Annotated in this window: 52 protein-coding genes and 1 pseudogene (2 of these 53 cut by a window edge); 26 read left to right on the top strand and 27 right to left on the bottom strand. The window is 65.4% G+C overall.

What is annotated here, in order from left to right; translation table 11 throughout:
• A pseudogene (locus K0O62_RS00270) lies at positions 1–447 on the top strand (NAD-dependent epimerase/dehydratase family protein) (it extends 339 nt beyond the left edge of the window).
• Here K0O62_RS00270 and K0O62_RS28950 read toward each other — a convergent pair.
• From K0O62_RS28950 to K0O62_RS00310, 8 genes are all read right to left on the bottom strand, one after another.
• Entirely contained in the window at positions 420–797 is a 378-nt protein-coding gene (locus K0O62_RS28950; RefSeq protein WP_165637031.1) for a hypothetical protein, read from the bottom strand. The pseudogene K0O62_RS00270 and the gene K0O62_RS28950 sit on opposite strands and share 28 nt — an antisense overlap.
• Before the next feature lie 2 nt (positions 798–799).
• On the bottom strand, positions 800–1,555 hold the full coding sequence (locus K0O62_RS00280; RefSeq protein ID WP_073858443.1) for an O-methyltransferase: 756 nt from the start codon (positions 1,553–1,555) through the stop codon (positions 800–802).
• A complete protein-coding gene (locus K0O62_RS00285; protein WP_073858442.1) occupies positions 1,552–2,892 on the bottom strand; it encodes a cytochrome P450 in 1,341 nt (446 codons plus the stop codon). The genes K0O62_RS00280 and K0O62_RS00285 overlap by 4 nt, the downstream gene beginning before the upstream one ends.
• Positions 2,877–3,938, bottom strand: a complete 1,062-nt coding sequence (locus K0O62_RS00290; protein WP_073858530.1) for a pyridoxal phosphate-dependent aminotransferase — start codon at positions 3,936–3,938, stop codon at positions 2,877–2,879. Before K0O62_RS00290 ends, K0O62_RS00285 begins: the two co-directional genes overlap by 16 nt.
• Complete coding sequence (locus K0O62_RS00295) at positions 3,935–4,942, bottom strand: 3-oxoacyl-ACP synthase III family protein (RefSeq protein ID WP_073858441.1); 1,008 nt, start codon at positions 4,940–4,942, stop codon at positions 3,935–3,937. The genes K0O62_RS00290 and K0O62_RS00295 overlap by 4 nt, the downstream gene beginning before the upstream one ends.
• Positions 4,943–4,950: 8 nt before the next feature.
• Positions 4,951–5,628, bottom strand: coding sequence for an SRPBCC family protein (locus tag K0O62_RS00300; protein ID WP_073858440.1), 678 nt, complete (start codon positions 5,626–5,628; stop codon positions 4,951–4,953).
• On the bottom strand, positions 5,609–7,357 hold the full coding sequence (locus K0O62_RS00305; RefSeq protein WP_079244531.1) for a thiamine pyrophosphate-binding protein: 1,749 nt from the start codon (positions 7,355–7,357) through the stop codon (positions 5,609–5,611). Before K0O62_RS00305 ends, K0O62_RS00300 begins: the two co-directional genes overlap by 20 nt.
• A gap of 326 nt (positions 7,358–7,683) precedes the next feature.
• A complete protein-coding gene (locus K0O62_RS00310) occupies positions 7,684–8,262 on the bottom strand; it encodes a TetR/AcrR family transcriptional regulator (protein ID WP_073858439.1) in 579 nt (192 codons plus the stop codon).
• Between the two features lie 193 nt (positions 8,263–8,455).
• Between K0O62_RS00310 and K0O62_RS00315 the strand changes: the two genes are divergently transcribed.
• Positions 8,456–9,403, top strand: a complete 948-nt coding sequence (locus K0O62_RS00315) for a GlxA family transcriptional regulator (RefSeq protein ID WP_073858438.1) — start codon at positions 8,456–8,458, stop codon at positions 9,401–9,403.
• Positions 9,404–9,436: 33 nt separating this feature from the next.
• On the opposite strand, the gene K0O62_RS00320 is transcribed toward K0O62_RS00315, so the two are convergent.
• Positions 9,437–10,444 (bottom strand): zinc-dependent alcohol dehydrogenase family protein, encoded by a 1,008-nt coding sequence (locus tag K0O62_RS00320; RefSeq protein ID WP_073858437.1) that lies wholly within the window; start codon positions 10,442–10,444, stop codon positions 9,437–9,439.
• Between the two features lie 303 nt (positions 10,445–10,747).
• Here K0O62_RS00320 and K0O62_RS00325 point away from each other — a divergent pair, with 303 nt between their 5' ends.
• Positions 10,748–10,999: a hypothetical protein gene (locus K0O62_RS00325; RefSeq protein ID WP_073858436.1), complete on the top strand. Its 252-nt coding sequence runs from the start codon at positions 10,748–10,750 to the stop codon at positions 10,997–10,999.
• Between the two features lie 60 nt (positions 11,000–11,059).
• Here K0O62_RS00325 and K0O62_RS00330 read toward each other — a convergent pair whose 3' ends face one another.
• From K0O62_RS00330 to K0O62_RS00340, 3 genes are all read right to left on the bottom strand, one after another.
• Positions 11,060–13,039, bottom strand: coding sequence for a thiamine pyrophosphate-dependent enzyme (locus K0O62_RS00330; protein ID WP_073858435.1), 1,980 nt, complete (start codon positions 13,037–13,039; stop codon positions 11,060–11,062).
• Positions 13,036–14,664, bottom strand: a complete 1,629-nt coding sequence (locus K0O62_RS00335; RefSeq protein ID WP_073858434.1) for a glutamate synthase-related protein — start codon at positions 14,662–14,664, stop codon at positions 13,036–13,038. Before K0O62_RS00335 ends, K0O62_RS00330 begins: the two co-directional genes overlap by 4 nt.
• 130 nt (positions 14,665–14,794) lie before the next feature.
• Positions 14,795–15,472, bottom strand: a complete 678-nt coding sequence (locus tag K0O62_RS00340; protein WP_079244086.1) for a sigma-70 family RNA polymerase sigma factor — start codon at positions 15,470–15,472, stop codon at positions 14,795–14,797.
• A 357-nt stretch (positions 15,473–15,829) separates the two neighbouring features.
• Between K0O62_RS00340 and K0O62_RS00345 the strand changes: the two genes are divergently transcribed.
• The 3 genes from K0O62_RS00345 (at position 15,830) to K0O62_RS00355 (ending at position 18,651) form a co-directional block, all read left to right on the top strand.
• Positions 15,830–16,777, top strand: a complete 948-nt coding sequence (locus K0O62_RS00345; RefSeq protein ID WP_165637030.1) for an extracellular catalytic domain type 1 short-chain-length polyhydroxyalkanoate depolymerase — start codon at positions 15,830–15,832, stop codon at positions 16,775–16,777.
• 174 nt (positions 16,778–16,951) lie between these two features.
• Positions 16,952–17,080: an SDR family NAD(P)-dependent oxidoreductase gene (locus tag K0O62_RS00350; RefSeq protein WP_109789079.1), complete on the top strand. Its 129-nt coding sequence runs from the start codon at positions 16,952–16,954 to the stop codon at positions 17,078–17,080.
• A gap of 59 nt (positions 17,081–17,139) precedes the next feature.
• A complete protein-coding gene (locus tag K0O62_RS00355; RefSeq protein WP_234800226.1) occupies positions 17,140–18,651 on the top strand; it encodes an alpha/beta hydrolase in 1,512 nt (503 codons plus the stop codon).
• Between the two features lie 38 nt (positions 18,652–18,689).
• On the opposite strand, the gene K0O62_RS00360 is transcribed toward K0O62_RS00355, so the two are convergent.
• Positions 18,690–19,394, bottom strand: coding sequence for an SDR family NAD(P)-dependent oxidoreductase (locus tag K0O62_RS00360; protein WP_073858430.1), 705 nt, complete (start codon positions 19,392–19,394; stop codon positions 18,690–18,692).
• A 110-nt stretch (positions 19,395–19,504) separates the two neighbouring features.
• On the opposite strand from K0O62_RS00360, the gene K0O62_RS00365 reads away from it, so the two are divergent.
• Complete coding sequence (locus K0O62_RS00365; protein WP_073858429.1) at positions 19,505–20,104, top strand: TetR/AcrR family transcriptional regulator; 600 nt, start codon at positions 19,505–19,507, stop codon at positions 20,102–20,104.
• Here K0O62_RS00365 and K0O62_RS00370 read toward each other — a convergent pair.
• Both K0O62_RS00370 and K0O62_RS00375 read right to left on the bottom strand, forming a co-directional pair.
• The gene (locus K0O62_RS00370; protein WP_234800225.1) at positions 20,094–21,467 is read right to left on the bottom strand and encodes an MFS transporter; all 1,374 of its coding nucleotides are present in this window, start codon (positions 21,465–21,467) and stop codon (positions 20,094–20,096) included. The genes K0O62_RS00365 and K0O62_RS00370 overlap by 11 nt on opposite strands.
• A 92-nt stretch (positions 21,468–21,559) precedes the next feature.
• Complete coding sequence (locus K0O62_RS00375) at positions 21,560–21,802, bottom strand: hypothetical protein (protein WP_205870597.1); 243 nt, start codon at positions 21,800–21,802, stop codon at positions 21,560–21,562.
• Positions 21,803–22,103: 301 nt separating this feature from the next.
• Here K0O62_RS00375 and K0O62_RS00380 point away from each other — a divergent pair, with 301 nt between their 5' ends.
• Positions 22,104–22,745, top strand: a complete 642-nt coding sequence (locus K0O62_RS00380; protein WP_073858426.1) for a TetR/AcrR family transcriptional regulator — start codon at positions 22,104–22,106, stop codon at positions 22,743–22,745.
• A 380-nt stretch (positions 22,746–23,125) separates the two neighbouring features.
• Positions 23,126–23,308, top strand: coding sequence for a hypothetical protein (locus K0O62_RS00385; RefSeq protein ID WP_372512881.1), 183 nt, complete (start codon positions 23,126–23,128; stop codon positions 23,306–23,308).
• Positions 23,309–23,377: 69 nt separating this feature from the next.
• Here the strand turns inward: K0O62_RS00385 and K0O62_RS00390 are convergent, their stop codons facing one another.
• The gene (locus tag K0O62_RS00390) at positions 23,378–24,295 is read right to left on the bottom strand and encodes an SDR family NAD(P)-dependent oxidoreductase (protein ID WP_073858424.1); all 918 of its coding nucleotides are present in this window, start codon (positions 24,293–24,295) and stop codon (positions 23,378–23,380) included.
• 99 nt (positions 24,296–24,394) lie between these two features.
• Here K0O62_RS00390 and K0O62_RS00395 point away from each other — a divergent pair, with 99 nt between their 5' ends.
• Positions 24,395–25,060, top strand: coding sequence for a TetR/AcrR family transcriptional regulator (locus tag K0O62_RS00395; protein WP_073858423.1), 666 nt, complete (start codon positions 24,395–24,397; stop codon positions 25,058–25,060).
• Positions 25,061–25,131: 71 nt separating this feature from the next.
• Positions 25,132–25,620 (top strand): MarR family winged helix-turn-helix transcriptional regulator, encoded by a 489-nt coding sequence (locus tag K0O62_RS00400; protein ID WP_073858422.1) that lies wholly within the window; start codon positions 25,132–25,134, stop codon positions 25,618–25,620.
• Here the strand turns inward: K0O62_RS00400 and K0O62_RS00405 are convergent.
• The 3 genes from K0O62_RS00405 to K0O62_RS00415 all read right to left on the bottom strand — a co-directional run bounded on the left by K0O62_RS00405 (position 25,617) and on the right by K0O62_RS00415 (position 28,656).
• Positions 25,617–26,363, bottom strand: a complete 747-nt coding sequence (locus K0O62_RS00405) for an SDR family NAD(P)-dependent oxidoreductase (RefSeq protein ID WP_073858421.1) — start codon at positions 26,361–26,363, stop codon at positions 25,617–25,619. The two genes, K0O62_RS00400 and K0O62_RS00405, sit on opposite strands and share 4 nt — an antisense overlap.
• A 106-nt stretch (positions 26,364–26,469) precedes the next feature.
• On the bottom strand, positions 26,470–27,348 hold the full coding sequence (locus K0O62_RS00410; RefSeq protein ID WP_073858529.1) for a dioxygenase family protein: 879 nt from the start codon (positions 27,346–27,348) through the stop codon (positions 26,470–26,472).
• 408 nt (positions 27,349–27,756) lie between these two features.
• Positions 27,757–28,656, bottom strand: a complete 900-nt coding sequence (locus K0O62_RS00415) for a serine hydrolase (protein WP_073858420.1) — start codon at positions 28,654–28,656, stop codon at positions 27,757–27,759.
• 238 nt (positions 28,657–28,894) lie between these two features.
• On the opposite strand from K0O62_RS00415, the gene K0O62_RS00420 reads away from it, so the two are divergent.
• Positions 28,895–29,995 (top strand): coiled-coil domain-containing protein, encoded by a 1,101-nt coding sequence (locus tag K0O62_RS00420; RefSeq protein ID WP_073858419.1) that lies wholly within the window; start codon positions 28,895–28,897, stop codon positions 29,993–29,995.
• A 13-nt stretch (positions 29,996–30,008) separates the two neighbouring features.
• On the opposite strand, the gene K0O62_RS00425 is transcribed toward K0O62_RS00420, so the two are convergent.
• The 5 genes from K0O62_RS00425 to K0O62_RS00445 all read right to left on the bottom strand — a co-directional run bounded on the left by K0O62_RS00425 (position 30,009) and on the right by K0O62_RS00445 (position 36,123).
• Positions 30,009–32,171 carry a molybdopterin-containing oxidoreductase family protein gene (locus K0O62_RS00425; protein WP_073858418.1) on the bottom strand — a complete coding sequence of 721 codons (2,163 nt, stop codon included), beginning with the start codon at positions 32,169–32,171 and terminating at the stop codon, positions 30,009–30,011.
• A 119-nt stretch (positions 32,172–32,290) separates the two neighbouring features.
• Positions 32,291–33,097, bottom strand: a complete 807-nt coding sequence (locus K0O62_RS00430) for a DUF1906 domain-containing protein (protein WP_073858417.1) — start codon at positions 33,095–33,097, stop codon at positions 32,291–32,293.
• Between the two features lie 65 nt (positions 33,098–33,162).
• Positions 33,163–33,981 carry a formate/nitrite transporter family protein gene (locus K0O62_RS00435; protein WP_073858416.1) on the bottom strand — a complete coding sequence of 273 codons (819 nt, stop codon included), beginning with the start codon at positions 33,979–33,981 and terminating at the stop codon, positions 33,163–33,165.
• A gap of 91 nt (positions 33,982–34,072) precedes the next feature.
• Positions 34,073–35,362: an amidase gene (locus tag K0O62_RS00440; protein WP_073858528.1), complete on the bottom strand. Its 1,290-nt coding sequence runs from the start codon at positions 35,360–35,362 to the stop codon at positions 34,073–34,075.
• A 29-nt stretch (positions 35,363–35,391) separates the two neighbouring features.
• The gene (locus K0O62_RS00445) at positions 35,392–36,123 is read right to left on the bottom strand and encodes an IclR family transcriptional regulator (RefSeq protein ID WP_073858415.1); all 732 of its coding nucleotides are present in this window, start codon (positions 36,121–36,123) and stop codon (positions 35,392–35,394) included.
• Positions 36,124–36,411: 288 nt separating this feature from the next.
• Between K0O62_RS00445 and K0O62_RS00450 the strand changes: the two genes are divergently transcribed.
• The 9 genes from K0O62_RS00450 to K0O62_RS00490 all read left to right on the top strand — a co-directional run bounded on the left by K0O62_RS00450 (position 36,412) and on the right by K0O62_RS00490 (position 46,389).
• Positions 36,412–37,605, top strand: coding sequence for a M24 family metallopeptidase (locus K0O62_RS00450; RefSeq protein WP_073858414.1), 1,194 nt, complete (start codon positions 36,412–36,414; stop codon positions 37,603–37,605).
• A 34-nt stretch (positions 37,606–37,639) separates the two neighbouring features.
• Complete coding sequence (locus K0O62_RS00455) at positions 37,640–39,004, top strand: ABC transporter substrate-binding protein (RefSeq protein WP_073858413.1); 1,365 nt, start codon at positions 37,640–37,642, stop codon at positions 39,002–39,004.
• Between the two features lie 21 nt (positions 39,005–39,025).
• Positions 39,026–39,814: an ABC transporter permease gene (locus K0O62_RS00460; RefSeq protein WP_131817449.1), complete on the top strand. Its 789-nt coding sequence runs from the start codon at positions 39,026–39,028 to the stop codon at positions 39,812–39,814.
• On the top strand, positions 39,811–40,611 hold the full coding sequence (locus K0O62_RS00465) for an ABC transporter ATP-binding protein (RefSeq protein WP_073858411.1): 801 nt from the start codon (positions 39,811–39,813) through the stop codon (positions 40,609–40,611). Before K0O62_RS00460 ends, K0O62_RS00465 begins: the two co-directional genes overlap by 4 nt.
• Positions 40,612–40,691: 80 nt before the next feature.
• Positions 40,692–41,501 carry an ABC transporter permease gene (locus K0O62_RS00470; protein WP_073858410.1) on the top strand — a complete coding sequence of 270 codons (810 nt, stop codon included), beginning with the start codon at positions 40,692–40,694 and terminating at the stop codon, positions 41,499–41,501.
• 36 nt (positions 41,502–41,537) lie between these two features.
• Entirely contained in the window at positions 41,538–42,443 is a 906-nt protein-coding gene (locus K0O62_RS00475) for a polysaccharide deacetylase family protein (protein WP_073858409.1), read from the top strand.
• Positions 42,383–43,639 (top strand): peptidase dimerization domain-containing protein, encoded by a 1,257-nt coding sequence (locus K0O62_RS00480; protein WP_079244082.1) that lies wholly within the window; start codon positions 42,383–42,385, stop codon positions 43,637–43,639. Before K0O62_RS00475 ends, K0O62_RS00480 begins: the two co-directional genes overlap by 61 nt.
• Entirely contained in the window at positions 43,636–44,859 is a 1,224-nt protein-coding gene (locus tag K0O62_RS00485) for an MFS transporter (RefSeq protein WP_073858407.1), read from the top strand. The genes K0O62_RS00480 and K0O62_RS00485 overlap by 4 nt, the downstream gene beginning before the upstream one ends.
• Positions 44,860–45,300: 441 nt before the next feature.
• Entirely contained in the window at positions 45,301–46,389 is a 1,089-nt protein-coding gene (locus K0O62_RS00490) for a TauD/TfdA family dioxygenase (protein WP_073858406.1), read from the top strand.
• A gap of 199 nt (positions 46,390–46,588) precedes the next feature.
• Here the strand turns inward: K0O62_RS00490 and K0O62_RS00495 are convergent, their stop codons facing one another.
• Positions 46,589–47,191 (bottom strand): TetR/AcrR family transcriptional regulator, encoded by a 603-nt coding sequence (locus K0O62_RS00495; protein ID WP_079244081.1) that lies wholly within the window; start codon positions 47,189–47,191, stop codon positions 46,589–46,591.
• A gap of 134 nt (positions 47,192–47,325) precedes the next feature.
• On the opposite strand from K0O62_RS00495, the gene K0O62_RS00500 reads away from it, so the two are divergent.
• Both K0O62_RS00500 and pntB read left to right on the top strand, forming a co-directional pair.
• Positions 47,326–48,852, top strand: coding sequence for a Re/Si-specific NAD(P)(+) transhydrogenase subunit alpha (locus K0O62_RS00500; RefSeq protein WP_220045485.1), 1,527 nt, complete (start codon positions 47,326–47,328; stop codon positions 48,850–48,852).
• A gap of 15 nt (positions 48,853–48,867) precedes the next feature.
• Complete coding sequence (gene pntB, locus K0O62_RS00505; RefSeq protein ID WP_220045486.1) at positions 48,868–50,289, top strand: Re/Si-specific NAD(P)(+) transhydrogenase subunit beta; 1,422 nt, start codon at positions 48,868–48,870, stop codon at positions 50,287–50,289.
• A gap of 92 nt (positions 50,290–50,381) precedes the next feature.
• Here pntB and K0O62_RS00510 read toward each other — a convergent pair whose 3' ends face one another.
• Together K0O62_RS00510 and K0O62_RS00515 are read right to left on the bottom strand one after the other, a co-directional pair.
• On the bottom strand, positions 50,382–51,860 hold the full coding sequence (locus K0O62_RS00510) for an aldehyde dehydrogenase (protein ID WP_073859058.1): 1,479 nt from the start codon (positions 51,858–51,860) through the stop codon (positions 50,382–50,384).
• Between the two features lie 295 nt (positions 51,861–52,155).
• Positions 52,156–53,325, bottom strand: a complete 1,170-nt coding sequence (locus tag K0O62_RS00515; protein ID WP_083603731.1) for an SDR family NAD(P)-dependent oxidoreductase — start codon at positions 53,323–53,325, stop codon at positions 52,156–52,158.
• 223 nt (positions 53,326–53,548) lie between these two features.
• On the opposite strand from K0O62_RS00515, the gene K0O62_RS00520 reads away from it, so the two are divergent.
• The 3 genes from K0O62_RS00520 to K0O62_RS00530 all read left to right on the top strand — a co-directional run.
• Positions 53,549–55,429 carry a flavin-containing monooxygenase gene (locus tag K0O62_RS00520; protein ID WP_073859060.1) on the top strand — a complete coding sequence of 627 codons (1,881 nt, stop codon included), beginning with the start codon at positions 53,549–53,551 and terminating at the stop codon, positions 55,427–55,429.
• A 146-nt stretch (positions 55,430–55,575) separates the two neighbouring features.
• Positions 55,576–56,214, top strand: a complete 639-nt coding sequence (locus tag K0O62_RS00525) for an NAD(P)H-dependent oxidoreductase (RefSeq protein ID WP_205870626.1) — start codon at positions 55,576–55,578, stop codon at positions 56,212–56,214.
• Between the two features lie 124 nt (positions 56,215–56,338).
• Positions 56,339–57,671: the 5' portion of an APC family permease gene (locus tag K0O62_RS00530; protein WP_073859061.1), read on the top strand. The gene runs 128 nt beyond the window's last position; only the first 1,333 of its 1,461 coding nucleotides appear in the window; the start codon lies at positions 56,339–56,341; its stop codon lies off the right edge, out of view.

The raw sequence follows: 57,671 nt of genomic DNA on the forward strand, positions 1-57,671 counted from the left end.
GATACCGTCGACCCGAAACAGGCGTACCCGGCGAGCAAGCTCGCCGCCGAGAACGCCTTGCGCAGTATCGGTTTGACCTGGACGGTTCAGCGTTACGGGTTTGTGTACGGCGACGGCGACGGGCACCTGCAAGCCCTGCCGGGGCACGCCATGGACGCCGGATTTCATCCGGCGCAGCGGATGAGCCTCATCCATCACCGCGACGTCGCGACCGCGACCCGCCTCGCCCTCACCGGCGCATTCGACGGCCGCATCGTCAACATCACCGATGACGCTCCGACATCGTTGTACGAGCTCGTCGCGATTGCCGGTGGCGCCATGGAGCCGTCCTCGCGGGCACTGGAGCATCCCTGGCGTCTGCAGATGAACGGTGCGCTGGCCCGCCGGCTCGGATTCCGGCCCACGGTGCGGACCATCCATCACGCCGTCGAACAACGGGCGATGTAGCCCGCAAACCCGGGCACGGTCGAAACGGGAATGTACAGCCACCGGCGCCGCGTTGAGTGCTGCATGGCATCGAACACCTTGACCAGACGGATTTCGACAGCGGTAGGCGGTGCCGCCGTCATCGCGATGATCGGTTTCACCGCGGCATGCAGCACCGACAGCGAACCGCCCGAGCAGTCCACCACGACCACGACGGAATCCTCGCTGACGCCGACCGAGAAGTCGCTCAAACCCGCCCCAGGCCCGTTCACTCCGCCGGTGACGGCGCCGCAGCAGACGGTCCGGGCGCCGAACCAGGCCATCGACCGCGGCTGAGCACACACGCGCGTCGTGAACGCGGAGATCGACACCCCTACTCGCCGAGGTACTCCGACTCGAGCACCAGGTCGGGGACGACCGTCCCGTACTCCCCGTGGGTCTTGTGCTCGACGGTCTGCCAGGTGCGGCCCTGCTGCTCGCGCATGTAGGCGCGGTACTCCGGTGCCCCGGGGATTCTGACATTGTCGGCGACGACGATGGTTCCCTTGTGCAACCACCCGCGCGAGGCGATGCTCTGCAGGTCGGGCAGGTAGGCGTGCTTGTCATGGTCGAGAAAGATGAAATCGAGGCTACCGGCGCTGAAGCCGTGCTCGGTGGCCAGGGCGTCGAGCGTCTTCCCACCGTCCCCGATGGTGCCCACCACGCAGGTGATCCGGTCCGCCACGCCCGCGTGCTCCCAGATCCGCCTGGAGTTGACCGCATTCGACTCGGCCATTTCGACCGAGTACACGCGCGCGGTCGGCGCGGCCGCGGCGATGCGCAGCGCCCCGTAACCGCAGTAGGTTCCGAGTTCCAGCGCCAGTTTCGGGTTCGCGTGCCGCACAGCGGCGTCGAGGAGTTTGCCCTTCTCGTCGCCGACGTTGATCAGAAACGACTCGGTGTACGCGAACCGGTCGATGGTGTCGAGCACGCTGCGGATGTCACCCTCGCGGGCGTTGTCCAGGACGTACCGGACCGCGGCGGCTTCTCGACCGTCTCCCACCTGCCCGTGGGTCGCGAGCTTGCCTTGGGATGCGGCCATCCGCCAGAACGACGATCGGAGCAGCGGAATGCGGTGTTTGACTTTCATGAGTTACCTCCTTGGAGTTTTCGGACGACTTCGAGCGTGATCGGCCGGCTGGGGACGGCGGCGACGCCCCGCGGAATCGACCGGGGCAATCTGGGCCGCCGCGGTCCCGTGGGAATCCGCAGCTCGACGTTGGTCAGGATGGTTCCCAGCGCAATCGCCAATTCGTGGGCCGCGAAAGACGATCCGGGACAGCGGCGGTGCCCGTACCCGAACGGTGAGTACTCGGTTGGCGCCCGCCTGCGGCCCAGGAAGCGCTCGGGGTCGAACGCGCCCGGGTCCGGCCAGAGCTGTGGATCGGCGTGCAGCGCGGGCAGCGCCACGCCGATCACGTCTCCCGTTGCCCGTTCGGTCTGCCATGCCGTCACGGGGCACGTGAGCTGTCGCACCACGATCGACACGGTCGGATGCAACCGCAGTGTCTCGGCGATCACCGCGGACAAGTAGGGCAGCTTCGGTGCCTGCTCCGGTGCCGGATTGTCCGCGAGTTCGTCGAGCAGCGCCCTGCGGACCTTGTCGTCGGCGTGCACGTGGTACAGCGCCCACGCCAGCGTGGTCGCCGACGTCTCGTGCCCGGACACCAGCAGCGTACGCAGCTGCTGGCGGACGACGTCATCGCTGCGCCCGACCGCGTCGTCGTCAGACATCAAGACGCTCAGCACGTCATCGCGACCGTCCGGACCGGAGCGTCTGCGATGCGAAATCTGTTCTGACAACATCGCGTCCAGCTCGACGCGTCGCGATGAGAAGCGCCGCCACGGCCCGAGCCCGAACGGCGCGCGGCGCAGGGCGGGAAAGAACATGAACGGCGCCACATAGTCGCGCATCATCGCCTTCACGACGGTGACGTACCGGTCGCGGAGATCGCGGTCCTCGATACCGAACACCGCCTGAACAATGATCTGCAACGTGATCGACTGAGCCGCATCACGACAGTCGATGGTCATGCCGGGTTCCCATGTCCCGATCTCGTCCAGCACCGACTCGAACATCAACGCGGTGTAGCGCCGAACCCGGTCATGGTGCAGTGCGGGCAGAAAGCGCGCGCGTTCCTGCTTGTGCCGGTCACCGGCCAGCAGAATGATCGAGCCATCCCCGACAACCGGTTCGATCGGGTTGGGCATGGGTGGGGTGAATGCGGAGACCGGGATCTTCAGGAACTCGCGAATGTGGGCGGGCTTCGCCACGAACAACACATCGCCGAAACCCGGTATGGGCACCTCGAACGCCCTGCCGCACTTGGCACGACGCCGGAAGTAGGCCTCGGCGTCGTACCACGCGCCGATCTTGTGTATGAGCCGGAAACGCGGGCTCGACGGTCTGCTCAGCGTGGCGGACATGACGCATCCGACATCGCGGCGATCGGCGCGAGCACCGCCTCGGTGGATTGCCGGTTGCCCACGGTGATCCGCGCGCTGCCGTCCGGATAGATGCGAACCCGTGGTCCGGTGCCGTCGAACACCTCGGGCCAAAGATGCCCCTGTGCAGGCAGATAGACGAAGTTGGCGTGGGCGTCTGTGGTCCACACACCCATCTCCTCAAGCCGCGAACGCAGGTGATCGCGTTCTGCGGTGATCCGTTCGATCCGGCGGTTCAGCTGGCCTTCGGCCTCGAACGAGGCCGCGACCGCGGCCAGGCTGGCGACGGTGGCGCCGAACGGCAACTGCATCGACCACAGGACGCGGCCCATGGCCGGCGCGCAGATGCCGTATCCGGTTCTGATGCCGGCCAGCCCGTAGGCCTTGGAGAACGTGCGGACCACCACGAGGTTGGGAAAGCGGCGCAGCAGAAACCCCGGGTGGATGCGGTGTCTCGGCGCGACGAATTCGATGTAGGCCTCGTCGAGCAGCACCGTGGTGTCCGATCCGATGCGCTGCAGGAAGCGCAGGAGATCGTCGGCCGGCGCGACTGTGCCGGTCGGGTTGTGCGGCCGGCACACCACCACGACTTTCGCGTCGGCCGCGGAGTCGGCCATGGCCTCGAGATCGTGATGTCCCTGTGCGTCCAGCGGCACCGCGACGGCCTGCAGGCGGGCCATCTGCGCGAAGATCGGATAACCGTCGAATGTGGGTGTCGCAGTGACGATGCGGTCGCCGGGGCGGGTCAGCCCCTGCAGCACCTGCATGACGACGCCGGTGGCGCCGGCACCGACGATGATCTGCTCCTCCTCGAAACCGAGGTGTGTCGCGATGAGCCGACGGAACCGTTCGGGCAGGAATTCCGGATAGCGGTTGACTGAGTCGACGGCCCGGACCATGGCGGCGCGGACGGTGGGCAGTGGCGCGAACGGGCTCTCGTTCAACGACAGGGCCAGCGGGTCCTCGGCATCGGGAAGCCGCAACGGCAGGCCGCTGGGCGGGTGGCCGGAGGACAGCGCGGCGGTCATCGGCCACCCCATCGCACCGCGGCGGCACCGGCGAAGTCGCCGGCATGCGCGAAGGCCGCCATCATCACCACGTCGCCCTTCTTGACCTGACCGTCGGTGATGGCGCGCTCCAGGTTGACCGGAATGCCGGCGGCGAACAGGTTGCCGCATTCGTCGAAGGTGTCGCGATGCCTCTCCGCGGGAAGCTCCAGGGCGTCCCGCCAGTTGCGCAGGAAAGCCCGGTTGGGCTGGTTGGTGACCAGCAGGTCGATGTCCCGGGGTTTCAGGCCGATTCGGTCACACACCGCGTAGACGACCTCGGGCACCTGACGGTTTCCACGGGCCAGCACCTTGGTGATCTTGCTCTCGGTGAAGCCGATGCAGCCTTCACCGGTCCCGGGCTGCCACCACTTGCGCGGCGGATCCACGGCGATGGTCATCTCACCGGCGTACTCGCCGTAGGTACGGCACTCCACGTCCAGGATCGGCGACTCGTCCGATACGGTCAGCAGTCCGACGGCGGCGCCGTCACCCGGAACCGCCGCCTGGGCCTTACGGCGCACGGTGGGCTGGTCGAAGATCTGTCCGGCGGCGTTCTGCGCCACCGCGATCAACGCCGAGCGGCCCTGGCCGCTCTCGAGCAGAGCGGCCGCCATCTTCATGCCGAGCACGAATGCCGCGCAACCGCCGTTGTGTAGATCGATCACCCAGCTCGGACTCATGCCCAGCCGGTGGGCCATCGCCCCGCCGCCGCCATAGAACGGCATATCGGGCATCTGGGTGTGAGTGATCAGCACATCGACGTCGGCGAGGGCGTCCGGGCCGCGGCGGTCCAGCAGGCCGGCCGCGGCCCGCTCGACCATGTCGACGGCGGTTTCGTCCTGCGCGACGTGATGGCGGAACTTCGGAGCGCGGAACATCAGATTGTCCCGCAGCTCATCGGATTCGGCGTACTGCGCGTAATGCTCCGCGGGCACCGGCGCACCGGGCAGGTAGGTGGAAAGGTCGATCAGGCTGACAGTCATGGCGGTTCTCATCTCATCCAGTCGGGCTTGACGGGCAGCCCGTTGCGGTGGCGGTACTCGGCGATCGCCTTCAGGTTCAGCAGCTCCAAGCGATGACCGGCGCCGAACATGTCCCAGAAGTCGCCGACCCACACGGGTCGCTCGGGCGGTGCGACCTCGGGGTACGGATTGTGGTCATAGAACGGGTGGTGGCAGTTGGTCCACAAGACCACCGAGCCCGGCTTGTCGAGCACCACCTGTGCATCGACCACGCGCATCAGATAGATCATCCACAGGTGCCGGCCCTGGTCCCAGGCGCAGTGATAGTCAACCGTGCGCGCCTCGGGCTGAGCCACTGTGCGAGTGTAGATTTCGGTCTCCGACCCCAGCCGGTCGTGGGCCACCCACAATCCGTCGTCCTCGGTGGGGGTGAACCCGCGCAGGCTGTAGGTCCACTCCTCCAGGCTGCGGGTGTCGGCAAGGTACTCGTAGAGCTCATCGGGCGGACAGTCGACGTACTCGTTGACGGTGCAGTACGGGCCGAACACCTCGTCGTGCGGATAAACAGACCGCATCATCTCCATGATGATCGGCGTCGCCTGCTCCCGTGGGGAGGTCTCGATGCGGATCACGCCCTCGATCGGGCCGGGGGTGTCGTCTCGGTCGAGCCGGTGGGCGGCGATATCCTCAAGCGCGGGCAATGACATCTTCGGTCCTCCTGGTGGTGGTTTGAAACATGGGGTGGTCGAGAAACGGTGCGAAGGGCGGGATTTCGTCGGCTGAGCACTCGATGCTGACGACCGAAGGGCCGTCGGCGGCGAGCGCCGCGGACAGGGCCGGCGCCAGCGCGTCGGGGTCGGTCACGTCGACCGCGGGCAGCCCGGGAAACATCGCGGCCAACCCCGCGCCGAGGTTGCTCCGTGCGAACCGGTTGTAGCTGTATTCGCCGTTGTAGTAGAGCTGTTCGCGCGTCACGCACATGGCGTGGGCGTTGTTGTTGAACAACACCAGCGTGATGGGCAGCCGGTGCTGGATGGCGGTGTGCAACTCGAGGCCGTGCATGTAGAACGACCCGTCGCCGGCCACGATCACGGTGCGGCGACGCCGGGCGAACGCCATGCCGATTCCGGCGCCGAAGCTGTAGCCCATGCCCCCCATCCCGAGTGCCACCACGAACCGGCCGTCGCGCCGGGCGGGCAGCTGGTGGATCGCCGCCGCTCCGGAGTTGCCGGCGTCGACGATGATGTCCGCATCGTCGGGCAGCAGCGCGTCGAGCGCGGTGAGCGCCTCGCGGTACCGGATGCCCGGTCCATGCGGGGTCGGCGGCCTCAACTCGGTGGGGGAGGCCAAGTCGAGGGCCGGCGGCGTGTGTGGCGGGCGGCTCATGACCCTGCGGGTCAGCTCGGCAAGCGAGGACCGAAGGTCGTTGGTGTGCAGGTGATCAGCCGAGAGGTATGGCGCCGCGGACCCGATCGACAGTGTGCGGATCTGACTCAGCGCTTCATCCAGACCGGCCCGCGCGGTGACCGGCAGCCGGGTGCCCACAAGCAGGCAGACCGCACTGCCGCGGATTGCGTCGGCCACCCCGGTATGGCCCATCACCCCCGTTACGCCCAACGACGCCGATGCCATGGGGGCGCGGTTGACATCCTTGGCGTCGGGTACCGTCGCGATCCGGGCGTGCAGCGCCGCGCGGAGTCGCTCGAGCTCGTCACGGGCATCGTCTCGGGCCACCTGCTCACCGGCGATGATGGTGACCGGCCCCGAGGTTTCGCGCAGCGCCTGCAGGATCGGTTGGGGATCGTCGGCAGGGTGCCGGTCTCGGATCGCGGGCACCGTGCCGGTGCCTTGGACGGTAGCCTGCTGAACATCCTTGGGCAGCAACAACACCGCGGGACCGCCCGCCCGGGCTGCGGCCACCGCGTCGGGCAGCGCGGTCAGGATATCGGTGGGCTCGACGATGCGTCGGCAGTACACCGACACGGCCGAGAACAGCGCCTCCGCGTTGAGCGAGCCGTTGCGGCCGCTGGTGTCCTGGAAGGCACCGCATCCATCCAGCGGGGTCGGCGACTGGCCGACCAGAGCAAGCACGGGGACTCGACTGGTGTACGACTCTCCCAGCCCGGCAACCAGATTCAGTGCGCCGCCACCCGAGGTCGCGGCCACCACACCCAGCCGCGCAGTGGCGCGACTGTAACCGTCGGCCATGGTTGCCGCGGAGAACTCGTGTTTGGCCAGCACCGCGGTGATGCCCGGGCAGTAGAAGGCCGCATCGTAGAGATCCTCGACATTGGCTCCGTCCACACCGAAGACGTGGCCGACCCCCGCGAGGGCCAGGTGGTCGACGATGTGGTCGACGACCCGGACGCCTGCTGAGCGCGAGCCTGACCCGATGCTGGTTGCCCCGATCGGCGGGCCCGGTAGGACGATCGCCATGTTTCTTGCCTTCCATGCCGGCGCACGGGCGGTGCCGTGCGTGCACATCGAAAGGCATTCGGAAGCAGAGCCGGTTTGGATGGGCCGGATGTGAAAGAACTTCGGCGGGGTTGCGCGGCGGCTGGCATCGGAGCAGGTCGCGCCGCTGGAACAGATGCGGACACGCGTGGAGGGCTTCTCGGGTTTGGACCATCCGGTCGACGGGTAGCCCCGAATCGGTGCGGGGCGGTGTCGTGGCCGCCGCGCGGCCGCCGACACCCCCCCTTTTTCTGACTAGTCGGCTACAGCACGGCGGATGACCAGCACCGTCCGACCGCGAACAACCGTCAGCGCACCCCGTCGAATGCGAGCTTCAGCAGTGCGTCGATGTACTGGGGTTCGAGCGGCATCGCGTGAAACATCCGGTACTCGATGACCCCGTAGAGCACATCGCGCAGCGTCGGCGCGTCGGCGTCGGGGCGTATCTCGCCGCGCTGCTTGGCCAGGTCCGCTCGCGCACTGAACCCTTTGATGTTGGGTTCGATGACCTGGTCGAAGACGGCGCGGATCAGGCTGGGATCGGACTGACCGGCGGCGATCACGCCCCGGTACGCCGCTCCGAAACTCGTCGTCGTGATCAGGTCCAGGATTCCGATCAGCTGCTCCCGCATGTCGGCGACGATGTCGCCGGTGTCGGGGAACACGACGACCGGATTGAGACTCTGGGTTGCGGCTTCGAGCACCACCGCACCCTTCGATGGCCACCAGCGGTAGATCGTCTGTTTGCCGCAGCCCGCCCGCTTGGCGATTGCCTCGATCGAGACGTTGTCGTAGCCGAGTTCACCGACAAGGGCCAGGGACGCCTCGAGGATCGCCCGCCGCGAGTGTTCGTTACGGCGGCTCGGGTCAGGTGGAAGCGGCGGCATGACGGAAGACTAAGACCCACGAGCGCCAGATACAACACGAGACGGCCCGTCTTGACGCGAGACGGGCCGTACCGTAGCGTCAATTGATCGATCCAAGGGTGGCGGTCCCTCCCCTCGCTCGTGCGCTCCCGACCGGAAGGCGAAGACTCCCATGGCCAACACCGGTCTCCGTCGATCGGATCGGAGTCAGGCGATGCAGCGACCGCACCGGGTGGTGGTCCTGGTACTCGACGGGGCGCTCCCGCTGGATGTCGGGATCCCGGCGGAGGTGTTCCATCCGGAGACCGGTTTCGGATACGAAGTATCGGCCTGTGGGGTCACCGCCGGAACGGTGCCGTCTCATGGGGGTTTCGGCTACGCGGTCCCGCGGGGACTGGACGCATTGGCCGACGCGGACACCATCGTCGTCCCGGGCTACGCGCCGGCGGGCCGGCAGATACCGGCGCAGGTGCGCGAGGCGCTGCGGGGCGCCGCGTCCCGCGGGACCCGCATCGCGTCGATCTGTTACGGCGCATTCGCCCTTGCGGAGGCCGGCCTGCTCGACGGCCTGCGAGCGACGACGCACTGGGACGCGGCGGTGGAACTCGCTCAGCGGCATCCGCGGATCACCGTCGAGCCGAACGTACTCTTCGTCGACGAGGGATCCGTCCTCACCTCGGCGGGCGCCGCCGCCGGTCTCGATCTGTGCCTGCACATCGTTCGGCGCGACCTCGGTGTGAGCGCGGCCAACGAGATCGCACGAGGACTCGTCACCGCGCCCTACCGAACCGGGGGCCAGGCCCAGTACCTGCCGAAGACCAACACCGAAGTCCGCGGCCAATCCCTTGCTGCGACCCGCGAATGGGCCATGATGCGGCTCGACCAGCCGCTCACGATTGCCGGACTCGCGGCACACGCCCGGATGTCACCCCGCACGTTCCTGCGCCGTTTCGCCGAAGAGACCGGCAGCACCCCGCTGGAGTGGATCCTGCGGGCGCGGGTCGACACCGCCCGCGAACTCCTGGAGAGCACGAGGCTGCCGGTCGACCGCATCGCCGAACAGGTCGGCCTGGGAACCGGATCGAACCTGCGGCTGCATTTCCGCCGGCTCCTGGATGTGACCCCCACCGAGTACCGCGCCACCTTTGCCGGGCCGAGCTGATACCGCGAGGGTCGCCCTGCCCGCAGCGTTGCACTATGCGGCGCGCGGGGGAAGCTCGACAGTTTCGCCCGCGACGTCGATCGCGACCTTGCCGCGGAGCGCATAGGACCGCCTGTTCTCCAGGAGTTCATGAGCCTCGTCCATTCGAGCGAGCGGAAGAGTCGCGCCGATGACGGGCTTGACGAGACCGCGCTCGACCAGTGTGGTGAGCGCGTCCAGCTTTCCCCGGTTCTGTCGGGTGAAGACGAAGTGGTAGGCGGCGTTCCGGCCCCACGCCTCGATGAGGTTCTGCGGCTGGGCGATGTCGACGATGCTGACGACGCGTCCGGCGTCGGCGAGCGTCAGCGGGCTTCGGGTGAGCGCGTCGCCACCGATCGTGTCGAAGACGACATCGACTCCTCTGCCTCGCGTCATCGTGGTCACGGCATCGACGTAGTCTGCCGACGTGAAGTCGATCGCCGCATCCGCGCCGAGCGAGCGCACGAACTCGTGGTCGCCGGCCTTCGCGGTGGTGATCACCTGTGCGCCCATCGCTTTCGCGACCTGGATCGCGATCGTGCCGACCCCGCCCGCGCCGCCGTGGATGAGGATCGTCTCTCCCACGGTGAGCTGAGCTCGCGTCACCAGGGACTCCCAGACCGTTCCGCCGACGAGCGTCAGGCTCGCCGCCTCCAGATGGCTGAGGTTCGCCGGTTTCCGGCCGACCAGGTCGACGTCGACGACGTGCTGCTCGGCGTAAGAGCCGGGGCCACCGAAGATCCGGGGGGTGTAGTACACCTCATCGCCGGTTCGGAACTCGGTCACGTGGGATCCGACTTCCTCGATCACACCGGAGATGTCGTGCCCGATGATCGCCGGGAGCGGCACATGATCCGCGTAGTCTCCGCGACGGATCTGAAAGTCGAGTGGGTTGACCGCGGTCGCATGGACACGCACCCGTACCTGGCGGGGTGCGACTTGCGGGACGCGGACCTCGCGCAACTCGAACGCATCGAACCCTCCGAACCGGGCGAGCACAACGGCTTTCATCGGATCTGTCATATCGGTGTTCCTCACCGTGGTCGGGTATCGCGGCGCGCCAGGACGGCGGCCCTCTCAGTGTCGCCTCCAGAATCCACACATTCCAGTGGCCACGATGCCAATATTCGCGAGGATAGTGACACGGCTGTCGCGCGACGCCACAAAACCCCCGGCCACGGTCGGCACGGGAATGTGCCGGTACAGGCACTGCGTTGACCAATCTGACAGCGCACCCAGATCTCCGAAATAAGGCTGTCGCAGCCGGTTTCGCGAGTCATCGCGCAGGCCACCATTCACCACCCAGAGGAAAGTAAGGGACCGAACATGGCATCGAATACCTTGACTCGTCGGCTCACAGCAGCGGTAGGCGGTGCCGCCATCCTCGCGATGATCGGCTTCACCGCAGCATGCAGCACCGACAGCGACAAGCCCGCAGAACCGACCACGACCACCACGGAGCCCTCGCTGACGCCGACCGAGAAGGTGGTCAAACCCACCGCCGAAGACTTCACTCCGCCGGTGAAGGCACCGCAGCTGACGGTCAGGCCGCCGAACGGGCCCGTTCTCCGCGATTGAGTACGCGTGTCGCTGTGACGTCGCCGCCGACAGAATACTGGTCGGCGGCGACGTCGTCTCCTAACGGGATTGGGGATCGGTGATGATCTCGACGAGCGCCGGCCCGCGATGGTCGAGGGCTCGGGTGATCGCCACGGAGAGGTCGGCGGGGTCCTCCACCCGGACACCGTGGGCCCCGCAGTTGCGGGCGAACGCCGCGAAATCGGGGTTGCGCAGCGAGGTCTGCCATACCGCATACTCGGCGGCCCGCTGTTCGTCGCTGATCTTCGCGAGTTCACCGTTGTTGAGCAGGATGTGCGTGATGTTCATGCCGTACTTGACCGCCGTGGTGATCTCGGCAAGGTACTGGCCGAATCCGCCGTCGCCGGTGATCGCCACGACGGGCCGGTCAGGGTCGGCAGCCCAGGCTCCCATGGCGGCAGGGAACCCGAAGCCGATGGATCCCAGATAGCCCGACATCAGGACCGACTGCTGTTTGGTCTCGAAATACCGCCCGAACGAGTACGCGTGATCGCCGACGTCGACCGCGAGAACCGCGTTCGCCGGCACCAGGCCGTTGAGTGCCTCGATGACCGCCGCTGCAGCTACGCCGCGGTCGGAACGCGCCATCGCCCGGCGAGTCTTCTCGGCCCGCCAGATGCTCCATCGCGCCGCGATCTCGGAGCGCTGGTCGACCAGCTCCGGATGCGGACGCAGCCGAGCACTCAGTGCAGCGCAACTCATTCCGACGTCGCCGAGTAGCGGTACCGTCACCGGCTTGAACCGGCCGAGAGCGAGCGGGTCGGTGTCGACCTGGATTGTCGGCTTGTACGGCGAAATACCGGTGTGGTCGGAGAACGACGCGCCGAACACGAGCAGCAGATCGGCCTTGTTCATCATCCAGGACGCCACCGGGGTACCCGAGCGGCCCAGCACACCGCAGGCCAGGGGATGCGCATCGGAGATCTGGCCCTTGGCCTTGAAGGTGGTCAGCACGGGGGCGTGCAGGGTCTCGGCGAGTGCGAGCACGGCATCCATGTCGTGTTTGGCGCCGGCGCCGACAATCACCACGGGGCGGGTCGCTGCCGAGATCTGTTCCAGGGCCTGCTGCAAAGGTGCCGTCGGGGGCCCGGTCCGCAGATCCGGCATGCGGCCCTGTGGTCCGGACGCCGGATGATCGGGAGCATCCAGCACCTGAACGTCGTCAGGTATGACCAAGTGGCCGACGCCGCGCTGCAGGATCGCGTGCTTGAGCGCCAGCGTCATCAGTTCGCCGTGTTCCGAACCGGCGCGCACCATTTGGGAGTAGACCGCCACATCGGCGAAGGCGGCGAGCAGGTCGATATCCTGAAATGCACCTTTGCCCGCCACCGAGGAGTTGACGTTCCCCGATATCGCCAGCACCGGCGCGCGATCAGATCTGGCGTCGTAGAGTCCGGTCAGCAGGTTCGTCGAACCCGGCCCGGCAATCCCGAAGCACGCCGCGGGCCGGCCGGTGAGTTTTCCATAGGCGGCGGCGGCGAAGGCCGCGGCTCCTTCGTGACGGACGCCGAAATACCTGAGCTTTCCCTCGGTTTCCGCGCGACGAAGCGCTTCGGCGACACCCAGGTTGGAGTGGCCGACCATGCCGAACACGGTGTCCACGCCCCAGTTGATCATCGTCTCGACGAGGACATCACTGACTGTGCGGGTGTGGGCGCCCGGCGGTGTTGCGGCGACGTAGACGCCGTCGTCACGGACCTGTACCGGGTAAGTGGGGACGTCGAAATCGGGTCCCCCGGCCGCCTGACCGGTGAACGGGTCGAAATCGAACCCATGCCAGGGACAGCGGATCTTGTCGTTCTCCACAGTCCCCTGGCCGAGTGGTCCTCCCTGGTGCGGGCAGCGGTTGTCGATGGCGCCGTAACGGCCATGCAGCCTGGTCACCGCGACGGTCTTCAGCCCCACCGGACAGACCCGCACTTCGCCCTCGACGAGCTCGTCCGCATCGGCGACTTTGTGCCAGTGAGGGTTTCGCTGCCGGTTGTCGGCTGCGTCGGGGGTGTGGTTCGTACTGGTCACAGCGGCACCGCTCCTGCATAGGAGATTCCGCTCAAGTACGCGAAATCCCGGTCGAATGTTGTGAGATCGTCGAGGTCGAAGTCGGCCAGGCGGCGGTGTCCACACGCCCGGGCCAGCACCACCATCAAGTCCACGACGGAGCGCAAATAGCGATTCAGTCGCTGGGCGGCTGCCGGCACCGGGAGCCGCGCGCGCAGCCGCGGGTCTTGAGTGGCGATGCCCGCAGGGCACGCATTGGTATGGCAGGCGCGCATTCCCACGCACCCGATCGCCTGCAGTGCCGCGTTGGACAAGGCGATCGCGTCGGCACCCAGTGCCAAGGCCTTGACCATGTCCGCCGGGGTGCGGATGCCACCGGTGATCACCAACGTGACGTGATCGGCGTCGGACCGGTCCAGGTGTCGCCGGGCCCGTGCCAGCGCCGGGATGGTGGGTACGGAGATGTTGTCACGGAAGATCGTCGGTGTGGCTCCGGTCCCGCCACCACGGCCGTCGAGGATCAGGTAGTCCACGCCGATCTCCAGCGCGGCATCGATGTCCTGCTCGATGTGCTGTGCGCTCATCTTGTATCCGACCGGAATTCCGCCGGACTCGTCACGCACCCGCGCGGCGAAATCCTTGAACTGTGCCAGGGTCTCCCACTCCGGGAACCGAGCCGGTGAGATGGCCGGCGTCCCCGGGACCAATCCCCGAACCTCGGCGATGCGTTCCACCACCTTATTTCCGGGCAGGTGTCCACCGGTGCCGGTCTTGGCGCCTTGCCCGCCTTTGAAGTGAAATGCCTGCACCTTGGGCAGATGCTCGAAGCTCCATCCGAACCGGCCGGAGGCCAGTTCGTAGAAGTATCTGGAGTTCAGCTGTTGTTCTTCGGGAAGCATGCCGCCCTCACCCGAGCAGATTCCGGTGCCGGCCAGTTCGGCTCCGGCGGCAAGTGCGGTCTTGGCTTCTTGGGACAGCGCGCCGAAGCTCATATCGCTGATGAACAGCGGGATGTCGAGGGTCAGTGGTCGCCTGGCCCCGGGGCCGATCACGGTTTCGGTGCTGACCGGTTCGTCGTCCAACAGCGGCAGCCGACGCAGTTGGGCGGGCAACAACTGGATCGAATCCCAAGAAGGGAGCCGATTGCGCGGAACTCCCATCGCGTCCACCGGGCCGTCGGGACCCACTCGGCTGAGCCCATGTGCGGCGAATTCGTGAATCTGCGTGACGAAGGGTTCTTCGGACGTATCGGTGGGCGTGATCCAGGCGCCTTGATAGCCATCGTCGCCAGACGGTCGCGGGTTCGACGCGGCGAACGCGAACACTGCCGATTCGTCAACGTAGACTTCGCCGTCGGTCACCCAGGCGGGGAACATGGTGAGCGCCACCGACGGATTGACCGGCGCGATACCGGTTTTCGTGTCATACCGCCACCCGTGGAGATCACATATCAAAGCGTCGCCCTCGATATGCCCGTCCGCCAATCGCGCGCCACGATGCGCGCAACGCCCGTGCAGCGCTGAGATGTCATTGCCCGAGCGGATCAGGACCAGGTCCACTCCCGCGACTTCAACCCCGTACGGTGCTCCCTCGGGTATGTCCGCCAGCGCTGCCGCGTGTACGGCTTTTCTCACCACCGCGCTCACCGACCCGCATCCTCAGGTCCGCTTGATGGCTTGCCGGCCCAGGACCGGTCGTGGTTCACGGCGTGCATCGATCTTCTCCGGTGTTGGTGCGGTGGAATGAGCGCGAAGGCGTGTTCGAGGCTGCTGTCGCTCAAGTCAGAGCCGGCGCCAGGTTACGCCGGCGATGTCGGACCGTGGTCTCGGCGCCGGATGTGCTTGACGCCAGGAGGTATCCGCGTTCAGCGGCGAGCTCGGCGAGCAGAACCCGTAGCCGTGCTCTGCCGCGATGAATTCGCGACATGACCGTGCCCGGCGGGGTTCCCATGATTTCGCAGATCTCTTTGTGGGGGAGGTTCTCGACATCGGCGTAGTACACCGCCATCCGAAACACCTCGGGCAATGCGTCCAAGGCCGCTTTGATGTCGTTGTCGGGTAGGGACTCCAAGACGATGAGTTCCGCGGAGCGCAGTGCTCTCGGTGACCGTTCGGCGTCGGCGGCCAGCTGCCGGTCGGGGAGCGAGCTCGTGAGGGTCTCCGCGGGCCGGCGTATCCGCTTGCGGTAAGCACTGATGTGCGCATTGGTCTGAATTCGAAGGAGCCACCCCATGAGATTCGTTCCGGGCTGGTAGCTCCGAAACCCTGCGTATGCCTTGATCATCGTCTCTTGCACCAGGTCTTCAGCGTCGGCGCGCTGCAGGGTCATCCGCATCGCCGCGGCGAAGAGCCCGTCCAAAAGGGGGATCACCTCGGTCTCGAAACGGGAGCCCAGTTCGTCGTCGGTGTCGTCGCGTCGATCAGGCATGCTCATGGCAGTGTTCCTAGGCTTCATCGGATGACGTCAGCTCCGCGCCATGGGCGAGAAACTATGTCTCCCAACTGGTTTCGGTTATGGGTATAACGGCGTCATCGAGGTCGGTGGCACGCGGATCTCCCTTGTCGGGCATCGGGCGCTCAGGAGCAGGCGACTCCGCGAGGGACTGCATGTTCTGAAATGGGGCAAACAACACGATACGAAACGACCCGTCTCGTGTCAAGACGGGGCGTTTCGTCTTGTGGGGATGTGGTCCGCTGAGCATCCAGTGCCAAGAGTCGGGCATTGGGGCGTGAACTAAACCGAGGAGCGGCGGCGTTGACCCCCTCGATGTCAACTACCAGCACTGGCGAGACACACCGCCGCCGACCTCGGGTGAAGCATCGGCGCAGACGTGCCGTCGCGGCCCTCGCGCTGGCGATGACCATGGCGCTGACGAGCGCGACAGCCGCCGTCCAGTTCGGCGCGCCGTGGCAGATGGGCGCCGGGGATCGCAATCATGTGTTCGTCGGCGACGGCGGGTATCAGCGCTACCAGGTGCACGTCCCGCCCCGCCACGACGGGGCCTCCGCGCTACCGGTGGTCATGGCGATACACGGTTGCGGGATGACCGGATTCGGGTGGAACTCGATGAAAGCGACCACCCAGTTCAACCGCCTGGCCGACCGCGAAGGGTTCATCGTCGTGTATCCGACACAGCGACTGCTCCGCAGCGCGGTCAACTGCTGGAATTCGACCGAGCCGCGTGAACAACATCGCGGCAGTGGGGAGCCCGCACTGTTGGCCGGTGTCGCGCGACAGGTCGTCGAGGATTACGGCGCCGACCCGCGCCGGGTCCATGTCGTGGGCGCGTCCTCCGGGGCGGGTGCCGCCGTCATTCTCGCAGCCACCTACCCCGATGTATTCGCGACGGTCACGTCCGTCGCGGGCGGTGAGTACGGGTTGAATCAGGTGCGCCCGGACGATCCGGGCGCGACGCCGCCGGAGTACACCGCGCGTCAGGCGTGGGTCCCGCCACTGGTCGCCAATCGCCTTGTCGCGCACTGGACCGCGGTGCACGATCTGGTCGACGACGGTCTGCTCAATGACAGCCTGGCTGTGGCGGAAGAAACGCACCACGTGCCGGCCGCATCCGGCGGCCACGCGTACACCCGGACCACCCGCACGGCGGCAGGGGGTGCGATGGTCATCGAGTCGTATCTCGTCGACGGCATGGGGCATGCCTGGCCCGGGCCTTTCGGGAGCGGCATGTTCACCGACGAAGCAGGGCCCGACGCAAGCGCTCTCGCTTGGGATTTCGCGAGCCGATATGCACTCTCCTGAACCCTGACGACACAAAACACCCCGAGACGTACCGTCTTGACGCGAGACGATACGGGTCGTATTGTTCGTGCAATGTCCACGGGCGGGCAGCACCGCGTCGCCGCCCGCGTTTCCCCATCAGAAGCCAGAACTCGCTGCGGAACAAGCTTTTGCGGCACAGAATCGGAGACTTCGATGTCCGCACTGAGAGGTAAGACCGCACTCGTCATCGGAGCCACATCGGGCATCGGCCTCGCCGCGGCCCGCGCGCTCGCCGAGGAAGGCGCCTACGTGTTTGTCGACGGCGGGAGCAGCCAGTTCTGATGCCAACGAAACGATCGGCGCTTCCGAAGACGAGCGGCGGCGCGAAGACCCTTACTCCTGTGGTTCTCGCAGCGGCGATCACGATGGCGGGCTGCTCACCAGATGGATCGGCCGTCCACTCGTCATTTGACCTGGACCGGTTCTACTCACAACAGATCGCCTGGGAGTCCTGCGAGAGCTACACCAATACCTCCATCGAAACCGCAGTCTTCGCCCTGGCGCCGACCATGGAGTGCGGGCACCTGAAAGTCCCGCTGAATTACCAAGAACCGCAGGGGAAGACGGCACTTGTCGCGGTCGCGCGAGTGCCGGCCCGCGGCCAGTCCATCGGCTCGTTGGTGATCAACCCCGGTGGGCCCGGCGGTTCCGGATTGTTCGCCACCGCGGCCACGGCACTGGCGCTTCCGGACGGTCGCCTGACCGAGAACTTCGACCTGGTCGGCTTCGATCCGCGTGGGGTCGGCAGCTCGGAACCTGCCATCGAATGTTTCACCGACGCCGAAGCTGATCGAGGTGACTTCATGCTGAGCACCCAGGGCACCACGCAGCAATGGACAGAACAGGATACGAAGGGCTTTGTCGATCGGTGCGCGGAACGTTCGGGCGGGATCGAGGTGTTGACCAGCGTCGGCACCCGCGATGCGGCGCGTGACATCGACGTCCTGCGGGCCGTGCTTGGTGATGAGAAGCTGACCTTCCTGGGGCAGAGTTACGGAACGAGGCTGGGCGCGGTGTACGCCGAGCAGTTCCCGCAGAACGTGCGCGCGATGCTGCTCGACGGCGCCATCGATTCGACCCAGGGCACTGTCGAGCGTCGGATCGGCGCGTACGCGGGGTTCCAGCGCTCCTTCGAGCAGATGGCCGCATACTGCGCCACCGAGACCGACTGTCCGCTGGGCGACGACCCGGCCCGTGCAACCGAGCAGTTCCAGCAGATCGTGCGTCCGCTCTACGGACAGCCGGTGCCGGCGTTGAGCTCCGATCTCGGGTTCGACGAGGCGATCGGCGGGGTGATCTCCGGTCTCTACAGCGAAGCGGCGTGGCCACGAATTATCAAGGGCATAAGCCAGTTACAGCAGGGCCGCGGCGATGAACTGCTGCAGTTGAGTTACGACTTCTCGCTCCGCGACACCGAGGGACGCTGGCCCAACTTCGTCGAGGCGCTCTATGCCATCAACTGTATGGACGAGGAAAGGCTCACCGAGGAGCAGGGCAATGCGCTGCGTACCCGGATATTCGAGGACGCACCGTTCATGGATCCCGGAGTCGCGCTCACCGGCGCACGGGACGGCTGCGAACAGTGGCCGGTCGAGCCGACGCTGGGCATCCCGTACGCGACCGACATCGTGGGACTACCGCCCACACTGGTCGTATCGATCACCGGCGACCCCACAACCCCACATGCCGGCGGCCTCGCGCTGGCCGAAACGCTGGGCAGCACCTTGCTCACCGTGGAGGGCGAAGGGCACACCATCGTCATGGCCGGAACCAATCAGTGCGTCAACGAGATAGCCGCCGACTACCTGATCGACCTCACGCTGCCGCCGGCCGGGGCGTCCTGCGAACTGTGAGGCCGTTCGGCCGTCCGGCTCGACGCATTCATCAAGACTCAGCCGAGCGATCCAAGCCCCGGCGTCGGCAACTGTCGTTTGACAACCGGGTCGAGGATTTCGATCTCGCCGGCTTCGAGACCGTCGAGCGCCAAGCGGACCAGATCGGCCGGGTCCATCACGGCGCCGTCCTCGAATGTGATTCCGTGGCGTTCTGCGAAGTCGAAGAGGGTCTGGGTGCCCACCAGGCCGGGCACCAGTGCAGCAACCTGAGTTCCCTGCGCGGCCAGTTCGAGTCGCACGCCGTTGGTGAGCCCCCACTGCGCGGACTTCGCGGCGGCGTAGGCCGTGTTGCCGTCGACGGTGGCCCATGCCGCCGCCGAGAGCACGTTGAGGATGGCCCCGCCGCCGTTGCGCGCGAGGATGGGTGCGAATGCCCGGATCATGGCGAGGGTGCCGTAGTAGTTCGAATCCATGGTCGACCGGATCGCGTTCAGGTCCCCGGTCACCAGGTTGCCGCCCGCGGTGTCGGCGGCATTGTTGATCAGCACGTCCACGTCTCCGGCCAACGCGGCGACCGCATCGACCGATGACTGGTCGGTGATGTCGAGGCGCAGCACCTCCGCGCCGGGAATGCGCACCAGTTCGGGACGACGTGCCGTGGCGTAGACCTTGGCCCCGCGTCGGATCAGGTCCACGCCGAACTGATGGCCGATCCCGCGGTTCGATCCGGTCACCAGGGCGGTGGCTCCATAGAGCTTCATTTGTCTCCCAGGGTCTTTCGCACACCTAAACTAATATGACCGATTGGTCATGTTGATCTGACCAGGCTCGCACAACATGACCAATCGGTCAACTTGGTACTCTCGAGCCCGTGACCACCACCCGGCCGATCCGCGCGGACGCCGCACGCAACCGCGCCTTGTTGCTGGCCGCGGCCGAGGATGAGTTCGCCGAACGGGGTCCGTCGGCCTCGGTGGCCGACATCGCCCGCCGAGCCGGGGTGGCGAAGGGCACGGTGTTCCGTCACTTCCCGACGAAGGAAGACCTGATCGCCTCCATCGTCTGCGGGCATATCGCAGCGCTCGCAGACGCCGCAGGGCGGCTTGCCGACTCGCCGGACGCCGGTGCGGCGCTGCTGGAGTTCCTGACCATCGCTGCCGACCAGCGTCAGCGCCACGATCTGACTTTCCTGCAGTCCGCCAGCGACGGCGACCCCCGGGTGACCGAGGCTCGCGATGCGCTGCACGCGAACCTCGAAACGCTGGTTGACCGTGCCCGCGCCTCGGGCGCGATTCGTGCCGACATCACCGAGGCCGATGTCTTCCTGATGATGTGCGCACCGATTCACATCGTCGAAAACCTCGCGGCCCCAACGCCACTGCTCTGGCAGCGCTATCTGGCGATCATCTTCGACGGGTTACGGCCCGACGGGGCGCATCCGTTGCCGCAACCGGCTCCCGTCATGCCGTGAGCCGGCTGCTGGTCTTGCTCGGTGGTGCGGTCCGGCCGGCACCTCGAACCAGGATGATCGCAGGCACCGCGGCGAGGACGAACAGCCCGCCCGCCAATGCGACGTAGAGGTGCACGCCGGTCGCCGAGCTGACCGGAGCGCCACCGATGACGGCTCCCGGAATCTGAGTCGCCCTGAGCAACACCGCACCTGTGACGGTGAAGGTGGCCGAACCCAGGGCGACGAAGACCGACACCAAACCCGCTGTCGTGCCCTGCCGCTCGGGCACAGCCAGGCCGGCCGCGAGGTTGTACCCCGAGGCGCCGATCGCACCGGCCGCCAGGCCGAGCATGCCTCCGCAGGCGACGGCCAGCGGCAGCACCGACACGCCGGGCAGCATCGCGAAGGCCGCGACCGTCCCGACGGCGATGCCACCGAGAAGCGTCTTTGCCGGACCGATCCTGCCGGCCAGCCACCCGGAGCCGATGCCGCCCGCGGCGATGCCGAGGTTCGCGGTGGCGAACAGGGTCGCGATCGCCTCCCGGCTCCCCAGTCCGTAGCCGGCCCCCAGTTCGGGGGGCACATGGGCGATCAACCCCACCAGAGCCAGTAGGCTCCGGAACGAACCCGCCGCCAGGACCAGTGCCAGCAGTGTGAGCAGGATGGGACGGGTGATCGCGCCGATGTCGATGATGGGTTCGTCGATTCGCAGCGTGCGAAATGCCCAGCAGCTCAACGCGAGCATTCCGCCGCCGAGTAACAGAGCCATGCTCGGGGACAACCATCCAAGCTCGCCGCCGAGACTGATGTAGGCCAGTACTCCGCCCATGCCTGCACCGAGCAGGAGTGCCCCGCCCACGTCGATTCGACCGGCGCTGCGGATCGACGATTCCGGGATGGCCAGGCGGACACCGAGCGCGGCCGCCGCGGCCAGCACTGCCGCCGCGGCGAATACACCGCGATGGCCGAAGTGCTCGATCACCGGCATCATCAGAAATGGCTCGATGATCCCGACGACCGACGAACTGGACGTGACGAGCCCGACCACGGCCATCGCGACCTGCGGCGTGCAGATCTGGAGGACGAGTGCCACGCTGAGAAAGACCGCGGCGAAGGCGGCGCCTTGAAAGAAGCGCCCCAGCAGAAAGATCCAGAATGCGGGAGCAGCGAGGCAGAGTAACGAGCCCGCGCAGGCCAGCAGCAACGTGCTGATCAGGACCCGGCGTTTGCCGTAGACATCGGCACTCTTGGCGAGCAGCGGTGACCAAATGGCACCGGCGAGCATCGCGCTGCCGTTCAACCAGGCGGCATTATCGGTGTCGAAGTGGTCCAGCAATCGGGGGATGACCGTCATCGGCGAGCCGATGACGACATCGGCCAGCACATTCGCGAGTGTGAGAACCGCCGCCCAGAGAACGAGTCGCTTGCTCCACCGGTGCTGTCGAACCTCTCCGGGGGACGCATTCGGCGGCGGAGTCATCGCGGATTGTCCGTTCCCGGGGATCGCCCGCCACGGTGCAGATCCGGGTCCGATAGCGACAGATCCTGTGCGGCGGTGCGGAGTCGGGTTTGCAGAAGTCGGAGGAGGCCGAGCCGTTGCAGCAGCGGCACCGCGCAGAGCTTGATGTTCCGGCACAGGAGTCGGGTGCTGGTGCGCACCAGCACGGTGCCATCGGTACGGAACGCAAGGTCCTGGTTCTTCTTCACGTAGGTGCGCATCCGACTGCCGTGCCGCGGACATCGACGGGATAGCCACTCGTGCGGAGTCGGCCGGCGCGTTCGACGATCGTGACGTTCCAGCCGGCTTCGGACAGCCAGTAACCGAGTACCGGTCCGGCGATGCTCGCTCCGGAGATGAGTGCGCTGCGACCAGCGATGGGAACCTCCAAATGCTTTTGGCTGCAACCGATCACGCCCGTGCACGGCCAGGTGGGGAGTGTGCGTGCGGGCTGAACCCCGGCCGTTAGATACACGAGTGTTGCTTAAACGACACGCTAGCGCGGTGGGATAAGCTACGCAAGTGTCTTCTAATCGCGCGACCCCGCGGCGCCGTCGGGGGGCAGCACTGGAGTCGGCGATTCTGGATGCCGGCTGGGATCAGCTCATCGAGGCCGGCTACGGAGGATTCACCATCGACGCGGTCGCAGCGCGGTCGGCAACCGCCCGTTCGGTGCTGTATCGGCGCTGGCCGACACGTACGGCACTGCTCGAGGCGGTCATCCGGCATCGGGGCGCGATCGATGCGATCGAGGTCCCCGATACCGGGTCCTTGCGTGGTGACGTACTCACGGTGCTGACCGACTTCAACGATCGACGTGCCGGGATCATCGGGGGATTCGCGGCCCTGTTCGGTGCGTACTTCGATGAAACGGGCGGGTCTCCGCAGCAGCTACGCGCGCTGTTCATGAGCGACGGGCCCAAGGCGATGGAGACGATCGTCGAGCGCGCCGTCCGTCGCGGGGATTTGCCGGCCATGCCTCCGGCGCGCATCGTCGCGCTGCCGGCGGACCTGCTGAGGCATGAGTTGTTCATGACCATGGCGGCAGTGTCCCGGGAAACGATCGAAGAGATCGTCGACGACGTGTTCCTGCCGTTGGTGACCCGCCAGGTCGGTGAGGCCGAGACGGGTTCGTCCGGCAACCAGTCTCGGGCGGCAACGTGAGGCCGACGGTGCGACCTCAAAGATACTGGCGTGCAGATCGTTACCCGCGGCTCCACCGAGTCGTTCCTCCCCCGGCCGGTTGATCGCTTGGAGCGCGCCCGTCGGCCGAGACGAGTCACCGCCGTCGGTGGAGCTACTCGACGTGTGCTGTCTCGAACTCGTCACGCGAACCCCGCGCAAGCGGATGCGGCGCCAGAGGCGCTGCATTACCCTCTATTACCGAGGCACGTTCCACCGGGACTGGTGCAGAAGGCTTCCTCGGTGCCCGCGCGCAACGCAGTCTCGCCACATTGGTGACAAGCAGAGGACCGAACATGGCATCAAATCGCTTGGCTCGTCGTCGGCTTCAAGCTGCGGTTGGCGGTGCCGCCGTGATCGCGATGATCGGTTTCACCGCGGCGTGCACCAGTGAGAGCGACAAGCCCGAAGAGTCGCCGACCACCACGACCACCACGACAGAGCCCACGGTGTCCCCGACCGAGAAATCGCTCAATCCCACCGGCGGTGTTTTCACTCCGCCGGTTACGGCGCCGCAGCAGACAGTCGAAGGGCCCAACGACTGATCAACTCAAGAGGGCGGAGCGCCTCTCGGACCGCGAAAATCATTGCGGTGCCGTACAACCGGATGCGTATCACCGCACTGCTTCGCTGAGCGGGAACGTCACGCCGGTGAGCTCCTCGGAGACCGCCCACAGGCGCTGTTGAACCGCCTGGTCGTGCGAGTCGGGGCTGGAGGTGACCAGTTTCGGGTAGCCCCGTATCTCACCGAGCCCGTCCGGCCCCCAGTACTGCCCACCGAGGGCGGCCGGGTCGGTCGCGGCGCGGACGGTGGGCAGGGCACCCATGCCGGCGTCCTGGGTGACCAGGGGTGCGATCCGGGTCAAGAGCACGCGGAGCGCGGTGGGCGTGTTCCGTAGGAGTTCGGTGTTGGACATGCCGGGATGGGCGGCGACCGCGACAGTCGTCCCATGTGGTGCCAGTCGGCGCTGCAGTTCATAGGTGAACAGCAGGTTGGCAAGCTTGGACTGGCCGTAGGCGCCGGCGCGACTGTAGGACCGTTCCCACTGCAGATCGTCGAAGTGGACGGCGGCCCGGATGCGGTGGCCGGTGCTGCTGACCGTCACGACCCGGGATCCGGGAACGGGCAGGAGCCGGTCCAGGAGCAGACCGGTCAAGGCGAAGTGGCCGAGGTGGTTGGTGCCGAACTGCAACTCGAACCCGTCGGCGGTGGTCTGTCGCGGGGTGTACATCACGCCCGCGTTGTTGATCAGTAGATCGATACGGGGGTGGGCGGCGCGCAGATCGTCGGCTGCCGACCGGATCGAGTCCAGGGAGGTCAGGTCCAGGGTCTGGACGGTGACGTCGCCGGTGATGGCGGCGGCCGCCTGGCGGCCCTTCTCGATGTCGCGGACCGCCAGGACGACCGTCGCCCCGTGTTCGGCGAGCATCCGCGCGGTCTCGAATCCCAGCCCGGTGTTGGCCCCGGTGACGATCGCGACCCGGCCGTGCTGATCGGGAATGTCCCGCTCGGTCCAGTTGGTGCTGCTCATGCTGACTCCTTATAGAACCGTCGGTCTGTTATGGGATGACCGTAAGAGACTGCCGGTCTCTTGTCAAGGGACCGGTGGTCTGCAAGTTAGGGTGAGCGCGTGACTTTCCAGCGGGCGCGCAGCGAGGAGCAGCGTGAAATCCGCCGCCGGGCGATCCTCGATACCGCGGCGGCAATGCTCGGCGAGATGTCCGTGGCGGAGTTGAGTCTCAACGAACTCAGCCGACGGGTGGGCCTGGCCAAGTCGAACGTCCTGCGGTACTTCGAGTCGCGCGAAGCCGTGCTGCTCGAACTGTTGGACGACTTCCTGGGAACCTGGCTCGCCGACCTGGCCGACGGCCTGGCCGCGGGCGTCGAGCCGCAAGCGTCGCCGGAAGTGCGGGCGGGTCAACTGGCCGAGGTTCTCAGCCGGTCGCTTGCGGAGCGGATGGTGCTCTGCGACCTCTTCGGCGCCCAAGGTGGCGTCCTCGAGCACAATGTCTCGGTCGAAGTGGTCAAGCGGCACAAGCGATCCTCCCTGGCGAGGCTCACAGAGATGACCGATCTCATTCGCGGTCACCTGCCGGAAATCGGCGACGGCGCGCAGCTGTTCTGCCTGATGAGCCTGGTCTCGGCGGGTGCCCTGTCCGCGTACGTTCCGCCGCCACCCAGCCTCCTTGCCGCCTACGCGGAGGAGCCGGCCCTCTGCGTGCACCCCCTGGACCTGCGCGATGCCCTACGGGACTCCTTCACGGCGATGCTCGTGGGCGTCCTCCCGCGCGGATAGGGCGACACCGTGCCCGAGAATGCGATATGCCGGCGTCCAGCCATATACGAATTGCAGGTAGCGGACCACCGATGACCAGTTCTGATGGCTACCCACTGACACCGGCGCAGCAGCGCGCGTGGATGACCTACATGCGCGTGTATCACCGGCTTGAGTACGAGATGAACCATCACCTGCGCGCGGAGTGCGGTGTCTCCCTCGACGACTACACGGTGCTCAGCACGCTGTCGCGGGCCCCGGGGCGCCGCCTGCAGGTGACGGCCTTGGCGACGACGATCGGGTGGGAGCGAAGCAGGCTGTCGCATCACCTCACGCGGATGACACGCCGTGGCCTCGTCGAACGCACCGCGTGTGAGACCGACCGCCGCGGAACGGTTGTCATCCTCACCGCCGAGGGGTGGCAGGTGCTCTCCGGTGCCGCCCCGGTGCACGCCGAGTGGGTACGGCAGGCGTTCTTCTCCGATCTGGATCCCGGACAAGAAGAGGCCCTCGCCGACATCCTCGGCACGGTCCATGAGGGACTGCTGCGGGAGGGCACCCTGCCGCGCCCGGACCTCTAAACCTGGTTGATCCCACCGTCGACGACGATTTCGGACCCGGTCATGAAGCTGCTCGCATCGGACGCGAGGAACACCACGGCCGCGGCCAATTCGTCGGCATCACCGATGCGTTGCATCGGATTCGACGCCAAACTGTCAAATATGGCCTGGCGCTTGGCAACATCGGGTTCCAGGTCGGTGAGGCCGGGCGTCAGGATGGGACCGGGAATGATGGTGTTGACCCGGATCTTGCGGTCGGCCAACTCGGTGGCCCAGGTGCGTCCGAGGGAGCGGATGGCGGCCTTGCTGGCCGCATAGGCGCCGAACGCCGGCAAGCCTCGGGTCGCCGCGGTCGAGCCGGCCAACACGATCGAGGCGCCGGGATTGAGCAGCGGCAGCGATTTCTGCACGGTGAACACCGTCCCGCCGACGTTGCGGTTGAACGTGTCCAGCAGATGTTCGGGTGTCTCCTCCGCCAGGGTCACGTACTCGCCGCTGCCCGCGTTGGCGAAGACCACGTCGAGGCCGGCCCCCGAGGCGCGGATGACATCCATCAAACGGTCCAGATCCTCCAGACGCGTCACGTCGCCTGCGACACCCACCACGCCCGCACCGAGAGAGGCCGCGGCGTCCTCGACGCGCTGCTGGGTGCGGCCGGTGATGAACACTGTGGCGCCGGCCTCGGCGAACGCGCGGGCCGTGGCATAGCCGATGCCGGACGTGCCGCCGGTGACCAGTGCTGTCTTTCCTTTGAGATCAGGCATCTCATTCTCCTGTTGTCGGGGACCGCCTGTGGCGCTCCACACCCGACAACTGCGTGATATGTCACCTTATTCCGGAATGTCGCCCAGGCGGCAATCGACGGAGCGACTAGCCAGGGTGGCCGCTGCTCAGTGCTTGCAGGACGAAGTCGTAGTGGGCGACGAGGAAAGGTTCGTCCACCTGCCGACCATCGGGGCCCGGACCCGCCGGATGCTCGATGAAGCTGACGACGAGTTCATCCTTGACGCCGAAGACGACGTCGGTGTCGAGGTGGTCGGAGCCGTGGCGAAACAGATGAGTGATCAGCTTGTGGTAGCCGGGTTCCTCGAACATGAAGTGGATATGGGCGGGCCGGTATTCACTGATGTCGGTGGCGCTGACCAGTTTTCCGACGGGACCGTCCATGGGGATGGTGTAACCGATTGGGGCGATGGTGCGCACGCAGTAGGTGCCGTCGGAGCGGGTGGAGTACTTGGCCCGTAGGCGGGCTTCGTCGACCTCGGTGTACTGGGCTTCATAGGTCCCGGTGGCGTCGGCCTGCCAGACGTCGAGGGTCGCATCGGCGATCGGGGTGCCCGCGGTGTCGGTGATGGTGCCGGTGATGAACAGCGGTGTTCCTTCGACGCCGTCGGACATGTCGAATCCGAACGACGCCGGCGGCGAGCCGTCGATGTGAAACGGGCCCAGAACAGTCGCCGGGGTGGCCGGCGCGGGGAGTCGGTTGTTCATCTGAACGACCAGCGTGCTCAAACCCACCACGTCGGAAGCCAGGATGAATTCCCGGCGGTTGTCGGTGCTGATCTTGCCGACCTCGGTGAGCCAGTCAATGGCGGCCATCCACTCCTCGGAGGTGAGGTTGACCTCGCGGGCGTAGTCGTGGATGTGTCGGACGAGGGCAGCCATGATCTCGGCCGTGCGTGGCGAGTGCGCAGACGCCCACTGTGCGACGGCCAAATCGGTGATGTTGTCCTCGGTGACGAAAGCCATCATGACTCCTTCGGGTGTTCATGGTCGTGATGAGCGGGCGGTTCGACACGGGCGGTGCGTCTTCAACCGGGGATCGTCGATCAACCGCCGGGCCCGCACTCGGTGCACCGCGCCGTGGCGGCGAAGTTCGGCATACACCGCGTGTGGGTGTTGAAGGTACGAACCATCCAGCGTCAGCGCTGTTGTCACGCATTGATCGTCGAACAGCTGCACGCTCATGACGCCATCCTGGGGTGGCTGGAACCCCGGGCCCAGGCCGGAGTTTTCCTAGTGCCAGGAGGGCCACCTATCGCCGCGGAGCATTCAGCACGGCCACCGTCGCAAATGAACGCACGTGGGATGCGATGTAGGCGAAGGCTCCAGACCGTCGCACTCCTCACGGTGTCGGCGCTGACCGGGTGACCGGGTTCAGATCTTGCCGCCCGGGAACATCGTCTTGACGGCTTGGGTGATGTTCGCGCGGGCAGCGGCGTCACTGGTGGGGTCCAGGGAACTGATCGCCATCACGTAGCGACGGTCGGACCCGATCACTCCGGTGGACACGTGCAACTGGTTGGCGCCGCTCCAGCAACAGAACCACCCCTGCTTGACCGCAACGGTCTCGCCGTAGAGACCCTCGGGGATCCCGAACCGCTGCGGGTAGCCGTCGGTTCCCGTCGGGGTGGATCGCGCGAGATTACCGAGGATGAAGTCGGCCTGCTCGGGGGGCAACCCGCCGGTGCCGTCCAGCAGCATGCCGTAGTACCGGACGAGATCGCCGGCGGTGCTCTGGGTGACGTCCCAGCGCTGGTTGTAGGGCGCCGTCGTGCCCGTCAACCCGTAGCGGGCCTTGATCCGGGCGATGACGGCGTTCTGACCGCCGCGGTCCCAGAACAGCTGGGCCGCGCTGTCATCGGAGGAACGCAGCATCAGGTCCAGCGCCTGGCGGTCGGCAACGGACAGCTCGGTCTTACCCTCCGCCTCCTGCAGCAGCAGGTCATCGGCGATGAACAGCTTCACCACCGATGCGATCGGAAAGGGTGTGTCGACCCCGTTCGACACGGTCTGGCCGGTGCGGCGGTCGAGCACAACCGCCTCGATGTCGGCCCCGTCCTCGGCGGCATCGGCGGTGGCCTGACGGATGCGGGCGTCGAGCCCGGCCAGCGACGCCGTCGCCGGCCGCGAGGGTGGGGCGACCTCCGTGGGGCGCGGGGTGTTCTCGGGCTCCGGCGGGGCACCCGATACCTGCGCAATACAACCGGTCGCGAGCAACGCCGCGCAGACCAGCACCGTACCCGTCATCGCCCATGCCGGCCGCCGCCGATGCATACGTCTCCTCCGAGTGGTCCGGACCGAGCCGGCGCGACCATCTGGGTGCCCGACCGGTGGGTTCCAGCCTAGTAGGGCGTCGGAACTGGCTCTACCTGGACGTTTGCGTTGAATGCCAGCAAACTTTGTGACCCTGTTCGGCTCGGGTGGACATCGCCGGTATCAGTTCGTAGCCTGTCCGAGATACAGAAGGCGGGGCCAGGATCGGTCCTTGAAGCGAAGGATCGTGACTATCCGTATGACCCGGGTGCGCCACTGGTTGCGGCGAACGGTGTCCGGTTCGGCGGCCGCGTTCCTGGTCCTGACCGCTTCGATGGGTGCGGTGAATGCCGACCCGGCCGCAGACGCGCTGGCCAAGCTCAACGAGTTGTCCCGGCAGGCGATCGAGAGCCGCGAGGCCGTCACCGCCGCCCAGCGCGACGCCGACGCCCGAATGGCCGAGCAGACGGCCGCTCTGGACCGTCACCGCAGCGACCTGGAGGTCCTCGCGGTCGCGAACTCCGAGCTCAAGCCCTTCCAGGACGCGGTCGACCGGGTGGCCTCGATGACCTATATGAGTGGGCGCACCGGTCAACTGGCGGCGGTGCTGACCGCGGATTCACCGCAACAGCTGATCGACGGCCTGGCGCTGCAGCGAACGGTCACCGAACGAGCCGCCAGTCAACTCGCCGGTCTGCGAGCGGCACGTGAGCGTGCCGCCGCCGCCGCCGCGGCATCGGACTCCTCGGCTGCCGAAGCCCGCACGAAGGCCGAGCAGGCCGCCGCGGTGCGCGCCGAACTGCAGGCGAAGTGGAAGGACCTGCTGCGCCAGATCGCTGCCGCGGAGGCGCAGTACGCCGCGTTGACGCCGCAGCAGCAGGCGGTGGTCGACGCCGCACCGCCGCCGCCGAGCGCACCCGCACCGGAGGACCCGGCGATCGTCGCGATGCCCGGCCAGCAGCCCCCGGTCGACCCGGGACCGTCGCTCGCCGCCGCGGTCATGGACATTCCCGAGGCGCTGCCGGTCGGCGTGGCCCCCGAAGCGGGGTTGCAGCCCAAGGCGATCCTGGCGGCCCGGGCCGTCAGCGCACAGTTCCCGCAGATCTCGGAGATCGGTGGGGTCCGGCCGGACTCGAAGCCCTGGCATCCCAGCGGACTGGCGATCGACATCATGATCCCGAACCACACCAGTCCCGAGGGCATCGCGCTCGGCGACCAGATCATGGCGTTCGCGCTGAACAATGCGGGCCGCTTCGGGCTGCAGGATGTGATCTGGCGGGGCACCTACTACACGCCGGCCGGTCCGCAGGCGTCCGGTTACGGCCACTACGACCACGTGCACATCACCGTCACGCGCTGAGTTCGCCGGAACGTCACGCCGATTGGGCGACGTCCGGTTTCTCGAGCTTCTCCACCTCCACGAGATTGTCACCGTAGACACCGGCGTTGCCGAGACCGCAGTGCCGGTCCGCGGTGATCGCGTTGACGGTCGTGGCCGAGGACTTGCCCTGCCAGTGCCCGACGTTCGCCATCACCAGACCCGGCATCAGCCCCGACTCGTAGGCCGCCGGCCCCTGGAACGAACCGCGGTCGTTGAACACCCGCACGACGTCCCCCTCGGTGATGCCGCGTTCGGCCGCATCGGCGGGATGGATGAAGACCTGCTGACGGCCCTGCACCTTCTGCTTGTCCGCGGCGTTGCCGTACTGGCTGTTGAGGAACGCGTGTGGCTTGGGCGAGATGATCGACAGCGGATAGCGCTGTGCCAGTTCCGGGTTGGATTGCGGTGACTCGAACGGAGGCACGTAGTCGGGCACCGGGTCGACGTACCCGCCGGGTTGCATGTCCTCGTACATCGACCGCCACACCGGGACCACAAAGTTGCCGCCCGCGGCCAGACTGGACTTGAACTCACACTTGCCCGACGGTGTCGGGAAGTTGCCCTCGGCGTGCGGGGCGCGGGTGTCGGGGGTGCCGACGGCCAGGCGCATCCAGCCGACCTCTTCGAGCGTCTCGTAGGTGATGCCTTCCAGCGCCGGGGCGTCCCAGTCGTGGAAGTCGATCAACATCTGTCGATCGGTGCGATTCCAGTACGCCATGGACTCCTCGTCGAACTCCATGGTCTTGGCGAGCCGCCGGAACAGCTCGACATTGGGCACGCACTCGCCGGGTGGATCGATTGCGGGCTGATTCAGTGAGATGTACAGATGCCCCCAGGTCACCATGATGTCGAGCTGTTCGGCCTGCATGGTGGCCGGCAGCAGCAGGTCGGCGAATCTGGCTGTGTCGGTGATGAAGTGCTCACTGACGACGGTGAACAGGTCGTCACGCATCAGGCCGCGCATGGTCTTCTCCTGCGCCGGTCCCTGCGACACCGGGTTGGAGTTGTACACGAACAGCGACTTGATGGGTGGGTCCAGATCGAGCTCACCGGTCAGCGCCATGCCGAGGTCGAGTTCGTTGACCACGCGCGTGCCCTCGGGAATCCAGTCCGGTCGGCAGATCGCATCGAACCTGGTGGGGAACTCCCAGATCGGCATCTCCATGGTGCCGCCGCCGACGTGCCGCCACGCACCGACCAGCGCGGGCAGGCAGGTGATGGCCCGGATGGCTTGTCCACCACCGCGACTGCGTTCCAGGGCGACACCCTGGCGGATCGCCGCCGGTTGACTGGTGGCGTACTCGTAGGCCAACTTACGCACGTCGTCGGCCGGGATGCCGGTGATCTCCTCGACCCGTTCGGGCGGATAGTTCGCGGCGCGCTCGGCGAGTTCGTCGTAGCCGACGGTGTAGCGCTCGACGTAGTCGGTGTCGACCAGGCCCTTCGCGATGATCTCATGGATGAGGCCCATCGCCAGGGCCCCGTCGGTGCCGGGCCGGATCGGGATGTGCCAATCCGCCTGCCGCGCCGTGCGATTGCGGACCGGATCGATGACGACGATCTTGGCGCCGTGATTCTTGCGGGCTTCCAGCAGGAACGGCCAGCCGTGCAGATTGGTGCTGGTCATGTTCATGCCCCAGACGATGATGTACTTCGAGTACGCCATCGACTCGACGTCCAGCCCGCCGCTGCCGCCCACCGTCATGTGCCAGGCGGTCGACGATCCGGACTCGCAGTAGGTCTTCTCGGCGACCGTCGAGCCGAGCCGGTTGAAAAACGCGTCCCCGGAGGTCAATCCGTTCAGCACGCCTTGATGGCCCAGGTAGGCGTGCGGCATGATCGCCTGGCTGCCGTGCTTGGCGATGATGTCGGTCCACCGGGACTTGATCTCGGCGAGCGCCTCGTCCCAGGTGATCCGCTCGAACTCCCCGGCACCCTTGGCGCCGACCCGGCGCATCGGGTAGAGCAGCCGATCGGACTGGTAGTGGTGCTCGTGGAAGTTCTTGACCTTGACGCACAGGCCACCGCGCGTCATCGGATGATTCGGATCACCTTGGACGTCAACCAGTTTGCCGTCCTCGACGTGATACAGCATGGCGCAGGTATCCGGGCAGTCGTGGGGGCAGGCGCCGCGGACGATCTTGAGTTCCTTCATGGAGGTGTCCTCGTGACAGGGGCTGCGGACGCACTCCAGTAGAAGTCACGGGTATGGCACACCAATTGCGCCGAGATTAAGGTGTTGTGACCTGGCCCGAGGTCAGGACTTCGGTGCGGCTACGGATGCAGGTTCCACTGACCCACATCCTGGGCCAGGACGTCGTTGACATCGACGCGGATCCCGCCGACGATCGGCCCCGGATTCGACGCGGTGTCGATGATGCGTTGGTAGAGCGTGGCGCCGGGGAAGATCTGCCCACCCGACCAGGACCGGGTCTGCCAGGCCCACACCTTGCCGGGGGTGCCCGACCGGCCGATGACGCCGTCGGCCGTCGCCCACTGGCAGGGCCGGATACCGCCATAGATGCCGGTGCGCTGCACGCCGATCACCGAATTGATGCCGCGAAACCATGGCAGCACCACGGTGTCCCAGGTGTGGCGGTCGACATCGTCGTCGACGCTGAAGTAGATGGGCGCGCTCTGACCGCCCCCGGCGGCGGTGTGCAGTTGCCAGCCGGTGCGCGCATCGGCGACACCGCCGGGGTAGCCGCGGGTGAAGTCCGACGGTGCCGTCCCGCCCGGCTTTCCGTACTGGTAATTGCTGACGATCACCAGACCGGCCGTGGTCAGCGCCTGCGCGTACGGCAGCGTGATCGGTTTGGCGCCGAAGGACGAGCCGGGGCGCGAGGTGGATACGTAATTGATCACCCCGGCGTGCCCGGCCGCCCGGATGTCCTGGGCCGGGATTTGTTTCATGGCGTAGTCGATCAGGGTGGGCGCTGCGGCAGACGCGGCAGGAGCGCCGGCGCCCACGGCCGCACCGAGCCCGGCCAGCGCCGACGCAGCGGTGGCGTAGCGCAGTGCGTCACGCCGGGAAATCCCACGTGCTGAAGGCAGGTCAGGGTTGCCGGGCGTAGCGCGCATCGCGCGATGTTAACAAAGTGACGGCTGTTGTTGATGATGGCTTGCGGAGCCGTGGCCAACTCGTTTCAGGATGCGTCGGCCTCCGCGCGCTCCTCCTTGATCCGGTCCTTACCGCGCAACAGCCGCAACAAGGTGACCAGCCCCAGACCACCGACGACGTTCCCGACGATGACGTAACCGAACCAGCCGAGCCAGTCGAGATACCCGAACGGAGCATCACCGGTGGCGATCGCGCCGAAGATCAACAGCGAGTCCAGGATCGAGTGGAACATCTGCAGGCCCGCGAGAAGGAACGCGCCGGCGACGGCGGCGGCGATCTTGCCGAACATGGAGTCGGTCCCGTGCTGCATACGGGTCATCAACGTGATGGCCATCCCGCCCAGCAGGGACAACGCCACCGTCTCGGCGGATATCGGGGCGGTGACGTAATGGGTGGCGGACTCCACCGTCTGCTCGTGCAGCTTGGGGAAGGCCAGCATGATCAACCACATCAGAACCCACCCGCCGGCGAGGTTGGCCGCCAACGTGCCGGTCCAGAGTTTGAGCAGCTGCCGGCCACTCGCCCGCTTGGCGGCCACCGTGGTGATGGGTATGAGGAATCCCTCGGTGAAGAGCTCGCTGCGTCCGAGCAACAGCGCCAGGAATCCGATCGAGAACGCCAGGCCGGCCAGCAGGGGATTGTCGGTGGCGTGCAGCACCGCCAGATACGCCAGGACGCCCATCGCCACCTCGGTGCCCCCGAAGAACCCGGTCACCAGCACCTCGCGCCAACTGCGATGCAGGCGCTGGGTGCCCTCGTCGACCATCCGGGTGAACGCGTCCTCCAGTTCGTCCTCGATCGGGCTACCGGAACTGCCCAGCTCGCGTTGGCTCGTCTGACTCATGAAAGATCCTTTGCCTCGCCGACCGGATAGGCCGACGGAGTACCCGGCATACGGGTTCCCAAGCGGGCACCGCCGGTCGCGTGCGGACGTGCTACCGAAAAAGTTGACGAGACCGAAGCGCTTGCTCCAACTGGATGCCGAGATCGAGCATCGCCGATTCAGATCCCGGCAGACCGATGATCTGCAGCCCCAGCGGTAGGCCCGACGGGGTCTGCGCACCGGGGACCACCACCACGGGTAGTCCGAGCAGTTGCCAGGCTCGGCTGAGCACGGAAACACCCGTCGCGTGCAGGCCCGCCGGAGCAGGCCCCGGCGTGGCCGGACCGACGATCAGTGTGTCCGCCCCCAAATGGTCGGACAGACGGGCCCGGGCGTCGTCGCGGTACCTCAGCACCGACGCATACCGCTGCGCCGATACTTCTTCACCGGCCCGAAGAAGTTCGAGCAGTGGCTCGCTGAGCTGTGCGGAATGGGCGCGGTACTCGTGGGCACGCTCTCGTAGTGCTTCGTAGGACATCACGTCCAGATGGTCATCGGTCAGCCGGCGGACGTCGTCGGCCCATTCCAGAGGCCGGGATTCGAAACCGATAGCGTCAAGAATCCCGGGTACCGCCCCGACGAGTCCTGACATCGCAGGAGCAATATCGGCGAGCTCGCGACCATCCCATAGCCGCACGCCGTTCGACCGGGGCCGCTCCGGATCGGAGGCACACCTGGTGAAGGCGCGGTGCACGTAGCGCAGGTCGGCGACGGTCCGAGTCAACACGCCCAGGGCGTCCAGACTGGGGCTCAGGCCCAGGATTCCGGACATGTCCACGGAACCGGGTGGCAGCACCATCCCAGCCGTCCCGCAGTACGCCGCGGGCCGGGTGAGGGATCCTGCCGTTTGGCTCCCGAGGGCCACCGGAATCGTTCCGGCACCGACTGCCGCAGCGGACCCGCTCGAGGATCCGCCTGGAGTGTGGTCCTGCGAGTGGGGATTACGGGTGGGGCCGGGGTTCAGATACGCGAATTCCGTTGTGACCGTCTTACCTTGGATCACCGCACCCAGCGACCGTAGTGCACTCACACACGCCGCATCAGAGGCGGCGGGTTCGGGGCTGGACAGTACCGTACCCGCGCGCGTGGGCAGGCCCGCCACGTCGATGATGTCTTTGACGCCCACCGATATCCCGGCCAGCGGCAGACACGCCGGCTCAGCGTCCACCGCGTCTGCCTGCGTTTCGATGTCCGGAGCCAGTGCGACCCAGGCATGAATCCGTTGTTCTGCTTGTTCAACATCTCGGCGAACACCGGCCGCGAGATCACGCGCCGTGGTCTCATGTGACCGTAGCGCCCGAACCTGCTCGGCGATCGCGTGGTGACGGATGTGGTCGTGCACAGACGTACGCCTCTGGTGATGCGGAAAAGTCACCCTAGTTCGACCTCGATTGCGCGCGCGGTGTCCTGGAGTAGGGGAAGGTACTTCATCAGTGCCTCGATGTCTTCGACGCTGGACACGGCCGTGACCGATACTGCGCCGACGATCCCCGACGGTCTGGAGATCGGCACAGCAAGACAGTTGATCAACATGTCCAGTTCTCGATCGTCCACCGCCCAGCCACGTTCGGCGGCCAACTCCAGTGCTTCGTCGAGCTGCGCCCTGTTGGTGAAAGTGTTGGGGGTGAACTGTTTCCACGGAACGGAGTCCAAGATCGCCTCCCGGCGATAGGGGTCGACCGCTGCCAGGATGACCTTGCCGACCCCACTGCAGTAGGCCGGGGCTTCGCGGCCGATGCGGGAGTACATGCCGACGCCCGATGCACTCTCGACTTTGTCGACGTAGATCAGGCTGTCCCCGATCAGACTGACCAGCTGAATGGTGTGTCCGATCTTGGCGTGCAGTCTCCGCACATGCCGGTAGCCGGCCCGGCGCAGGTCCACGTCGTCGAAACTCAATCGGGCGAGCGCGATCAGCTTCGCGCCCACCACAAACCGGGCGTCCTCGCGCCGATGGACATAACCCACCTGTTCCAGTGACTTCAATTGCCGGAACATCGACGACCGGTGGACGTCAAAATCTTCCGCGAGTTCCGCCACTGACAGCGGTTCCTCCGCGATGCGTTCGATGATCTCCGCGATGCGGTGTGTTGTTCCCGTCATCCTTCTCCTTCGACGAGCTTCCCCCAGTGGTATCGGGCTGCGCACAGTGCTTTCGCTGTCTTGCCGTGCCGTCCATGAACGCCTCCCATTCTGGGAACTGTTGCACGAAATGCACAGTCATGCGCGGAATTTACACACGGTAACCAGTCCGGAACCGCATTCGTAACTTTGCACCTCCACTCTTTCCGTATTCAACAGCGCACAGGGTTGTGCAGAAAATGCACAACTCCGGTTGTCGAGACCGCCCGCCTCGCCACCCGTTGTCGAGCGGAGACAAGGAACCGGTACATGACGCAGACGATCAGCGATCATCGTTTCACCACAGACCGAGAACGCGCGCGCCGTACCGATGCGCTGCGGTCCGCGATGGCCGTCAATGGACTCGACGCGCTCGTGATCGCCGGGCGCGACGACATCAGGTATCGCGGCAGAGTTTTCTACCTCACCGACTACTGGCAGCTCTTCGCCGATTCGCATGTTGTGTTGACCCACTCGGCGGGCCCGATCTTGATCGGCGGCACCGTCTGGGGCATATCGCAGGCGCGCCAGTCAGATTGGATCGCGGAATGCCGCCTCACCGGGACCCCGGGGGCAGAGATCGCGCAGGTGTTGTCCGAGCAGCAGCTGTCGGCGGCCCGGATCGGGATCGTAGGGCTCGACGACGGCGGATTCGCCTACAGCCACTACCGCGAACTCATCGATGGGTTGGAGCTAGCAGAGATCGTCGATGCCACAGAGATTTTCGAGCAGTGCCGACAGGTAAACAGTCTTGAGTCCCTCGCCGCCATGACCGACACCTCCGCGTGCTGGAACTCGATATATGCCGAACTCCAGCAGTACGTGCAACCCGGCATCACCGAGATCCAGCTGGCGGCCCAGGCTCACCGGATATGTCGTGAGCACGGGGTCCGCGATCCCCTGGTGGTCCTGGATTCGACACCGTTTACCGGCGCCACATCCTTCGGGACCAGGAAAGTGATCGAGCAGGGCGATGTGGTCACCGTTTGGATCGAATCGGCCGGCCCCAACGGGACTTGGCTGGAGTACCGGCGGATGTACTCGGTCGGCCCGGTCGCCCCGGAGTACCGGGACGCGTGGCAAATCTACGCGGAGGCCCATCAGGCCGGCGTCGCGGCGATGACCCCGGGTTCGATGGCGAGCGAGTTCGTCGAAGCCGTGGCCAATGTATTCCGTTCTGGAGGAATCGAACTCGACTACACAGACCCGGCCGACAAGCACCGCTCGTTTCATCTTCACGGTATAGGCACAGACGCTATCCAGGGCGTCTGGGTCAGCGGGAACGACAGGGTTCTCCTGGACAACGAGGTCGTCAACATCCACCCGCACCGGCTGTTCCGGACGGACCAGGAAACCGCCAGGTTCGGACTCTTCGGACTCACCGACAACATCCAGGTGACCACCAGTGGTGGCAGATGGATGACCAACGATCAACAACTCAACAGCGCATTCATCGAACTCTGAAACAACCCGAAACCAGTCGAAGGCAGGAATATTCATGAAGCTCACGACTCGCCGCGGCATATCGCGTCCGGTCTCGTTCGCAGCATGTGTCGCGTTGTCCGGAGCGCTCGTCGCGTGCTCGGGCGATGCGGGCAGCAAGGCGCCCGCCGCTGCGGGCCCCAGCACTGTCACGGACAACGCACTGCTCGAGCAGTACGGCGTCGGCATACCGCAAGAAGTCGTCAACATCGGCATGCTGCCCTACGCCGACAACATGATGTTGTCCATCGGCATGGCCAAGAATTGGTTCGAAGAGGTCGGTATCGATGTCGGACCACAGAAGTTCGCCAGTATCTCCGACGAACAGCAGATACCACTGACCCTCAACGGCGACTATGACGTGGTAGCCGCCTACGGCCCCAACATGGTCCGTAACGCGGAGGGCGCACCGTCGATCAAGGTATTCAACTTCATCGACGTCACCAGTGGACTGGCGATTCTCGCCGCACCGGGCTCCGGCAAATCCTCGGTGTCGGACCTCATGGGAGACGGCATGAACTTTGAGGATGCCGTCACCAGCGTCATGAACGATATGAAGGGATCACGGTTCGCCACCGACGATATCGGCGCACACCGCAGCTTTCTGGACGCTCTCTACGGAATCAGCGGATTCTCCCAGGGCGACTTCGGAAACGTCGCCGTGGTCGACGACTCTCAGACCCTGCTGCTGGCCCGCGGCGGAAAGCTGGACTACGCCAAGCCGATCGGCGCCGTCCAGACCGCGGAGTTGATCGAGGGCGGGTGGTACCCGGTGATCGGCCTTCAAGACCTGATCGAGAATCTGCCCGCCGGTGACCCCCGCGCGGTCTCCGGCCTCGGCCATGTCGGGCACGCGGCCGACGAGAAGTGGATCGAAGAGAACCACGACACGATGTTGAGGGTGTCATCGGTGGCGTATCGGATCGTCGACGCGGTCCTCGCGGATATCGACAACGGCACCACCGACGCCATCGACTCACTGGTCCCGGTCATCGAGAGCGCCGCATCCGTGGACACCTCGGCCGACGCCCTGCGGATCGTGTTCGAGGACATCGGCCCGTTCGCATCCTTCGAAGACCAGGCCGACTGGTGGGTGAACGTCGACTCCCCCTATTACTACAAGGCGACCTACAACCAGCAGGTCAAAGCCGCACAGGACGCCGGGGTCATCAAGAACGCCGAGCTGGACGCCTCCGACTTCATCATCGCTGACGACGTCTACAAGGAGCTCGTCGACTACAAGGAGCAGTACGACGCACTGCTGCCCGAAGCCCAGGGGCTGTCCGGAGATCAGGCCAAGCTTGCCGAGCTCGCTGCGACCCAGTACGCACACCGCAACTACCTCGACGCCGCCCGCATCCTCCAGGCTGCGGTCAAGTGAGTGCACCGAGAGGAGAATGACATGCGGGTCAGGACAATCGGTCCTCCCATTGCGGGCGGGATCGCCGGGGTCGTCACGCTCACCCTGATCTGGACGGCACTGTCAGCCAACAGCACGGCAGCGCGGTTCCCGAGCATTCCGGCCATCTTCGAAGCGGTCGTCGACAACTTCGATACGGCGCCGATTCTGGCCTACACCACATTTGGTGTGGGAGGTGTCTGGTCCAACGTGCTGTGGACCGCACAGAATGTGCTTCTCGGCGTGGCAACCGGCCTCGTCATAGGGTTCGGTACGGGCCTGGCCTTGGCCCGGGTCGGATGGTTCAACCGGCTGGGAAAGCTACCCGTGGCGATCCTCGGTACGGTGCCGGTCCTTGCCGTCCTGCCGTTCCTCACACTGTGGTTCGGCAGCTCCGCGTTGGCGACCAACGGTCTGGTCATCTTCTTCACGGCGCTCACCGTTGCGAGCACCGTCCAGTCCGCAGCGACCGCGGCGGAGATCAGATATGCCGACTACGCAGCCACACTGGGTATTTCGAGGCGGCGTGCCACGATCTCGGTCATCCTTCCCGCCCTGGTGCCCTCCACCATCGGAGTCGTACGGGCGGCGGCCGCATTCGGGTGGGGTTTTCAGTGCATCGCCGAAGTGCTGGGTGGCAGCCAGGGTGCCGGCCGACTGATCCGATCGTTCTCTGATGCCACCCAGACGGCTGGAGCGATCGGTGTTCTGATCGCCGTCGGATGCGTGGCCGTGTTTGTCGATGCCCTGATCGGACTTGCCGGTCGTTGGATTGTGAGGTGGAACGAATGACGGTCGAGATCGGATCCGGATACACCGCGGGTGTGGAAGTGCGACTCCCAGCGATCGAGGTGGCGAACGTCTCCAAGCAGTTCCGGTTGGAGTCGGGGGAGGTGGTCAACAGTGTCAACTCGGTGTCGTTTCGCGTCGAGCCCGGCGAGTTCATCTGCGTGATCGGGCCGTCAGGGCACGGGAAGTCCACGCTACTCAACATGATCGCCGGCTTCATTCCGCCGACCGACGGCACCATCACTGTGGGCGGCACCCCGGTGACCAAGCCGGGACCCGACCGCGGGGTGGTCTTCCAGCGGGACACGCTGTTTCTCTGGAAGACCGTGGCGCAGAACATCGAATTCGGATTGTCTGCCCGGGGTGTCCCGAAGAGTGAGCGCAAGGTCATCGTTGCCGAGTTGCTCAAGATCATCGGGCTGGAAAAGTTTGCGAACGCCTGGCCGAAGCAGTTGTCGGGTGGAATGCGGCGCAGAGTGGCGATTGCCGCGGTATTCGCCAACAAGCCCGAGGTGCTGCTGATGGACGAGCCGTTCGTCGGCATCGATTATCTCCGGCTCGCCCAGTTACACGAGGTGCTGCTCGACCTGTGGCAAGAGGGCGAGAAGCGGGCCGTGTTCATGGTCACGCACGATATCGACGAAGCACTGACCCTCGCGGACCGCATTTTCGTGATCAAGCACGGCAGTCTGGCTCTCGACATGCGGGTGGACCTCCCGCGGCCACGTCGCACCGACGCCATCACCGGACCCGCGGCCAACCAACTGCGCAGGCAGCTTCTCGAGGAGTTCTCGCGATGACGGCGACACTCTTCCCCTCTGCGCGGGCTCGGCTCGAACTCCCCAAACCGACGTTCCGTTTTACGCGTGACAGGTCGGGGATGCTCTGGTCCGCTGCCTCGTTGGTTCTGGTGTTGGCGGTGTGGCAGCTCGCGTCGGTGCTCATCGGTGACGACGAGTCCGGTATGCGGCTCGTTCCCAGCATCACCGACGTCGTGTCCTCGTACATGGTCTTCGCCGACTACTGGCCGGGCGGACTCGGTGCCGAACGCACAGTCAGCGGTGCCGAACCCACCATCTGGGGAGCGACACTCGGAATGGTCTACAACGTCGCGATATCACTGTCCCGCTTCACCGTAGGATTTCTTCTGGGCGCGGCGGTAGGAGTCGGTGCCGGCCTGCTGGTCAGTTGGTCACCGATAGCTCGGTGCACGGTGTCGTTTCCTGCGCACTTCCTTCGGATGATGCCACTGCTGGCGATGCTGCCTTTGTTCGGCCTCTGGTTCGGCAGTTCTGAGCTCGGAACGTACATGTTCACCGCATTCGCGGTTGCGGTCCTGCTGTTCGTTCTCACGGTCGCCGCGGTGAACAACGTGCCCCGCATCTACAGCGATTCGGCCACCTCCCTGGGGGCGAGCCGCGGTCGCATCTATCTGTCGGTGGTCGTGCCCTCGATAACGCCGAATCTGAAGGTCGGCATTCTGCTGGCAGTGCCTTTCGCATGGAGCGCCGTGCTGGCGGCGGAGGTGATAGGAAAGCAGTACGGTCTGGGCCGGATTCTCAACTTCGCATTGCTCTATGCCGCAACGGATATCGTCGCGGTCACCGCGTTGGTGGTGGTGATCGTCGCCGGATGCACCCACCTTCTTCTCTCGAAGGTCCTCAACCACCTGACCCGCTGGGTCGACTGACCCGCGTCAAACATCACTTCTTTAGGAGCACGCTCAGTGGATATACCGACCGCCGGCACCGGTCTCATCCGGGACTTCATCGGTTACGGCAGGCAGATCCCGAAGGTCACGTGGCCGAACGGCGCAAATGTGGCGGTCAACCTTGTGGTGAACTATGAAGAAGGGTCGGAGTATTCGTTCGATCGTGATGGTGAGAACGATGTGCCTGTCGAGGCGCCGTACGACTTTCCGGCCGATACCCGGGACCTTTCCCGCGAGTCGATGTACGAATATGGCAGCCGCGCCGGAATCTGGCGACTGATGCGTCTTTTCGATGATCTGGACGTGCCGTGCACCTTCTACGCCTGCGCTGAGGCGTTCGAAAAGAATCCTGAGGTTGCGAAGTACGCCCGCGCCGCCGGCTACGACCTGCTCAGCCACGGACTTCGGTGGAACGAGGTGTGGCGCTACACCCGCGACGAGGAGCGCCAGAACATCCGCAGGGCCATCGAATCCTTCGAACGGACCTGGGGTGAACGTCCCCGTGCCTGGTACTGCCGCTACGGCGCGTCGGTCAACACCCGCGAACTCGTGGTTGAGGAGGGCGGGTTCGTCTACGACTCCGACGCGTACAACGACGATCTGCCCTACTACATCCCGATGGGTGATCACCGGCAGCTGGTGATCCCGTACAGCCTGACGTACAACGACCTTCAGGGCGACAAGAGTCCGTCCCTGTTCGCCGACTACATCACTCGTGCATTCGACGAATTGTGGCGTGAAGGTGAGAACGGTTTCCCGAAAATGATGTCGATCGGACTGCACCCGCGGGTCGTCGGTCAGGCGGCACGTGCCAATGCCCTGCGTCAGTTCATCGAGCATGCACAGGCGACTGGGAAAGTATGGTTCGCCCGCCGCATGGACATCGCCAGCCACTGGCTCGAGCACCATCCGGCCTCGTGACCAGTCCCTTCACAGAATTACTCGCCTCGAAGATCCGCACCGCACTCGAGCAAGACTGGCAGAACGTCATCGCGGTCAGCGAATTCATCCACGCGAATGTCGAAGAGTCTTCGAAAGAATTCGCGTGCAGTGCACGCCTGACAACCGAACTGGAACATCACGGGTTCACGGTCGAACACGGAGTTGCGGGAATGGATACCGCGTTCCGTGCCTCGTTCGGGTCCCCCTCCGCTGCATCGACGGTGGCGTTCGTCTGCGAGTACGACGGACTTCCCCCGTACGGGCAAAGCTGCGGTCACAACGTCGTCGCCGCGGCATCCTACGGCGCAGCCCTGGCGTTGCGGCCGTTCGCCGACGACCTCGATCTGCGGGTGCTGGTGATCGGAACACCGGCCGAGGAGGGAGTGGGAGGCAAGTACATCCTCGGTGACGCAGGCATATTCGATGATGTCGACTTCGCCGCGTCGATCTATCCGGGCATGGATGACATCTCCGCCTCCCGGACACTTGCCGCTCACCGCCTGACCATCGAGGCATTCGGTGAACCGGCACATGGCGCAGCTCATCCAGAACTCGGTGTCAACGCCCTTGACGGGATCATCCTGGGGTTCTCCGCAATGGCTATGCTGCGCCCGAACCTGCCGCCCACCGCCAGAATCCACGGAATCATCGAAGAAGGCGGCATTCACCCACAGGTCGTGCCCGATTACGCGCGGGCGACGGTGGTCGTGCGGGCCGCAGATCTCATCGAGCTCGCAGAGGTTCGATCGCGTGTCACCCGCGCCTTCGAGCAGGCGATCGAGGCGGTGGGAGCGCGGAGCACGGTCACCCCCGCACAGCGATGCGCCGAAGCGGTACTCGGCATCGAGGCGCTGGCCGGTCTCTTCGACAACGCCCTGCGGGTAGTGGGACGTACGCCTCAATCGACCGACCAGGTCGCCGGCGCGTGGTCGACGGATGCGGGCGCGCTCAGCCGCCGCGTGCCCTACCTCCAACCACAGATCAAGATGACGACCCGTTCGGTCCCCCCGCATTCACACGCTTTCCACGCGGCTAGCGTCGGCCCCGACGCCGAGTCGTGCATCTCCGATTCGGCGATCGCTCTGGCCGCGATGGCCGCTGAGTACGCGAGTGATCCGATGGTTCGCGCGGAGGTGGGATCCCAGTTCCGCCAAGCGACAACGGGTAGGCCGTGATCGATACCTTCGCGGGCAGAATCGGCGCTGCACGGCTGTTGGCCTTGTCGGTGGCCTGTGGCCTGACGGTCAGCGTCACCTACATTCCGCAGTCCCTACTCACGAGTATTGCCGGCGACCTTGGCGTATCGCCTGGGCTGGCCAGTGTGCTCGCTACGGTTGCGCAGATCGGCTACGCGATCGGCATCCTGCTTCTCGTCCCGCTCGCGGCACGTCTGGAGGTGCGGACGCAGGTGACCTACCAGGCGCTGGCGCTGACCTGCACGCTCTTGATGGTGGCGGTGGTCCCGAACATCCTCGGCGCCGCGGTGGCTTTCCTGGCTGTCGGATTGGTCGCAAACATCTCACAGGTGCTCATTCCAGCCGCGAACCGGATGAGTGCCGACTACCGAAGAGGACAGACGAACTCTGTGCTCGTCGGGTCGTTACTCGTGGGCATCTTCGGTGGCAGGGTGCTGGCCAGCCTGTGCTCGGAATGGATCGGGTGGCGTGCGACGGTGTGCGCCTTCGCGCTGGCGGTCCTCGCCACCATTCCCGCCACACGCTGGGCCCTGCGAGATGCACCGGCGCCGGAAGGTGGTGCGGGGGCGCATATTCAACTCGTGCTGACGACCGTGCGGCAAGCCGTTTGCAATCCCATACTGGTCCGTTCGGCACTGACCCAGGCATGTGTGCTGGCGACCTTCAACGCGCTGTGGACCGTGATGGTCCTGCATCTCACCGGGCCCGGCATAGCGTGGACGTTGGGGCAGGCAGGGCTGTTCGGGTTGGTGGGGTTGGCTGCGGGCTTCTTCACCCCTTATGCGGGTCGCCTCATCGACCGGTTCGGAGCCAGGCCGATGACCGGATGGTTCCTGTTGGTTCTCCTGACGGCGATGGTGGGCATATTGCTGACGAACAGCACGCCTGTCGCCTTCGGCATAGTCATGTTTGTTGCAACGTGGGCGAACCAGTCCGCGTTGTCGGGGAACCAGGTGCGAGCCCTCGCCACCGATCCGCAGCGGTCCGCTCAGCTCAATACGGCATTCAGCTTCATCGTCTTCCTCGGCGGGGGGACCGGCGGCCTGCTGGGGCCGATCATGTACGCCTGGCAGGGGATCAACGCTGTTGCCACAGTGGCGATGGGGCTCATCGTCCTTGCCATCGCGCAATGGCGGGTGATACCCCGTACGGCCACCGACCGACTCCCGCTCAGCCAATTATCTGCTGCCAAGCCATGAACGATCCTGATCCGACCGCGACGATGGGAGCATTATGTCCATACCGGCTCGCCGACTCCGCTGATCACCTCACGTATCGAGCGTGTCCGTGATTATGTTCTGGGTCTTGATGAGCAGGCGGCGTGGAGTGCCGAGGAGTTCGAACGCTGCTGTAGTACGAGGGATCTGGTTCTCACTGATGGTGAGAGTGCGATGCTGGGTGAACTGGCCCGCCGAGGTTCACACATCGGCGTTGCATGATATGCACAGCCCTGTTCGAATTTTACATAGCGTAATCAGACCAGCGATCAATCCGTAACAGCTGCCGATCAAAATCGAGGGGAAACGTTTCGCGGGAAGTCACCGCGATCAAGGCGGCAGTTGTAACTATCTGCGGCGCAGGTCGATCCGGGACGGCGTCGACGAACCGTATAACCGAAGAGCAAACAGGAGAGACCGACGATGACCACTTCCTACAGCCCCACTCCGCTGATCACCTCGGGTATCGAGCGTGTTCGTGATTATGTTCTGGGTCTTGATGAGCCGGCGGCGTGGCGTGCCGAGGAGCTCGAAAGCCGGCGTAGTACCTGGGATCTGGCGCTCACTGATGGTGAGAGTGCGATGCTGGGGGAACTGGCCGAGGAGGCCACCGAGAAGTTCGGTCAGTGGTCGGCCGGTAACGGTTCCCGCGAGCAGTGGAAGCAGTTGGCGACGCCGTTGGCGAAGTACTTCTCCACGGTCGAGCATTCTCTGGAGGGCGGGACCGGGATCGCGCTGTTGCGCAACCTGCCGGTACGCACCGCCGACGCCGAACTGCCGTACAACGAGAACCTGTTGTGGCTGATCGGCGCCGCGATCGGGCAGCCGGTCAACCAGATGGGCGGCGGCACTCTGCTTGCCTCCCTCGCGCAGCGCGAGAAGGCCCGTCCGGACCACGTGCGCCCGGAGAACACCAACGAGGGTCTGGGTTTTCACACCGATGGTTCGGATCTGTTGATGCTCATGTGTATCCGGCAGGCGATGGTGGGTGGCAACTCGGTGGTGTCCAGCTCGGCGCGCACCGTCAAGGAGATCGCCCGCCGCTACCCCGAACTGCTGCCCGCGCTGTTCGAGGACTATTTCCCCTTCGACCGGCAGATGGAGATTCTCGACGGCGACACCACCTACTACCTGAGCCGGCTGTGCACGATCGTCGACGGCAAGATCACCACCCGCTACGTGCGCTCGCTCATGGACGGCGCCCTGTACCGGGGCGATTGCCCTCCGCTGACCGAGCGGCAGATGCGCCTGATGGACGTGTTCGACGAGATCTCCAATGAAGGTGGTATCGAGGTCGGATTCGGGTCGGGGGACATGGTGATCGCCAACAATTACAGCGTGATGCACGGCCGTTCCGAGTTCATCGATTCCGAGGACGAGACACAGCGTCGCCTGCTCGTACGACTTTGGCTGGCAATGGAAAACGGACGCCCGCTGCCGTTCGACTTCGACCGCGGTGTCAACCACGACGGCGTCGCTCGCGGTGGCGTCCCGTACATCAATGTCTGCTGAGTGGACCTGACGACTTCTCTGACTCGATCGCGGTGGCTGGCCGGGGGATCTATCGGCCGGTCAGCCCCCAGGCCGAGTAGCGCCACTCCGCCACTTCGACGGAGGTTCTGGATCGCCGGTGTGCCAGCCACAACAGCGCGGACCGTGACTCGGTGACCCTCGGCCCGCGCTATCGACCGAGCGGGGTTGACCGGTGGCGCTACGAGACGTTGAAGACCCCGGAGTCAATCGCTGCCTGGATTGTCGCGACGAGCTTGTCCGCCTGCTTTGACGACTGTCTGGTCTGCAGCATTTGGTGCTGAATGATGAACCCGTCGATCAGTGTCAGCAGCATCCGACCTAGTGCGTCATAGTCGTACTCGGGCTCGTCGTCGCGCCTCGCCTGGCGGCACAGGCCGCCCAGGTGTTTTATCCAGGTGCGGTAGGTCTTCTTGGGTATGTGTGCGAACTCGCCGGACCGGATGGCCCAGATGGAAACCTCGTAATCGGTGAGCCGATCTTCGAAGGTGTGCAGCGCCCAGGCCGCGGTTTCCCGCAGAATCGCCGCGGCGGCCGCGCTAACGCCCATACCGGGGGAGACGGACTCCTCCAAGCGGGTCCTGCCTTCGACTCCGAGGGTCTCCATGACCATCTCGTAGAGTTCATCCTTACCGCGGAAGCAGTAGTGCAGACTGGCGAGCGGAGCGCCGGCTTCGTCCGCGATACGCCGGGTGGTTGCGTTGGTGACTCCGTGTTCGCGGATAACCCGCGTCGCAGCAGCCACTAACTGTTTTCTGCGCTCTTCCGTCGACACATAAGCCACAGCACGAGTTTACGGGCAAATCTCCGAGAACCGACCACTGACTGGGTCAGGCGTCCGCCGAATCGTGCCGTGTGGGTCCGCCATCCGAGTCATGGTCAATCAACCTGGTCAGATGACCATGTTACTGTGTCGCGATGATCGTCGGGATACCGCGTGAGTCCCTACCTGGTGAGACGCGCGTCGCTGCGACACCGCAGAGCGTCGGGCAGATTATCAAGCTCGGCTACACAGTAGTCGTCGAAAGTGGAGCGGGCGCCGCGTCCAGCTTCTCCGACGCCGCCTATGTGGAGGCCGGGGCCACCATCGGATCGCCCTGGAACGCCGATGTGGTGCTGAAGGTGAATGCGCCGGATGACTCCGAGATCGCCGCGGTGCGTGACGGGGCGACGGTGGTCGGTCTGATTTCGCCGGCGCTGCGTCCGGATCTGGTGGAGAAGTTGTCGTCCCGGCCGATCACGGTGCTGGCGATGGATGCGGTGCCGCGGATCTCGCGGGCGCAGTCGTTGGATGTGTTGTCCTCGATGGCCAATATCGCCGGCTACCGGGCGGTGGTGGAGGCCGCGCACGCCTTCGGCCGGTTCTTCACCGGTCAGGTCACCGCGGCGGGCAAGGTGCCCCCGGCCAAGGTGCTCGTCGTCGGCGCCGGGGTGGCCGGGCTGGCCGCCATCGGCGCCGCGGGCAGCCTGGGTGCGATCGTGAAGGCCACCGACCCGCGCCCGGAGGTGGCCGATCAGGTCGCCTCACTCGGTGGGGAGTACGTGTCGGTGGATCCGGCTGCGGCCGAGGTGTCGGCCACCGGCTACGCCAAGGAGATGGACGACGATTACAAGGCCCGCGAAGCCGCCTTGTATGCCGAGCTGGCCGCCGACGTCGACATCATCATCACCACCGCGTTGATCCCGGGCCGGCCCGCGCCGCGCATCATCACCGCCGAGATGGTGGCCTCGATGAAACCGGGTTCGGTGATCGTGGACATGGCCGCGGCCAACGGCGGCAACGTCGAGGGCACCGTCAAGGATGAGGCGATCCTCACCGACAACGGGGTGCGGATCATCGGCTACACCGATCTGGCCGGCCGGCTGCCCGCCCAGGCCTCCCAGCTCTATGGCACCAACCTGGTGAACCTGCTCAAGCTGCTCACCCCGGAGAAGGACGGGGTGCTCACCCTCGACTTCGACGACGTGGTGCAGCGCTCGATCACCGTGGTCCGCGACGGGCAGAGCACCTGGCCCCCGCCGCCGGTGCAGGTCTCCGCGGCTCCTGCCGCCGCGACCGCGGCCGCGGCCCCGGTGGTCAAAGAACCCAAGAAGCCGATGAGCACCGCACGTCGGCTGGGGTTGACGTTCGCCGCGGCGGCGGCGCTGTTCGCGTTCATCGCGATCTCGCCGGCCGCGCTGCAGGTGCACCTGGTGGTGTTCGCGCTGGCGATCGTCATCGGCTACTACGTGATCGGCAATGTGCACCACGCCCTGCACACCCCGCTGATGTCGGTGACCAACGCGATCTCCGGGATCATCGTCGTCGGCGCGCTGCTGCAGATCGGCCAAGGCGATACCGCCATCACCGCGCTGGCGTTCGTGGCCATCCTGCTGGCCAGCATCAACGTCTTCGGTGGCTTCGCGGTGACCCGCCGCATGCTCGCGATGTTCTCCCGCAGCTAGAACGGAAACTGTCTGATGTTCAGGATTGAAAACGTTGCCACCGCAGCGTATCTGGTTGCAGCTTTGCTGTTCATTCTTGCCTTGGCAGGCCTCTCAAGGCATGAGACATCAAGAGCTGGAAATACTTTCGGTATGGCGGGGATGGTGGTGGCGCTCATGGCGACCATCATCCTGGCGGTACACGGGCAGATCGAGCCGCTGGGTCTGGGCCTGCTGATCGGCGCGATGATCGTCGGTGCGGCGATCGGGCTGTGGCGGGCGCGGGTCGTGGAAATGACCGGCATGCCCGAACTCATCGCGCTGCTGCACTCGTTTGTGGGCCTGGCCGCGGTCCTCGTCGGCTGGAACGGCTACCTGCACATCGAGGCCCACCCCGACGGCGCGGACACCGCCGCGATGGCCGCCGAGGGCATGCTCGGCATCCACTCGGCCGAAGTCTTCATCGGCGTGTTCATCGGCGCGGTCACCTTCACCGGGTCGATCGTGGCCAACCTGAAGCTCTCGGCGCGGATGAAGTCCTCCCCGCTGATGCTGCCCGGCAAGAACTACCTCAACATCGGCGCCCTGCTGGTGTTCTTCGCCCTCACCGTCTGGTTCGTCATCGACCCGCAACTGTGGCTGCTCATCGTGGTCACCGTGCTCGCCCTGCTGCTGGGCTGGCACCTGGTCGCGAGCATCGGCGGCGGCGACATGCCGGTGGTGGTGTCGATGCTCAACAGCTACTCGGGCTGGGCCGCGGCGGCATCGGGGTTCCTGCTCGGCAACGACCTGCTGATCATCACCGGCGCGCTGGTCGGCTCCTCCGGTGCCTACCTGTCCTACATCATGTGCAAGGCGATGAACCGCTCGTTCCTCTCCGTCATCGCCGGCGGCTTCGGGATCGAGGCCGGCCCGGCCGAGGACAAGGACTACGGCGAGCACCGCGAGATCACCGCCGAAGCCGCCGCCGAACTGCTGGCCTCCGCCTCCTCGGTGGTCATCACCCCCGGCTACGGCATGGCCGTCGCCCAGGCCCAGTACGGGGTCGCCGATCTGACCCGCAAGCTGCGCGAACGCGGCGTCGACGTGCGGTTCGGCATCCACCCCGTCGCCGGCCGGCTGCCCGGGCACATGAACGTGCTGCTGGCCGAGGCCAAAGTCCCCTACGACATCGTGCTGGAGATGGACGAGATCAACGACGACTTCGAGGCCACCTCGGTCGTGCTCGTCATCGGCGCCAACGACACCGTCAACCCCGCCGCCTCCGAAGACCCCAGCTCCCCGATCGCCGGCATGCCCGTCCTGACCGTGTGGAACGCCGAGAACGTCATCGTCTTCAAACGCTCCATGGCCTCCGGCTACGCCGGGGTGCAAAACCCGCTGTTCTTCCGGGACAACACCCAGATGCTCTTCGGCGACGCCAAGGACCGCGTCGACGCCATCAACGCCGCCCTCTGATCACCGACTGATCGTCGATGAAGAAGGGCCGCCCCGAAACAGATCGGGGCGGCCCTTCTTCTGGTCTTTTCGGTAGTTGGCCCGGTCGGGCCTCAGCGCATTACGAAGGGGCTGGCGGTCGGAGCTCCGGTGTTGATCCAGACCGACTTTGTGTCGAGGTACTCGTCGATGGCATGCAGCCCGTTCTCACGTCCGATCCCGGAATCCTTCATGCCGCCGAACGGTGCCATGAAGCTGACCGCCCGGTAGGTGTTGACCCAGACCGTCCCCGACGTAATACGTTCGGACATCCGGAATGCGCGCGCGATGTCGGACGTCCACACCCCTGCGCCGAGGCCGAAGCGTACGTCGTTGGCGATGGCGAGCGCGTCTTCCTCGTCGTGGAACGGGATGACCGACAGGACCGGGCCGAACACCTCTTCCTGGGCGATGCGCATCCCATTGCGCACATTCGTCAGAATCGTCGGCTCCACGAACCGGCCCCGGCCACATTCCGGTCGATCTGCTGCGCGGCCGCCGAGTGCAACGTCGGCACCCTCGCTCTTGGCGATGGCGATGTAGTCGAGCACCTTGGCGTACTGCGGCTCGGTGGTGATGGGTCCGACGTCCGTGGATTCGTGCATGGGATCTCCCATGCGTGCAGACCGGGCGAGTTCGACCAAGCCGCTGACGAATTCGTCATGGATGGTGTCCTGGACGAGTAGACGGGATCCGGCGATGCAGGTCTGACCGGTGGCCGCGAAGATTCCGGAGATCACCCCGTTCTTCGCCGCGTCCAGGTCGGCGTCGGCGAAGACGATGTTCGGTGACTTGCCGCCGAGTTCGAGACTGACGTGCTTCAACTTCTCGGCGGCCGCGACGTTGATCTGGCGGCCGGTCACATCGGAACCGGTGAAGCTGACCGACGCAATCAGGGGGTGCTCCACCAGCGGCGCGCCGACGTCCCGGCCGTATCCGCTGACGACGTTGACCACGCCCGGCGGAAGTCCTGCGTCATTCAGCAGGGCGGCGAACTCCAGAGTGGACGCCGACGTGAATTCGGACGGCTTGATCACCGCCGTGCAACCGGCGGCCAAGGCCGGCGCCAGCTTCCAGGCGAGCAGCATGAGCGGACTGTTCCACGGGGTGATGATCCCGACGACTCCGCGTGGTTGCCTCTGGGTGTAGAGGAAGTAGCCCTTCTTGTCCACGGGCACAACGGTGCCCTCGATCTTGTCCGCGAGTCCACCGAAGTAGTAGAACCATTGCGGTAGATAGGCCAACTGGCCGTACATCTCGCTGAACAGCTTGCCGTTGTCCAGGACTTCGACCTTGGCCAGCTGCTCAGCGCGTTCAGCGATGACGTCACCGATCCGACGCAGGATTGCTCCGCGCTGGGTCGGAGTCATGTCGGACCACGGCCCGTTGTGGAACGCGTCGTGTGCGGCTCTGGCCGCCTTGTCCACATCTTCGGCGTTGCCCTCGGGGATCTGTGCCCACGGTTCGGCGGTGTACGGATTCTCGCTATCGAACCAGCTTCCCGACGCCGGGGTGACGTGTTCCCCGCCAATGAATAGATCGTATTTCTTCACTAGCTGCCCCTTAGATGTTGGGAATTCGGTCGGGTGAAGCGAGCCCAGGGTTCTGCCTTATCAGTCGCATGCGTCGCGAAACAGCAATGAAATGGCCGATGCTCGTCGAATCAGGTCAAATGACCAACTCCGCTTCGGCGTCATTCAAGTCGACTCTCGCACTGCTGTCAAGGGATGCGGCAGCAATTTTGGATCCTCGCGAACCAGGGCGTGCCACCACGCAGAAGAGGCGTCGCCGCCGCCCGGGCAGGGCGGCGACGACGCCTCTTCTCGTTCGGCCTGGGTTGCGACAGATTCAGTCGACCGGAGACTGGTTCACGCGGTTCATGATGGAGTGCCCGGCATCAACCGGCATGATGACACCGGTCAGGATCGAGGCCGCGCCGGACAGCAGGAAGGCGACAACCTTGCTGACCTCGTCTGACTGAATCCCCTTGTTCCCCTTCAGGATGGCGTAGTGGCGCGCGGCCTGAATCAGGTCGTCGGGAGATCCGTTCGGCTGGCCGGACATCACGTCGTAGGCATCCTGCCAATGGTGCATGTCCGTATCGATGAATCCGGGGCAGATGGCGTTGACGGTGATGCCATGCGGGCCGAGTTCGAGTGCGGCGTTCCGCAGTAGTCCGATGATGCCGTGCTTGGTCACCGAATAGGGCGCACCCCCCGCCATACCCTCGTCCAGCCCGAGCACCGACGACACCAGAACGATCGAACCCTTGTTGCGTTCGATCATGCGGGGGATGGCTGCTTGAATCGTATTCCACGGACCGGTCAGATTGATGGCCAGTGTCTCGGACCACGCGACCTCGGTGGTGTCCTCGATGGATGCGATCTCGCCCCAGATGCCGGCATTCGCGACGACCATGTCCACCGGCCCGAACTCGGACTCGGCCGCCTGCACCGCCTTGTCGAGATCGGCTCGGGAGCGCACGTCACCGGCAATGGCGATGGCGCGGCCACCGTCACGGCGGATCTGGGCGGCAACCTCTTCGGTCTGCTCGGCGGTCGCCAACGGGTACTTGACCGATTGCACCGCCTGAGGTCCGTCGAAGAGGGCCACCGCAGCGCCACGTGCCGCGAGTTCGCGCGCGTGGGCCGCACCCTGTCCGCGTCCGGCCCCGGTGATGAGCGCTGTGCTTCCGATCAGATCATTCATCTTTGTTGTAACTCCTTTACTAGTGGAGGATCGGAATCGCTGGTCCGATCGTGGACGGCCTTTTCGGGACAGGTTGCTGTCGTCTGAACCGACGATGACGTCGGACCTCAAAGCGCATACGTGGCCGGCGCCCTGCTCGCCGACGGCGCCGATTCCGGCCGACGGAACACCAACTTGGTCAAGTGACCTAATCGGGTGAACTGGACGATGCCCCACGTGGTGTCGTCTGTCAAGCGGAAGGACTCGCCGTCTGGGGGAGGCGAAGCGCAGGACTGTGTGGCGCGCACCTGTGGCGATTGTTTCGGCCATGTTGCAGGTGTTCGGGCGACCAACTTTTCTCTTGACAGTGATCCGCACCGCAGTGAAGATGGTCGAACAACATAGTCAATTGACCGACTATGGCGAGAACTTCCTCGTCAGAAGAGCGAGGGGTGCGATGCCGAGTGAAGGTCGACCAAAACGATCGGGATCGGCGATTGCTGTCCCACGTCGAACCATCCTGTCCACGCCTATCTGAATACGAAGGACCACGATGACCATCCTTGAATCCACCGTCGAAGAAGCCGCGGATACGCCGCAGTTGCGCGCTGTCGGTTGGCTGGAATCATTCGGCAATGCGCTCGCGACGCAGTCCCGACCCGCATTGCAGGACCTGTTCGAGCCCGCGGCCGGTTGGCGCGACCTGGTGGCCTTCACCTGGAACCTGCGGCAGGCGCATGACCGCGATGCGATCGTGGATCTTCTGTTGGGGACCAACCCGGGTATCGCGGCCGAGGGTTTCCGGATCGATGAGTCGCGGCCGGCGCCGACCGAGCTGCCCGCGGCCGACGGTGGGCTACCGACTGTCGAGATGTTCTTCCGTTTCAACGTCGAAGCCGGGGAGGCCGACGGCTATGTCGTCCTGGTTCCCGATGCCGACCAGCCTGAGGTGCTGCGGGCCCGCACACTGCTCACCCGGCTGGTGGCCCTCAAGGATGGGCCGTCGCTGTGGCCCCCACACGGGCGATTCGACGCGGAGCATCCGGACGTGCGGTGGGGCGAGTTTGTCCGCCGCCAGCAGGCGTTCGAGGATCGCGATCCCGAGGCCCTGATCGTCGGTGGCGGCCAGTTCGGCGTGATGACGGCGGCCAACCTCGCCAAGCTGGGTGTCGAGGCTCTGATCATCGACAAGAATCCGCGTGTCGGTGACGCGTGGCGCCTTCGCTACGAGTCGCTGTGCCTGCATCAGCCGAACAACATGCTGCACTTTTCGATGATGCCGTTCCCGCAGAACTTCCCGGAGTATCTGCCGAAGGACAAGCTGGCGCAGTGGTTCGAGAGCTACGTTGCCAGTTTCGACCTGAACTTCTGGACCAGCACCGAGTTCGTCGGTGCCACCTATGACGAAGAACGTGGTGAATGGGAGGTCACCCTCAGGCTGGCCGACGGAAGCACACGGGTCATGCGCCCCAAGCATCTGCTGATGGCCACCGGCGGCAGTAGGATCCCGATGATTCCGGATCTTCCAGGTCTGGAGGACTTCGCCGGCACCACACTGCACGGCGACTACTACCGTGACGGTGCGGACTACAAGGGCAAGCGGGTCCTGATCATTGGCACCGGCACCTCGGCGCACGACTTCGCGCATGACATCGTGCGCGCGGGTGGCACCTCGACCATGGTGCAGCGCAGTCCGCTGATCGTGATCGACCAAGCGACGGCCAACGTGATGTTCGGTGACTACACCAACCATGATGTGCCGACCGACCTCGTCGACCTGAGGTTCCTGGCCGGTGGTGTCTACCACCAGGAGCGCAGTGCTTTCATCGAGTTCCAGAAGTACGCCGATGAAGCAGACAGTGAACTGCACGAGGGCCTGAGAAAGGCCGGCCTGAAGGTGTGGTCGGGTGAGGACAACACCGGCTTCTACTACACCTACCTCAGCAAGAACAAGGGCGGGTACTACCTCAACGTGGGTGCCTCCAACGCGATCGCACGAGGCGAGATCGACATCCTTCAGCTGGACACCATTGAGAAGTTCGACGCTGCCGGCATTGTGCTCGACGACGGCAGTCGGCGTGACTTCGACGTGATCATCTTCGCCACCGCACAGGAGTCGCATCTCAAGGGCATCGAGCGGATGTTCGGGAGTGAGTTCGCCGAGAAGCTGGGCCCCATCTGGGGATTCGACAACGACGGTGAGATGCGCAATGTCCTCAAGCCGACCGCCCATGAGGGATTCTGGATTCTCGACGGCAGCATCCCGATGGCGCGTTGGCATTCGCCGTTGGTCGCGCTCTTGGTGAAGGCCGAGTTGATCGGTGCGATCCCAGCGGACTTCAAGGCGGAGGGGCACATCAGCCGTACGCCCGTCGAGCCGATGCCTGCTCTGGAGATCGAGATCCGCAACCGCGAGGGCGCACGATCGGCGTAGACCGCACCGAGATGCTGGGGCGAAGAGATCAAACCGTCCCAGCATCTCCGCGGTTATACCCGCTATAAACGCGAAACCGATTGAACACCTGGGCTTTAAACGTAATCCCGCCCGGGAATGATACTCCGAGAATAGGAACCACAGCTTTGTCTGACCTGTACGAGCGCCATGCATTGATCGTTACTGCCCTCCCTGATCCGCAGTCGGTAACCGGAGAGGTCGTGCGGGCACTGGCGTCCGGGCTCGCCGCGGACGGCCACACCAAAGTCACTGTGCACGACCTGATCAGTGCAGGGTTCAACCCGGTGTTCGGTCCTGCCGACCTACAGCGGTACCGGTCGTCAGGGAGCGGCGGGGAGATCCCGGTCCCCGATGATGTGCTTGCCGAGCAGAAACTCATCGAATCCGTCGACACCGTGGTGCTGGCGTTCCCGGTGCACTGGTGGACGCTGCCTGCGGTTCTCAAAGGCTGGATTGATCGGGTGTTCATCCGCGGCTGGGCCTACGGGCCCACCGTCCAGGGTGAGCCCCCGGTCCGGGGGTTGCACTTCGTGGCAATGGCTGCGTTCGGCCAGGAACCGTTCGAACGGCGCGGCTACAAGCAGGCACAGGAGAAGCAGTGGATCGAAGGGCTTGCCGAGTACCTCAATATTCCGCATTCCGGCGTTTACAACTTGTACGAAAGTGAATCAACCGACCCGGCCGTGCACGCGAAGATCGTGGATCAAGCGCGCGAGGCCGGCGTCACCATCGCGCGGTCGATCGCTGCTCGCTCCGAAGCATGACCGGCGTTCTTCAGCCCTGAGCACGACAAGCACAGTTCGATTCCAGTCCGTATAGCCCCGCGGCTTAGCATCATCACCCCCGGCTGCCCAGCCGAACGGACCCGATAGCACAGAAAGGTTTGGTATGTCTGACCTCCAGTCGGTGTCCGACTCGACTTCGACGTCGCAAAGCTCATCGAAACCGGGACTCACCGGCCATATGGGAACAGCGGCACTGATTTTCACGGTGCTGGCCGTGGGAGCTCCGCTGGCGAGTGTTTCCGGTGTGTTCCCGGTGGTGATCAGCTTCGGCGGTTCGGCCGCGCCGATCGCGTACGGGATTGCCACGGTGATCTTGCTGGCCTTCGCCGCAGGGCTGGCCACCATGTCGAAGTTCGTGCCCAACCCGGGCGCGTTCTACGCGTATGTGACGTCCGGCCTCGGCAAGCACGCCGGCCTGGGCGGGGCGTTTCTCGCGATCTTCGCCTACTGGTTGATCGCGACCGCCACCTATGCGTTCTTCGGCTCTGCTACCAATAGGCTCCTCTTGGCGTTCGGTGGACCCGATGTTGCCTGGTATTGGTGGCAGATCCTCGGTTGGGTCATCGTCGGGTTCATCGGTTACCGAAACGTCGAATTGTCGGCCAAGGTACTGACCGTCGCCATGGTGCTCGAGGTCGCGATCGCAGTTGTCTTCGACGTCAGCATCATTGCGCGGGGCGGCGCCGAGGGACTGTCCCTTCCGACAATTGACTCCGATGTAATCAACTTGGGCGGCCTCGGCATCGCCGTGTTGTTCAGCGTCCTGTGCTTCATCGGTTTCGAATCGACGGCGATCTTCCGTGAGGAAGCCAAGGATCCCGAAAAGACTGTTCCCCGTGCTATGTACCTGTCGGTGTTGTTGGTCGGTGTCTTCTACGCGATCAGCATTGCACTCATGATTCTCGCCTACGGCCAGGACAATGCCCAGGACGTTGCAGCTGAAAATGCCGCCGGGATGTTCGACGAGGCCCTCGGTACCTACGCCGCACCGATCTTCAGGGATATCTGCGCGATACTGTTGGTGAACTCGGTGCTGGCTTCACTGATCGCGTTGACGAACATGCTCTCGCGCTACCTCTACGCGCTCGGTAACGACGGTGTGCTTCCCAAGGCGCTCGGCCAGGCACACCCCAAGCACGGTTCACCGTACCGTGCTTCGTTGGTGGTGACCGCAATGATCGGACTGCTCGGAGCACCGTTCATGTTTGTAGCGGCCGAGCCGATGGATCTGTACGCCAAGATGGTCGGCGTCGGGATATACGCCCTCATGGTGCTGATGACGCTCGCCAGCGTTGCGGTACTGATCTTCTTCCGTCGCAACCCGCAACCCGGAACGTCGCCGCTGAAGACCACCATCGCACCTATCGTCTCGATCGTCAGTTTCGCGGTCGTGCTCTATCTTGCGACCACGAACATGGATCTGGTCAGCGGGCTGA

The sequence above is a fragment of the Mycolicibacterium diernhoferi genome (assembly GCF_019456655.1).
GTDB classification, from domain to species: Bacteria; Actinomycetota; Actinomycetes; order Mycobacteriales; family Mycobacteriaceae; genus Mycobacterium; species Mycobacterium diernhoferi.

Coding starts and splice junctions, on each gene's coding strand:
- K0O62_RS00435 (WP_073858416.1), bottom strand. CDS start 33,981: ATGAGTCAGACGAGCCAACGCGAGCTGGGCAGTTCCGGTAGCCCGATC.
- K0O62_RS00515 (WP_083603731.1), bottom strand. CDS start 53,325: ATGGCCGAAACAATCGCCACAGGTGCGCGCCACACAGTCCTGCGCTTC.
- K0O62_RS00325 (WP_073858436.1), top strand. CDS start 10,748: ATGGCATCGAATACCTTGACTCGTCGGCTCACAGCAGCGGTAGGCGGT.
- K0O62_RS00470 (WP_073858410.1), top strand. CDS start 40,692: ATGCTCTGGTCCGCTGCCTCGTTGGTTCTGGTGTTGGCGGTGTGGCAG.
- K0O62_RS00520 (WP_073859060.1), top strand. CDS start 53,549: ATGACCATCCTTGAATCCACCGTCGAAGAAGCCGCGGATACGCCGCAG.
- K0O62_RS00280 (WP_073858443.1), bottom strand. CDS start 1,555: ATGAAAGTCAAACACCGCATTCCGCTGCTCCGATCGTCGTTCTGGCGG.
- K0O62_RS00350 (WP_109789079.1), top strand. CDS start 16,952: ATGTCCGCACTGAGAGGTAAGACCGCACTCGTCATCGGAGCCACATCG.
- K0O62_RS00450 (WP_073858414.1), top strand. CDS start 36,412: ATGACGCAGACGATCAGCGATCATCGTTTCACCACAGACCGAGAACGC.
- K0O62_RS00410 (WP_073858529.1), bottom strand. CDS start 27,348: ATGGCTTTCGTCACCGAGGACAACATCACCGATTTGGCCGTCGCACAG.
- K0O62_RS00320 (WP_073858437.1), bottom strand. CDS start 10,444: ATGACAGATCCGATGAAAGCCGTTGTGCTCGCCCGGTTCGGAGGGTTC.
- K0O62_RS00455 (WP_073858413.1), top strand. CDS start 37,640: ATGAAGCTCACGACTCGCCGCGGCATATCGCGTCCGGTCTCGTTCGCA.
- K0O62_RS00445 (WP_073858415.1), bottom strand. CDS start 36,123: ATGACGGGAACAACACACCGCATCGCGGAGATCATCGAACGCATCGCG.
- K0O62_RS00430 (WP_073858417.1), bottom strand. CDS start 33,097: ATGCGCGCTACGCCCGGCAACCCTGACCTGCCTTCAGCACGTGGGATT.
- K0O62_RS00305 (WP_079244531.1), bottom strand. CDS start 7,357: ATGGCGATCGTCCTACCGGGCCCGCCGATCGGGGCAACCAGCATCGGG.
- K0O62_RS00340 (WP_079244086.1), bottom strand. CDS start 15,472: ATGAAGCCTAGGAACACTGCCATGAGCATGCCTGATCGACGCGACGAC.
- pntB (WP_220045486.1), top strand. CDS start 48,868: ATGTTCAGGATTGAAAACGTTGCCACCGCAGCGTATCTGGTTGCAGCT.
- K0O62_RS00420 (WP_073858419.1), top strand. CDS start 28,895: ATGACCCGGGTGCGCCACTGGTTGCGGCGAACGGTGTCCGGTTCGGCG.
- K0O62_RS00385 (WP_372512881.1), top strand. CDS start 23,126: ATGATCGGTTTCACCGCGGCGTGCACCAGTGAGAGCGACAAGCCCGAA.
- K0O62_RS00360 (WP_073858430.1), bottom strand. CDS start 19,394: ATGAAGCTCTATGGAGCCACCGCCCTGGTGACCGGATCGAACCGCGGG.
- K0O62_RS00415 (WP_073858420.1), bottom strand. CDS start 28,656: ATGCATCGGCGGCGGCCGGCATGGGCGATGACGGGTACGGTGCTGGTC.
- K0O62_RS00375 (WP_205870597.1), bottom strand. CDS start 21,802: ATGCGCACCTACGTGAAGAAGAACCAGGACCTTGCGTTCCGTACCGAT.
- K0O62_RS00490 (WP_073858406.1), top strand. CDS start 45,301: ATGACCACTTCCTACAGCCCCACTCCGCTGATCACCTCGGGTATCGAG.
- K0O62_RS00295 (WP_073858441.1), bottom strand. CDS start 4,942: ATGACTGTCAGCCTGATCGACCTTTCCACCTACCTGCCCGGTGCGCCG.
- K0O62_RS00310 (WP_073858439.1), bottom strand. CDS start 8,262: ATGCCGCCGCTTCCACCTGACCCGAGCCGCCGTAACGAACACTCGCGG.
- K0O62_RS00465 (WP_073858411.1), top strand. CDS start 39,811: ATGACGGTCGAGATCGGATCCGGATACACCGCGGGTGTGGAAGTGCGA.
- K0O62_RS00400 (WP_073858422.1), top strand. CDS start 25,132: ATGACCAGTTCTGATGGCTACCCACTGACACCGGCGCAGCAGCGCGCG.
- K0O62_RS00480 (WP_079244082.1), top strand. CDS start 42,383: ATGGTTCGCCCGCCGCATGGACATCGCCAGCCACTGGCTCGAGCACCA.
- K0O62_RS00500 (WP_220045485.1), top strand. CDS start 47,326: ATGATCGTCGGGATACCGCGTGAGTCCCTACCTGGTGAGACGCGCGTC.
- K0O62_RS00390 (WP_073858424.1), bottom strand. CDS start 24,295: ATGAGCAGCACCAACTGGACCGAGCGGGACATTCCCGATCAGCACGGC.
- K0O62_RS00315 (WP_073858438.1), top strand. CDS start 8,456: ATGCAGCGACCGCACCGGGTGGTGGTCCTGGTACTCGACGGGGCGCTC.
- K0O62_RS00300 (WP_073858440.1), bottom strand. CDS start 5,628: ATGTCATTGCCCGCGCTTGAGGATATCGCCGCCCACCGGCTCGACCGA.
- K0O62_RS00425 (WP_073858418.1), bottom strand. CDS start 32,171: ATGAAGGAACTCAAGATCGTCCGCGGCGCCTGCCCCCACGACTGCCCG.
- K0O62_RS00405 (WP_073858421.1), bottom strand. CDS start 26,363: ATGCCTGATCTCAAAGGAAAGACAGCACTGGTCACCGGCGGCACGTCC.
- K0O62_RS00290 (WP_073858530.1), bottom strand. CDS start 3,938: ATGACCGCCGCGCTGTCCTCCGGCCACCCGCCCAGCGGCCTGCCGTTG.
- K0O62_RS00285 (WP_073858442.1), bottom strand. CDS start 2,892: ATGTCCGCCACGCTGAGCAGACCGTCGAGCCCGCGTTTCCGGCTCATA.
- K0O62_RS00460 (WP_131817449.1), top strand. CDS start 39,026: ATGCGGGTCAGGACAATCGGTCCTCCCATTGCGGGCGGGATCGCCGGG.